Source organism: Burkholderia sp. AU45388, from assembly GCF_030481585.1.
Taxonomy (GTDB): Bacteria; Pseudomonadota; Gammaproteobacteria; order Burkholderiales; family Burkholderiaceae; genus Burkholderia; species Burkholderia sola.
Map to the genome: position 1 here is coordinate 113,340 of NZ_JAUJPV010000017.1, position 57,671 is coordinate 171,010.

The following is a 57,671-nucleotide window of genomic DNA, read 5'->3' on the forward strand; positions in this document are numbered from 1 at the left end:
CCGTCACCGCCTGCTCGGCCGCCACGACCGGCGCACTGGCAGCCGCGGTGGCGGCCGCGGGCCGGCGCGCCGGATCGAACACGAACGACAACCCGACGCTGCCGAGAATCGCGACGGTCGCGACCACGGTCGCCATCGTCACCGGTTCGCCCAGCAGCAGCGCGCCGAGCGCGACCGCGACGATCGGGTTTACGTACATGCAGCTGCTCGCGATGATCGGGCTCGTGTGGCGAATCAGGTAGCCGTACGCGACGTACGCGGCCATCGTGCAGAACACCATCAGGTACACGAACGCGAACACGGGCCCGACGGCCAGCTGTTCGACGCGTTCGCCGAGCAGCCACGCGACGATCGTCGACATCAGGCCGCCGAGGCCGATCTGCAGCGACGTCGACAGGAACAGGTCGGACGGCAGCTTGAGCCGCGTCGCGAGATGCGCGCCGCCCGCCCAGAACAGCGCGCCGGCCAGCACGCAGATCGTGCCGAGCGCCGAGTTCGAGGCGGCCGAGCCGCCCGAATTCAGCACGACGATACCGACCATCCCGAGCGCGACGGCTGCCCATTCGCCCTTCGTCACCGGCCGCCCGGCGACCGCCGCGATCACGGTCGCGAACAGCGGCACCGTGGCCACCATCACCGCGGCCGAACCGCTGCTGACCGTGCGCATGCCGAGCGCGATCGTGCCGGACGACAACGCGACGAGCATCGTGCCGACGATCGCCGAGTTGCGGATTTCCAGCAGCGTCGGCCACTCGGGCTTGCGCCGCAGCGCGAAGATGAACAGGCCGATCCCGCCGAGCAGGTTGCGCAGCCCCGACAGCAGCAGCGGCGGGAACGACTGCAGCGCGAAATGCAGCCCGCTGTAGGTCGAACCCCAGACGAAATAGATGAAGGCGAGCGCGAGCGCCACGCGGCCGCCGCGGCTTTGCGGCAGGCGGATCCGGAACGAAATGCGGGCGAGGAAATCGAGGAGGCGGTCGAGCGGCGTCATCGTGCAGCCCGCCCGCGCGTCACGCCGCGTGCCCCGCTGAAAGACGCCGGCGATGCCGGCAAACGGTCCACGCGGGACCGGGAAGGCAGAGCGAACGTGCGGAACGACATGACAGTGCGAACGGCGACGAAAAAGAACCGGCAAGCGGCGGCAAAAGGGCAAAAACGGGGCAAAAAAACGTGTGCAACCGCGCGGTTGCACACGCTCGGCATTATGGCATCAAGGATTCGAAAGCATCGTCGGACCTGTCTGAAAGATATCGACTGATGTTTCGGCGCGACATTTTTTCGTGCGCGGGACGGGCGAAATGCGGGGCCGGACACGCGATGCGCGAATGGCCGGCGTGTCGACGAGCCGCCCTGCGTCGCCATTCGCAGCCGTCGATCCAGCATCGGCCGGACGACCAGTCAGGTGCGCCGGCGCTTCGCGTCGCGGCTATCGTGACGGACGGCATGCCCGCGCGCCACCGTGTGCAGCCGTTTTCCGACACGCACATCGTCCATACAAAATTTTGTATAACTCAGATATACTGCCACCGAAGCCGGTCGTTTTCGTCGGCACCGCGCTGGCCGATCTACGCGGCTTTCCGCTACCCGCACGGCGCGAAGCCGGCCACCAGATCGACCAGGTGCAGCGCGGCCTCGCGCCCGACGACTGGAAACCGATGCGCACCATCGGCATCGGCGTGCGGGAAATTCGCCTGCGCGATGCGAGCGGCGCATTCCGGATCGTCTACGTCGCGACGTTCGCCGAAGCCGTCTATGTGCTGCACTGCTTCCGCAAGCAATCGTCGCGCACGAACAAGACCGATATCGACCTCGCCGCCCGCCGCTACCGGTCGCTGATGATGGAGTTGAAACGATGACCAATGAACGTTACGCGAACGTCTGGGACGCAATCGAAAGCGAGCCGGCGGAGGCCGCGAACATGAAGCTGCGCTCCGAATTGATGATCGCGCTCAAGCAGCGCATCGCGCGGCTCGAACTGAGTCAGGCCGAAGCCGCGAAGCAGCTGGGCGTCACGCAGCCGCGCGTGTCCGACCTGCTGCGCGGCAAGATCAACCTGTTCGGGCTCGACGCGCTCGTGAACATGGCCGCGGCAGTCGGCCTGCGCGTCGACCTGCAGGTGCGCGAATCCGCGTGACGCGGGCGCACGCCGCGCGCATCGCTCACGATCCGCCGAACCAGTTGTAGCCCTGATCGACCCAGTAGCCGCCTGGGAACGTATCGGTCACGAAGATTTCCATGATGTGCTTCGGGTTCTTGTAGCCAAGCTTGGTCGGCATCCGCAGCTTCATCGGGAAGCCGTACTCGGGCGGCAGTTGGCGGCCGTCGTACTCGAGTGCGAGCAGCGTCTGCGGATGCAGCGCGGTCGGCATGTCGATGCTTTCGTAGTAATCGTCCGCGCACTTGAAGCCGACGTATTTCGCCTGCGTGTCGGCGCCGGCGCGCGCGAGGAATGCGCCGAACGGCGTGCCGCCCCAGCGGCCGATCGCACTCCACCCTTCCACGCAGATATGCCGCGTGATCTGTTCCGCGTGCGGCAGCGCGCGAAGCTCGTCGAGCGTCCACACGCGCTTGCCGGTGACACGGCCGGACAACACGAGGCGGTAGGTCGACTCGTCGACGTGCCGCACTTCGTCGATCCCGTAGTACGCATTGAACGGAAACGGCCGCGTGATGTCGGCTTCGGTGTAGGTCGGCGCGAGCTGGTTCGGGTTGAACAGCCACGCCTGCACGCGATCGTTCATGCGCGACACTTTCTCGAGGAACGTGTTGACCGACGCGTCGTCCTGCAGCGTGCAGCCGGTCAGCATCGCCAGGCCGCCGAGCGTCAGCACGCGCCGGTTGAACAGCCGTCGCGACGGCATCTCGAGTTCGCGGCGCACGTCGAGCTCGAGCGACTTCCGGTCCAGCGTCCAACGCGGCTCGCCGCGGGGTTTTTCGGATTCCGACATGATGATTTCCTTCGCCCGCGAAGCGGGTCAGCGGCCACGCAGCATCGCGAGCAGCGAGCGCGGCACCAGCAACGCCATCGCGACGTGGACGGCAACGAATGCGACCAGCAGCGCCATCGCCCAGAAGTGCACGATGCGGGCGTTATCGTAGCCGCCGAACAGCTCGCGCAGCAGCGGGAATTGCACCGATTTCCAGATCGTGAGCCCGGACAGCACCAATAAGACGAGATCGACGATCGCGGTCAGGTATGCGGCCCGCTGCACCGCGTTGTAGACGCTCAGGTCGTCGTGCGACAGCCGCCCGCCGAGCGCGGCGCGCACGTCGCGCCACACCGACGCGGGCGTCACGGGCAGCAGCTTGCGCGCGAAGCGCCCCGTCGCGATCGACATCGCGAGATAGAACAGGCCGTTGCCGACCAGCAGCCACATCGCCGCGAAATGCCATTGCAGCGCGCCGCCGAGCCAGCCGCCGAGCGTGATGCCGTGCGCGAACGTGAACGACGGATAGATCGGCGACGCGTCGTAGATGCGCCAGCCGGACAACGCCATCAGGATCGCCGCGAGCGCGTTGAGCCAGTGGCTCGCGCGCACCCACCGCGGATGGATCGTCGGCGCGGGCGGCGGCGCGCTCGTGCGGTCGGTGACAGGAACCGTTTGCATGATGATGACTCCGGGGATGATGCGACGGGATGCGACGCGCGCCGACGAGCGGCCGGCCGCACCCCGCCCGCATTCGTCAGTTCGACGGGCTCATGGCGTCCTTCTTCATCGCGTCGCCCTTCTTCATCGCGTCATGGCCCATCGCATCCTTCTTCATCGCATGCTTCTTCATGCCGTCCTTCTTCATCGCGCCGTCCTTGGCCATCGCATCGTCCTTGGCCATCGCGTCGTGGCCCATCGCGTCCTTCGACATCGACATGCCGTCCTTCGACATCGCATCGTTCTGCGCATGGACGCCCGTCGCGATCGTGGCAAGTGCGGCGACACAGGCGGCGAGGAATACGTTTTTCATGACATCTCTCCACTACATGGGTTTAGGAGCCGAATAGACGGAGCACGCCGCCGGAAATGACAGCGATGCCCAAAAAAATTCTAGGCGCTGAAAATGAAGACGCGAATGCCGCACCGCCTGGCGCGATCCGGCCCGGCCGGGACGCCGTTCGGCAGTCGGGATTGCTGCGGCGCACCCTGCTGCGTTCGCCGGCCGCGAACGGCCCGCCGCCCGCCGGCATCGGCTTCGCACCCGGTTGAAACCACCGCCAAGCCGGTGTATCGTGTGCCCTTGCTAACGCGGGGGTCCTGCAATGCGTTCGGTCAAACAACCGGCATTGCGGGTGAGAAATACCCTTTGAACCTGATCTGGATAATGCCAGCGCAGGGAAGCGTACGGATTTCGCGGCCATCCTTCTGACGAAATCCGCCGCCTCACCAAGCCTCGTCTCCTGCTTAGCTCGAGCCCCACATTCGTCAAGGGCTCCGGGCAAGCGCCGAAGCGCCTGTCCGGCGCCCGCACAGGAGATTGCATGAACGCCAATCCGAAGTTTCTGTCTGCCGACGCCCACGTCGACGCCGCCGCCGTCGCGCCGCTGCCCAATTCGCGAAAGGTCTATGTAACCGGCTCGCAGCCCGACATCCGCGTGCCGATGCGTGAAATCACGCAGGCCGACACCCCGACCGGCTTCGGCGGCGAGAAGAATCCGCCGATCTACGTGTACGACACGTCGGGCCCCTATACCGATCCGGACGCGAAGATCGACATCCGCGCGGGCCTGCCCGCGCTGCGCCAGCGCTGGATCGAAGCGCGCGGCGACACCGAAGTGCTCCCCGGCCTGTCGAGCCGGTACGGCCTCGAGCGCGCGGCCGACCCGGCCACGGCCGAGCTGCGTTTCCCCGGCCTGCACCGCAATCCGCGCCGCGCGCAGGCCGGCAAGAACGTCACGCAGATGCACTACGCGCGTCAGGGCATCATCACGCCGGAAATGGAATACATCGCGATTCGCGAGAACCAGCGCCGCGCCGAGTACATCGAGAGCCTGAAGTCGAGCGGCCCGAACGGCGCGAAGCTCGCCGCGATGATGGGCCGCCAGCACCCGGGCCAGGCGTTCGGCGCCGCGGCCTTCGGCGCGAACGCGCTGGCGGAGATCACGCCGGAATTCGTGCGCGACGAAGTCGCCCGCGGCCGCGCGATCATCCCCGCCAACATCAATCACCCGGAATCCGAGCCGATGATCATCGGCCGCAACTTCCTCGTGAAGATCAACGCGAACATCGGCAACTCGGCCGTCACGTCGTCGATCGGCGAGGAAGTCGACAAGATGACGTGGGCGATCCGCTGGGGCGGCGACACGGTGATGGACCTGTCGACCGGCAAGCACATCCATGAAACCCGCGAGTGGATCATCCGCAACAGCCCGGTGCCGATCGGCACGGTGCCGATCTACCAGGCGCTCGAAAAGGTCAACGGCAAGGCCGAGGACCTGACCTGGGAAATCTTCCGCGACACGCTGATCGAGCAGGCCGAGCAAGGCGTCGACTACTTCACGATCCACGCGGGCGTGCGCCTGCAGTACGTGCCGCTCACCGCGAACCGGATGACGGGCATCGTGTCGCGCGGCGGCTCGATCATGGCGAAGTGGTGCCTCGCGCATCACAAGGAAAGCTTCCTGTACGAACACTTCGAAGAGATTTGCGAGATCATGAAGGCGTACGACGTGAGCTTCTCGCTCGGCGACGGCCTGCGTCCCGGCTCGATCTACGACGCGAACGACGAAGCGCAGCTCGGCGAACTGAAGACGCTCGGCGAACTCACGCAGATCGCATGGAAGCACGACGTCCAGGTGATGATCGAAGGCCCCGGCCACGTGCCGATGCAGTTGATCAAGGAGAACATGGATCTCCAGCTCGACTGGTGCAAGGAAGCGCCGTTCTACACGCTCGGGCCGCTGACCACCGACATCGCACCGGGCTACGACCACATCACGTCGGGCATCGGCGCCGCGATGATCGGCTGGTTCGGCACCGCGATGCTGTGCTACGTGACGCCGAAGGAACACCTCGGCTTGCCGAACAAGGACGACGTGAAGGAAGGGATCATCACGTACAAGCTCGCCGCGCACGCCGCCGACCTCGCCAAGGGTCACCCGGGCGCACAGGTGCGCGACAACGCGCTGTCGAAGGCGCGCTTCGAGTTCCGCTGGGAGGATCAGTTCAACATCGGCCTCGATCCGGACAAGGCGCGCGAATTCCACGACGAGACGCTGCCGAAGGATTCGGCGAAGGTCGCGCACTTCTGCTCGATGTGCGGCCCGCATTTCTGCTCGATGAAGATCACGCAGGACGTGCGCGAGTTCGCCGCGCAGCAGGGCGTGTCGGAAACCGAGGCGCTGAAGAAAGGGATGGAGGTCAAGGCGGTCGAGTTCGTGAAGACCGGCGCCGAGATCTACCACCGTCAGTAAGCACACGCAGCGGGCCGCGCCGGCTCGCCTGGCGATGCACGCAGCCCGCTTTCGAGCGGGCTTTTTTGCGCATGCCGCGTGCCTGCCGGCGCATGCGAAACAATTGATTACGAAACCGCGCGAGCCTTAACAAGTCCTTACAGCAGCAGCGCGGGGCCGCGCGTAGATTGATTGCATGCGTGGCCGCCAGCCGGTCGCGCGCCTTCCGTTCACTACCACAAGGACAACGATCATGAACTCGATTCGGCGTTTTGGGGTATGCGCTCTCCTCGTCGCGACAGTGGCCAGCCTGTCGGCTTGCGATTCGATGTCGCGACGCCAGCGCGATACGGCAATCGGTGCGGGTGTCGGCGGCGTCGCCGGCGCGGCGATCGGCGGCAATGCGCTGTCGACGCTGGGCGGCGCGGCGGCCGGCGGCATCATCGGTAACCAGGTCGGCAAGTAAGCCAGCCGACATCGGCCGGTTGGGCGTCGTCGCCCAACTGCGGACCGAACGGTCCAACGGCGTTTCCGCGGTGCGGAAGCGCCGTTTTCGTCTGTGGTGCCGCAACCGGCGCGGCCGCTGCGCCCGGAGCGCCCGGAAATGATCGGTTACCGTTTTTCATACCGTGTCATCGGGACTCGGCCTAAGCTTGAAGCATCTGCCGATAGCCGGCTCCGCCGGAGACACATCATGAACAGGACCTTCGTCGCCGCGGCGCTTGCCTGCACGACCCTTGCCGGCTGCTACTACCCGTACGGCTACTACGCGGCTGCGCCGGTGCCGGTACAGCCCGCGCCCGTGTATGTCGATCCCGCTCCCACCTATTACTATCCGGCGCCTGCGTATGCGCCGGCATGGGGCGGTTATTGGGGCCCGGCGGTGTCGCTCAATTTCGGCTTCGGCGGACGCGGCGGCTGGCGTCATCACTGATCCGACCGGCCGCGCCGCACGCGCTCGTCCGGCCGCCGCCCGGCGGCAAACGGCCGGAATCGCCGTTTCTTGTCGTTTCATCCGATCATGAAACGACGGGGTGGTAACGCGGTGTAAGATTCCTCGCATCCCGTCCCCACCCTCGCCGATCGATGTCACCCAAAAACGCTTTCCTGCTGACCGTACTCGCTGCCCTGTGGGGCGCATCCTTCCTGTTCATCCGCGTCGGCGTGGTCGATTTCGGCGTCGCCCCGCTGATGGCGCTGCGCGTGGGCATCGGCGCGCTGTTTCTCGCGGGCTTCGCGCTGACGCGCTTCAAACCCGCCGATCTCGGCGCCCGGCTGCGCCGTCACGCGTGGCCGCTGTTCGTCGTCGGCGCGCTGAATTCGGGCATCCCGTTCTGCCTGTTCGCGTTCGCCGAGCTGACGCTGTCGGCCGGCGTGACGTCGGTGATCAACGCGACGACGCCGCTGTGGGGCGCGCTCGTCGCTTACCTGTGGCTGAAGGACAAGCTGTCGCTGCCGCGCGCGTTCGGCCTCGTCATCGGGTTTGCCGGCGTGCTCACGCTCGTGTGGAACCAGGTCGCGAACGCGCACGGCGACACGGGCGCCAGCGCGACCGCGCTCGCCGCGGCGGCCGCCCTCGGCGCGACGCTGCTGTACGGCATCGCGGCCAACTATACGAAGCGCAAGCTCAGCGGCGTCGATCCGCTCGTCAACGCAGCCGGCAGCATGATCGGCTCGACCGTGCTGCTGCTGCCGTTCGCGATCGCGACGTGGCCGGCCGCGCCGGTCGGCGTGCACGCATGGGGCGCGGTGCTCGCGCTCGGCGTCGCATGCACCGGCATCGCGTATTTCATCTTCTTCTATCTGATCGCGCACGTCGGGCCCGCCCGCGCGATTACCGTGACGTTCGTGATCCCCGTGTTCGGGCTGCTCTGGGGCGCGCTGTTCCTCGGCGAACACGTGTCGGCCGTGATGATCGAAGGCTGCGCGATCGTGCTCGTCGGCACCGCGCTCGCAACCGGCGTGATCAAGCGGATTCCCGGCGTCCGACCGCGCGGCGGCGAGGCGGCCTGACGATCGGCGCGCCGGGCGCGCACGAACCGCCGCCCGTCGCGCGGCAGATCGCGGCGCGGCGCGGCGCAGCGCAGCGCGGCGCGAGGGTATTCGTTTCATTCGTCCGACGGCGGCCGCCGGCCGCCGGAATTTCCCGTATCGGCCCGCGCATCGGGCGGCAGCAACGCACGGTCATGACGCCGCGCTGACGCGGAATGGTTATCTGTCGCCGTCACGCACTTCGTTTCGCGACGGTCATGCACCGTATGCATGCACGCGGCGCCGGTCGCCCTGCCGCCGCGGACGGGCCGGAATCGCTGTGTACCGTTTGCGTCTGGAGTTACCCTGATACGCGCGCCGAGGCAATCCCGTTACACTCGGAAAACTTATCCGCAGAAGGCGTTTCGATGCCCCACGTTCTTTCGCGCCCGCCTGCGCATGCGGCTGCATCGGCGTGGCGGGGCGTCGGCGCCCCGCCGCCCGCTGCCGGGCACCGTTGACATGAAGCCCGCTCGCGACCTGTCGCTCGACGCCCTGCTCGAACGCCTCACGCCGACACCCCACGGCTGGCTCGCCACCTATCGCACCACGACATTGCGCAGCGTGTTCCAGCCCGTGCTGTCGATCACGCACAAGCGCGTCGTCGGCTACGAGGCGCTGCTGCGCGTCGTCGACGGAAACGGTGCGCTGGCGTCGCCCACCGCCCTGTTCGACAAGACGCGCGGCGACGCCGACGCGCTGCTGCTCGACCGGCTCGCGCGCTGCCTGCACACCGCCAATTTCGTCACGCAAGGCATCGGCGACGGCTGGCTGTTCCTGAACGTGACGCCGCGCGTGCTCGACACCGGCCTCGTGCAGCGCGAGTTCGTCGAGTCGCTGTGCCGGCATTTCGCACTGCCGCCGAACCGCATCGTGCTGGAAGTGGTCGAGCAGCCGGCGCGCGACGAAGCCGCGCTCGCCCGCACGATCGACATGATCCAGCATCGCGATTTCCTGATCGCGATCGACGATTTCGGCACCGGCTTCTCGAACTTCGACCGCGTGTGGCGGGCACGTCCCGACATCGTGAAGCTCGACCGCTCGCTCGTCGAGCGTTCGACCGGCTCGGCCGACGATCGCCGCATCATGCATCACCTCGTGTCGATGCTGCACCAGGCCGGCGCGATGGTGCTGGCCGAAGGCGTCGAAAGCGACGACGCGCTGCAGGCGCTGATGGAAGCCGACATCGATTTCGTGCAGGGTTTCCAGTTCGGCCAGCCCGACGCATCGATCGCGCACGCGAGCGCGGCGGCGCCCGCGATGCTCGACGCCGCGTGGCGGCGCTTCATCGCCCGCCGACACACACCGGTGGCCGCCGAGCAGCCGGGCTTCGACGCGATCGAACGGCTCGTGCTCGGCGGCGCGGCCGCGTTTTCGGCGAGCGGCAACCTGCAGGACGCCGCGCAACGCGTGTTCACGGTGCCGGCCGCGCGTCGCGTGTTCGTCACGGACGAGACCGGCGAACAGTTCCTGCCGTCGATCGGCGCACCGCCCGACGACAGCCAGGCAAGCGTGACCCGTCTCGCGCCGCTATTCCCTGAGACCCACAGCAACTGGTCGCGGCGCCCGTATTTCCAGCGCGCGATCGCCGCCCCAGGGCGCGTCGCGCTGATGGGCCCGCACTTCTCGCTGACCGAGGGCCGCGACTGCTACACGGCCGCCGTCGCGATCCGCGCGCAGAGCCGGATCGTCGTGTTCTGCGTCGACTTCGTGCTCGACAGCGCGGGAACCGTGATGCGGTAGCCGGCGCGCACGGCAGACGATCGCGTGCGACGGGCGCCGCCGCCTTCATTCATCAGTCGACCACCTTCCCGCGGCCCGACTTCACCACGCTGCGGCGCGACTTGTGCTCGAGCCGCCGCTCCTTCGACGCGCGCGTCGGCCGCGTGGCGACCCGGGCGCGCGGCGTGTACGCGACGCTGCCGATCAGCGCATCGAGCCGAGCGAGCGCGGCCTCGCGATTCTTCTCCTGCGTCCGATATTCCTGCGACTTGATCACGACGATACCGTCGCGCGTGATGCGCTGGTCGGACAGCGCGAGAAGCCGCTCCTTGAGGACCGGCGGCAGCGACGACGCGCGAATGTCGAAGCGCAGATGAATCGCGCTCGACACCTTGTTCACGTTCTGCCCGCCCGCGCCCTGCGCGCGCACGGCCGTCCATTCGACCTCGGCCGGATCGAGCGTGTAACGGATCATCATCGCGAAGCCTCCATGCGGCGCCGCGCGAGCGCCTCGTCGACGCGGGCCGCGAGCCCCGAATCGCGCTGCGTGCGCGTCGCGACCGCCTGCGCCAGCACGCGCCGCGGCCCGATCACCTGCACGCGCGTGCGCGCGCGCGTGACGGCCGTATAAACGAGCTCGCGCGTCAGCACCCGGCCGAACGACGCGGGCAGCACGAGCGCCGCTTCGTCGAATTCCGAGCCCTGCGACTTGTGCACCGTCAGTGCGAACGCCGTTTCGTGCGGCGGCAGCGCAGCCGGCGACACCGCACGCGCGGTGCCGTCCGCGCGCCGGAACCACACGCGCAGCACGCCTTGCGCGTCGGGCAGCGCAATGCCGATGTCGCCGTTGAACAGCCCCAGCGCATAGTCGTTGCGCGTGACCATGATCGGCCGCCCGGTGAACCAGTGCGCGCCGACCGCGAGCGGCACGCGCGCCGCATGCCGCACATGCGCGGCCACCAGCGCATTGACGTGTTCCGCGCCGCGCGAACCGCTGCGGGTCGCGCACAGGATCCGGAACCGGTTGAGCGCGTCGAACAACGGCAGCGGATCGGGCGCCGGCGCGGCCAGCGCGTCGCGCAATGCGTCGAGATAGGCGCCGAAGCGCCGTGCGAGCCGCTCGACCGTCGACGACGCCAGCGTGTCGCCCGCATCGTCGTGAAACGACGCGGCCGCCGAGTCGTCGGCGGGCAGCGCCTCGAGCGCCGCCTGCACGTCGCCGCGGCGGATCGCGAGCGACAGCCTCCCAATCGGCGAATCGAGACCGAAACGGTAATTGCGTTCGAGCCACACGACACAGTCCGCAAGCGGTGCCTGCGGCGGCGCGGGCGCGGGCGCGGGCGCGGGCGTGCCGGCGCAGGCGGCAGCGGCTTCGCCGGCCAATGGCGACACGGCCGACGGCGCCGATACAAGCGCCGCGTCGCCTGCGTCGAACGGCGGCAACTCGACGGCGTCGAGCCATGCGAGTTCGTCGGCCTCGATCCAGGCGGGCGCATTGCCGCCCGGTGCGCCGGCATCGGTCGGCCCCGACTCGTTGGGCGGCGGCGGCGACGCGATGTCGATGCCGGCCGGCGACACTTCGTCGTCCTGCGGTTCGTCGTCGAACAGCGACGCCTGCCGCGCATCGACTTTCGGCCGAGGCGCCGCTTTGCGCGACACCGGAGCAGACGCCGATGGCGACGCCGCAGCCCGTGCGGAAGCAGGAACCGGATGCGCGGCCGGAATCGCTGCCGGCGGTGCGGCTTCGTCCGGCACCGGCAACGCCGCGACGAACGCCGCCTCGTCGACACCCAGCGCCTGCGCGATACGCGTGCGCGCCGCGGCGGTGAACGCCGGCCGCGCGCTCAGCTCCGCGAATACGGCGCCGGCCTCGACCGCGGCCAGTTGATCCTTGTCGCCCAGCAACACGAGCCGCGCGCCCGGCGCGAGCGCGTCGAGCAGATGCGCGGCGAGCGCGACGTCGATCATCGACGCCTCGTCGACGACGATCAGGTCGTACGGCAGCGGATTGTCGCGATGATGCCGAAAGCCGGCCGCCCCGCCGCCGCCCAGCAGCCGATGCAGCGTATACGACGTATCGGGCAAGCGCGCCGCGAGCTCGGGCGGCAGATCGCCTGCCCGCGCGTGCAGCGCCTCCTGCATCCGCTGCGCGGCCTTGCCGGTCGGTGCGGCCAGCGCGATGCGCAGCCCCGGGTGCGCGTCGAGCAGACACGCCAGCACGCCGACGACGGTCGTCGTCTTGCCCGTGCCCGGCCCGCCGCTGACGATCGTCACGCGGCCCGTCAGCGCGACGATCGCCGCCACGCGCTGCCAGTCCACTTCGCCGGTAGCCGGCCCGAAGTAACGGGCAAGACTGTCGCGCAGGCGCTCGGGCGACAGGCCTTCCTCCGGCGCGGCGATACCGGCCTGCGCGACGAGCGCATCGGCGAGCCGCCGTTCGTAATCGAAATAGCGCGACAGGTACAGGTGATCGAGCCGGTCGATGATCAGCGGCCGCTCGTCGCCGCGTGCAAGCGTGCCGAACGCGACCACGCCGCTCGCGGCGAGCGCGCTGCGCACCTCGTCGAGCGGCGCTTCGTAACGCTGCGCAAGCGCGGCCAACGCGACGCACACGTGGCCGCCGGCGGTCGCGCGGCTCGTCGCGAATGCGGCGCGCGCCGCCCAGCGCGCCGACGCGGACGGCGCACCCGCGCGCCGCGCGAGGTCGCCGATGCGACGCGCGAAGCCTTCCGCGAGCGCGATGCCGAAATCGGCCGGCTCGGGCAGCCGCGCGACGAGACCGCCGGTGAATTCGAGCATGTCGTCGGACGCGGTCATGCGCGGCCCCCTTCCATCATCCGGTCGAGTGCATCGACGAGCGCGCGGGCGGGCCGCCGCGCATGCACGCCGGCCGGCTCGCCGCCGCTGCGCCAGCCGGGCCGCACCCCGCGCACGAACAGGTACAGGTAGCCCGCGATGTGCGTGTCGTAGTCGTAATCGGGCAGCCGGCCGCGCAGATAGCGATGCAGCGCGACCGTATAGAGCAGCGCCTGCAGGTGATACGCGTGGTCGGCCATCGCGACGTCGAGCGCACGCGGGCCATAGGCATCCGGCGTCGTGCCGAGATGGTTCGACTTCCAGTCGACGATCCAGTAACGGCCGTCGTGTTCGACGATCATGTCGATGAAACCCTTGATGAAACCGGCGAGCGTACCCGCCTCCAGTGCAATGTCCGGATAGCCGTGCGCGACCAGCAGCCGGCGCAGCGCCATCAGGTCGAGCGACGGCGCCGGGAACAGGAAGCCCATTTCGTCGAGCCGCCTCGCCGGATCGAGATCGGCGAGCCGCATGCCCGGCACGAGCTCGGTATGCACGACGTCGTCGACGAGCCGCACCATCATCGCCGGCAGGCGCGTCGCAAGCTCCGGCCCGGCCTCCACCGGCCGGTCGTGCAGCGCGCCGAGCGCGGCCGCGTGCCACGATTCGGGCGCCGTGAACCGGCTGAGCTCGAACAGGCGGTGCAGGCATTCGCCGGCCGCCGCGCCGCGCGGGAACGCGAGAATGTCGTCGTCCGGCGGCTCGGCCGCAACCGTATCGGCCAGCATCAGTTCGCCGTCCGGCGTCACCGCGGCGAGCGCATCGTGATCGGGACGCAGTTCGTCGTCGGGCACGGCCGCGACGCCCGCCTCCTCGCGCGCCATCGATGCGGTCAGCGAGCTGAAGCTCGCCATCCGCCACGCATCGCGCAGCACGCGCGTCGCATGGCGCGCCGCGAGCGTCTGCGACGCGTCGTGGCCGGCCACGAGACGCTCGCGGCGTGCAGGCACCGGCAGCGGCGAAACACTCACGGGGCCGCCCGCAAGCGCGCGCCACGCCGCATCGAGCGCGGCTTCGTCGGGTGGCTCGTCGAGCCACGCATCGAACGCATGGCCGGCGCCCGCGACGAGCCAGTTGAGCACGCTGCGCCGCGCTTCGCGCGTCGAGCGCGACGACAGGTAGGGGCCGGCCACGACATAGCAGCGATAGACCGCGCGCGTGAGCGCCACGTAGACGAGCCGCGCGCGCTCCGCGGCCTGCTCGCGCAACACCTGCCGCGCCGCGTGCGCGGCCGCTTCGTCGTCGCATCCGTAATGCAGCACCGCATCGCCCGCGTTGTCGTGATACTCGCGCGCATCGGGCAGCGCGGACGACGGCGGCTCGCGCAGCCCGCCGTCGTTCAGGAACGGACAGAACACGATCGCGTATTCGAGCCCCTTCGACTTGTGCACCGTGACGATCTGCACGAGGTTGCGGTCGGACTCGAGCCGCAGCTGCGCTTCCTCGCCGCCGCCGTCGAGCCGCTGCGCGGCAAGCCAGCGCAGCGTCGGCGCGATGCCCGGCTGCGCGGATGCACGCGCCTGCGTCAACTCGGCCAGATGGTTGATGTCGGTCACGCGGCGCTCGCCGTCCGCACCGGCCATCAGCCGTTCGGCGATCCGCAGCTCGCGCGTGAACGTGCGCCACATCACCGCGAAGCCGCGTTCGCGCCATAGCAGCCGATACCGCGAGAAGCGCTCGACCCAGCTCATCGCATCGGCACTGTCGGCCGCCGCTGCGCCGGGTGGCGCATCGCCGTCGCCCTGCTCCATGCGCCACAGCGCGCCGGCATCGAGCCCGAACCAGTCGGACGCGAGCGCCGCGCGCAGACGCCGCAGGTCGCCCGGCGCGTCGATCGCCGCCAGCACGCGTTCGAGCTGCTCGGCGTCGCCGGTCGAGAACACCGACGCCTGCGCCAGTTCGACGCTGCCGATGCCCCACGTCGCGAGCACGCGCTTCACGAGGCTGCCCTGCCGGTGCGTCTGCACGAGCACCGCGATGTCGCCCGGCGACAACGGCGTGTCGCCCAACCGCACGCGCCCGTCACGCGCGCCGCGCATCAGCCGCGCGATCTCGGCCGCGCAGGCTTGCGCGGCCTGCGCTTGCGCATCGCGCTTGAGTAGCGTGCCCTCGCCGCCCGGCAGCGCCCACACGCGGAAATCGCCGGCCGGACCCGGATCGGTTTCGTCGACGAACGGCGCACGCACGCGCGTGCCGGCGCGCACCGCGTAATAGTCGAGCCCGTCGAGCACGAATGCGCGCGGATTCGACATGAAGAAGCGGTTGCACGCATCGACGATCGCAGGCGTCGAGCGCTGGTTCACCGCGAGCGTGTAGCACGCGCTCGCCCGTGCGCGCGCCGCGAGATAGGTGTGTAGATCGGCCGCGCGGAAACTGTAGATCGCCTGCTTCGGATCGCCGACGAGGAACAGCGGGCCGCCCGGCGCGAAGATCCGGTCGAAGATCGCGAACTGCAGCGGATCGGTATCCTGGAACTCGTCGATCAACGCGGCCGGATAACGTGCGCGCAGCGTCTCGGCAAGCCACGGATGCGCGTGCAGTGCGTGATACAAGTTCGCGAGCAGATCGTTGAACGACACGACGCGCCGCGTGCGCTTGCGCTCGGCCAGCGCGCCCGGCGCCATGTCGAGCCATTCGGCGATCAGCGCGAGCCAGCGCGCGCGCTGCGCGGCCTCGGCCGCGGCCACCGCCGCTTCGAGCGCGTCGGCCACTTCGAAGAACGCGTGTGCGGGCGTCGCGCCGCCTTTTTTCGTCGCCTTCGTCAGCGCGGTTTGCGTAAGCTTCAACGCGGCTTTCGGCAGTGCGGCCGTCGCGTCGCCCTGCTCGAAATGCACGGCCCACGCGGCGAGCGCATCGGCAACCGCGTCCGGCTTGTGGGAGCGCTGATTGAGCGCGGGCTGCGCGGCGCGCAGCAGCGCATCGATCGCGTCACGCTCGGCGGCCCACATCCGCGCCGCCTCGGCGAAACATTCGGCCGCCGCCGCTTCGGCCGATTCGTCCGGCTCGGTCACGCCGTCCCAACGCAGCGCGGCGAGCGGCTTCTTCAGCCGGCGCGCGAGCTGCGCATCGAGCGCGGCCGGGCCGGCGCCCGATTCGACGAGCCAGGTCGCGAAGCCCGGCCAGCGCGCGGCCGCCGGCTCGACGCGCGTGCGCCAGAAATCCGCCGCGAGTTCGAAGCGCAGCGACGCATCGTCGGCCTCCATGTCGAACGCGAACGGCATCGCCGCCGCGAACGGCGCTTCCTGCAGCGCGCGCTGGCAGAACGCGTGGATCGTATGGATCGCGGCCTGGTCGAACGCGCGCAGCGCGCGGCGGATCCGCTTCACGGCCGTCTCGGGATCGAGCGCGCCGCCTTCGCCGAGCGTGGTCTCCAGCAGACGCCCGATGAACGGATCGCCGCCGTCGTCGCCCGTGTCGAGCGCATGCGCAAGCTGCGCGAGCCGGCCGCGAATCCGCTCGTGCAGCTCGGCCGTCGCCGCTTTCGTGAAGGTCACGACGAGGATTTCGTCCGCGCCGAGATCCTTTTCGAGCAGCAGGCGCACGTACAGCGCGCAGATGTTCCAGGTCTTGCCGGTGCCGGCCGACGCCTCGATCTGGTTGACGCCGTCGAGCGGGCACGCGAACACGTCGAGTTCGAGCGCCTGCTGCGGCTGCGACATAGCGCTCATGCGACCTCCTTCAGATGCTCGACGAGCGGCTCGAACACGAGCCGCGCGAGCGTGCCGAACGGCTCGTCGAGCGACGGATGCGCGCCGCGCCACGCGATCGCGATAGCCGGATCGTCGGCTTCGCTCACGACCCGCTCGTTGATCCACACGCTCGCGGCCTTCGCCTCGCCGTCGGATACCCTCGCCCATGCACTGCGCGGGAAAAACCGCAGTGGCATGCGCCGCCCCGCGCGAAACAGCGCGGCCAGCGGCGCGAGCCGTTCGAGCGGCGCCGCGACGGGCGTCAGCTCGAACGCACCGCCGCTGCCGAACCACAGCGTGCGGTGCGGGCCGCCGGGCTCGACCGCGCAGTAGACGAGATGGGCGAGCCACGCGGACAGATAGTCGCGCGCGCTCGGCCGCGCATAGCGATAGATGACCTGCCCGGCCGGCGTCAGCCGGTTCAGCGTGCCGTGCAACTCGAGCGGCGCGCTCACCGCGTCGGCCGACAGCATCGCGTCGTCGGCGCCGAACAGCGCCTGCTCGGTGTCGGGCCACTTCGGCACGACGGTGAGCGAGAACGGCCGCCGCTCGATGCCATCGGCGAGCGCTCGGCGTACGTTCGACGCAAGCTGCGTCATCGAACCAAGCGCCTGATCGCGCCACACCGCGCCCGTCGCGCCGCCGGGCAGCTCGGGGCTCGCGTCCGCGATGCGCAACGCGTGATCGTGCACGCCGCCGTCGCCGGCTTCGATCAGGAGCGGCAGCACGCGCTCGGCCAGCGCGTCGCTACCGGCAAAGTCCAGCGCGAACGGCTCGGTATCGAGCAGTTCGGCTTGCGCGTCGGCCAGCACGATGCCGAGCCGGCCGCGCAGCAACGCACGCGCCGGATGCCGCCAGAAGCGTTCGAATTCGCTGAATGCGACGGGCTCGACCGGCTCGGCCGGCAGCGGCTGCGCGAAGAACGGCTGCTCGCGCGGCCCGTCGCGCGACGCGTCGGCAGCCAGCAGCGCCGCGAGCGTCGCCCGCTCGGCGTCGTACGAAACGAGATCGCTGCCCGGCTGGAAATATGCGGCGGCGAACGGTTGCAGCGGATGCTCGACGATGAACGCGCGGCGCGCGGCGTCGACCGCGTCCGGTGCGGCGCCGGGCCCGGCCGTGACGATCGCCAGATGATCGAGCAGTTCGTCGACGAGCGCCGCGGGCGGCAACGGCGCATTGTCGCGAATGCTGCGGCCCGTATAGGCGATCAGCAACCGGTCGCGTGCGGCCAGCAGCAAATCGAGAAACAGATTGCGCTCGTCGTCGCGGCGCTGCCGGTCGCCCAGCTTCGGCAGCACGGCCATCAGGTCGAATTCGTCCGCGCGCGCGAGGCTCGGCAGCACGCCGTCGTCCATCCCGAGCAGGCACACGACGCGATACGGCAGCCCGCGCAAGCTCGTCAGCGACGAGAACGTGACGCCGCCCCACGGCACGCCGCCGCGGGCCGGATCGTCGAGCGCCGCCGCGAGCCCCGCGCGGACGACGGCCGCCGGCAACGCCTCGTCGGGTGCGCCCTCCGTCATCGCGGCCAGCATCGCGTCGAGCGCGTCGCGCACGCCGGCCAGCGCGTCGGCATACGCGGCGCCCGAATCGAAGAAGCGCGCGAGCGTGTCGGCAAACAGTTCGCTCCAGCCGCGCGGCGTGTGCGACTCCGCGAGCCGCCGCGCGAAGCCGTCGAGATCGTCGGTGAAGCGCGCGAGCCGGCCGAGCAGTTCGGCCTCGCTGCCGGTGGCCGCCTCGATCGGTAGCCACGCGCCGATCGGAGCCGCGCCTTCGGGCATCGCATAGCCGAGAAAGAGCCGCGCGAGCGCATCGGAGAACGTATGGCGCGGCGCGGGCACGGCCGCGTCGTCGCTCGCGAGCGGCGACAAACCGCGCCGCGCGCCGGCGGCCGCGAGCCAGGTCTGCACCGTTTCGAGCGCGGCCGCGTCGATGTCGTAGCGCGCGGCCACCGCGTCCACGCGCAGCCATTCGACCAGCTCCGGCGCGCCGACCTGCCGCTCCGGCAACGCGAGCCAGTCGAGCAGCACGCGCGCGACCGGGTTCGCCTGCGACGGCGGCAGGCCGGTGATCCGGTAAGGCACGCGCGCGCCGCCGGCGCCGGCCGTGCCGAACACCGCGTCGATCAGCGGCCCGGCCGCGGCGAGATCGGCCACCGCGACGAGCACGTCGGACGGCTGCAGGCTCGCATCGGCATCGAACCACGCGAGCAGCCGGTCGTGCAGCACCTCGAGCTGGCGCGCGAGGCTGTGGCACACATGCACCTCGATTCCGCGCTCGACCGGCGTGTCGCCGAGTTCGGCTTCCGGCTGCAGGTCGAGGATCGCGTTCTGCACGCGCGCGAGCCAGGTGGGCGCGGGATTCTCGACGAAACGCGACGCATCGCCCGACGCGGCGCTTTCCGTCAGTTCGTGCAGCATGTGCAATTGCGCCTGCGTCTGCCTGCCCCATTCGGCGAGCAACGGATGGCCGACTTCCTGATAGTCGCGCCGCCCGGCCGCATCGAGCGCCTCGGCGTGCGCGGCGGTCACGATGTCGAACCAGAATTCGCGGCACGGGTTCAGCGCGTAGACGCGCACGTCGATCCAGCGCGACAGTTCGCGCAACAGCGCGACGTGCAGCGGCGGCATCGTCGGCAGCGCGAACACGCTGACCGATTCGGGCCAGTCGGCGCGTGCGAGCGCATCGGCATCGAGATGGCGCGCCTCGACGAGGAAGCGGTGCGCCGGCGGCGTGCCGCTGTCGCTCAGCTCGGCGAGCAGCGCGCGCCACAGCGCGGCCTGCCAGCGTTCGTCGTCGCGCGCGGCGTCGCCGATCCCGCGCGGTGCGCCGTCGCCCGCGAGCACCGATTCGCCGGCCTGCCACGCGGCCAGCCATTCGGGGCGATAGGTCAGGTAGTGATCGAGCACGGCCGCGACGCGATGGGCCAGTTCGTAGCGCATCGCGTCGTCGGAGGCCGACAGATACGCGGCGAGCCGCGGCGACGCGAGCCACGGCGCGTCGCCTGCCGCCTGCGCGAACAGCCGGTAGCAGCGCCACACGAGGCGGTCGGGCGCGAACGGCGAACGCTTGGGGACCTCCATCACGCGGCCGATCTGCGCCCACAACCATTGCGCGAGATAGGTGAACTCGACGTTCGCGCATACGCCATTGCGCGCGGCGATGTCGAGCTCGAGGCGGCGGCGCAGCGCCGCGCTCGGCACGATGACCTGTTGCGGCGCCCACGGGCCGCTGCGGGCCGGGAACGCGGCCAGATCCTCGAGCAGCGCGTCGGCCAGCGTTTCGTGACGGTTCGAATAGAAGAGATGGAGCATGAAGCGGGCGTCGGAACCTTGCACCGGCGGGGCCGGGCGAACAGGATCACCAAGGATAGCAAATGGGCCGCCGCCGCGAACCTCGGCCGGAAAGCCAGGTTTTGCGGAACGCGAAATACGATAGACTCGTCGCCAGTCAATACGCCGCCCCGGCGTCTTCGTCTGTCATTCAGCTCATCGATGCGCTATTCGGTCGAAATCAGAAAGTTTTTCTACAGCCAGTACTTTTTCGGCGGCCTGCGGATCGCGGTCGGCGTGTCGCTGCCGGCCGTGTTGTGCCTGATCGTGTTTCACAACCGGGACCTCGGCTTCACGATCTCGACGGGCGCGCTCGGCGCGTGCGTGGTCGACATGCCGGGCCCGCTCAAGTACAAGCACAACGAAATGCTCGCGTGCAGCGTGATCGGCTTCCTCGCCGCGCTCGCGACCGGCCTCGCGACACCGAACATCTTCGCGCTGTGGCTCACGATCGTGCCGCTCACGTTCGTGCTGTCGCTGATCGTCGTCTACGGCAACCGCTGGCCACAGATCAGCTTCGCGACGCTGTTCATGATGGTGATGACGCTCGAGGAGAAGTTCACGCCGCTGCAGGCGTTCGTCAACGCCGGCTGGATTCTCGCGGGCGGCCTCTGGTACACGTACTGGGCCACGCTCGTGTCGCAATGGCAGGCGCGCCGGATCGAGCAGCAGGCGCTGGCCGAAAGCCTGTTCGCCTGCGCCGACTACCTGCTCGCGCGCGCGCAGTTCTACGATCTCGACGCCGATCTCGACGAGTGCTACCGCAATCTCGTCGCGCGGCAGATCACCGCGGTCGAAACGCAGGAAACCGCGCGCGACATCGTGCTGCGCAACCTGCCGAAGCTGCGGCGCGGCAAGCTCGATCCCGGCCGCACGGCGATGTACAACCTGTTCATCAACAGCGTCGACCTGCACGAGCTGTTCGTCGGCGCGCACACCGATTATCCGCTCGTGCGCAACACGTTCGGCGGCTCGGACCTGATCATTTTCTATCGCGACCTGATCCGCAAGGCCGCCGCCGATCTCGAGGAGGTCGGCCTCGCGGTGCTCGAAAATCGCGCGCCGCATTCGCACATCAGCGTGAAGGCCGAGCTGCGCGCGATCGAGTACGAGATCGAGCTGATGCGCAAGAAGAACTTCGCGGCCACCCACGCGGAAGCCTATGCGGCCGTGCTCGCGACGTTCCGGCGCATCTGGAGCGCGACACGCCTGATCGACCGGATGCGCCGCAACCTGTCGGGCCGCGCCGATCCGCAGCAAACCGAACTGAAGATCGACAAGGCGCTCACGCGCTTCCTGCAGCGTCGCCGCATGTCGCCGCTGCTGATCTTCTCGAACCTGAACATGCGCTCGCCGAGCTTTCGCCATGCGCTGCGCGTGACGATCGCCGTCGCGGTCGGGTTCTGGATCGGCCGGCTGCTGCCGCTCACGAACGCATACTGGATCGTGATGACCACCATCATCATCCTGAAGCCCGGCTATTCGCTGACCAAGCAGCGCAACGCGGCGCGTATCGTCGGCACGCTGATCGGCTGCGCGGCGAGCGTCGCGCTGATCTACACGGTCAAGGATACGCACCTGCTGATCGCGATCATGTTCGGCTCGATGGTGATGAGCTACAGCCTGCTGCTGTTCAACTATGCGGCGAGCGTAGTCTTCACGTCTTCGTACGTGCTGCTGATGTTCCACCTGCTCGCGCCGGGCAGCATGCGGATCATCGGCGAGCGCGCGATCGACACGGTGGTCGGCTGCATGATCGCGATCGCCGCGAGCCGGCTGTTCCCGTACTGGGAATACCGGCTGATGGGCAAGCTCGTCACCGACATGCTGACCTCCACCCGCAAGTATTTCGAGGCCGTGTGGCGCGCCGGGCGCGGCATGTCGCCGCCGCCGGTGCCGGCCGCCGACGGCGCCGCCGTCGTCGCGGGCGTCGCGGCCGCGATCGAGTCGCCGGCCGCCAGCCTCGACGACGACTACCGCTACCGCCTCGCCCGCAAGGACGTGCACATCGCGTTCGCGAACCTCGGGCAGGCGTTCCAGCGGATGATGATCGAGCCGAAGGCACATCAGCGCTTCGTGCCCGAACTGAACGACCTGCTCGTGCAGACGCACGTGCTCGGCGCGCAGATCACCGCTGCCGCGCCGCTGATCCGCAGCGCATGCGCGGCCGATGGCAGCCTCGTCCACGACGACGCGCTGCAGCGCGGCCTCGCCGCCGTGCTCGACAATCTCGAAAAGGCCGAGGCCGGCGAACCGCCGCCCGCCGACCAGCTCGAAGCGTCGAAGCAGATCACGCGCGATCTCGACGCGATGGTCGTGTCCGCGGAAAAATCCGACGCGGTCGGCGCCGAGCTCACGCACGATCTGAAGGTGCTCGCGCACCAGTGCAAGCAGATGCTCGCGTCGTCGCTGCTGATCCGCAAGGATGCGAGCGTGATCCGCCTGCCCGCCTGACGGCCGATGTCCGCGCCGGCAGGCCGACCCGCGCACGACGCGGCTCGGCCACCGGCGCGCTCCGGTTCAACGATCCCCCGAAGCATGCCCCGCCCGCTTCAAGCGGCCTGCGCCCGCAGCGCGCGACTGCCCGACGCCCCGTTCCGTTCGCCCGCCATTCTTGGAATACCCGATTCCGGCCACGAGGTCCGGCTTGTTATCATTCATTCACATTCAAGTTGTATAGACAACTTGACGCATTCGAACCGGCCTCGCGCGCCAGGTTCGTCGCATAACGATATCGGAGACTCGATAAAAAACTTGCAGCGCCATCTGAGCGCGCGGCACATCCGCTTTCTCGCGCTGGGCTCGGCGATCGGCACGGGCCTGTTCTACGGTTCGGCATCCGCGATCCAGCTCGCCGCCCCGGCCGTAATCCTCGCGTACATCCTGGGCGGCGCAGCCGTCTACTGGTGATGCGCGCGCTCGGCGAGATGGCCGTGCGCGAACCCGTCGCCGGCTCGTTCGGCCACTACGCGACCGGGAACCTCGGCCCGTTCGCGGGCTTCGTCACCGGCTGGACCTACACGCTCGAATGGTGATCGTCGCGATCGCCGACATCACCGCATTCGGCATCTACATGGGCTTCTGGTTTCCGGACGTGCCGCAATGGATCTGGGTGCTCGGCGTCGTCGCGATCATCTGCGGGCTGAACCTGTGCCACGTGAAGGTGTTCGGCGAGCCCGAATCGAGCGCCGAAGTCGCCGCGCTGAAGTTCAAGGTGCCGCTGTGGCCCGTCGCGCCAGCGCTGACGATCGCCTTCATGGGCTTCGTGATCGTGATGCTCGGCTGGTTCGACGATACGCGCGTCGCGCTCTACGTCGGCGCGGCGTGGCTCGCGCTGCTCGCGGCCGTGTTCTACATACGGATCCGCCCGAAATTCGCCGCTGCGTCACGTTGACGCACGGCTGACCTGCCGATGCGGCGCGCCGGTTCCGCGCGCGCCTTCCGCCGTCCCGGTTCCGCACGGCGCCCGTCGCGCCGTACACCGCGGAGCCACTCCCTTCGCCTGCCCACGCGCGGCCCGGCCGGGCCGCGCACCGGCCCGTCAGTGCGACGCCGCGCTCGCGGCCTCGGCCGGATGGGCCTCGTCGTACGCGTGCTTCTGCGAAATCGCGTTGTACAGGATCGTCCCGATCACGAGCAGCACGGCCACGACGATCAGGATGCTCACGTTGCGGACAGGGTTCTTCTTGCGCTGATCGTTCATGGTCGGTGCCGCTCCGTCAAATTCGTCGAAGCGGGCATTCTACGCGCTTGCGCCCGCGCTGCGCCGCCTCGCTCGCCGGTCTCCGCCCCCGGCCGCTCCCCCGCTTTCCGCAAGCTTTCGTTTGTTAATCATTCCCATTTCGATTTAGAATCCATCGTCTTTCAATTTGTAATGTTTCGGTCGCGCGGGCGGCAGGCGCGCCGCGGAACGCTCCCTCGTCCACCTGCCGCACCGGAGTCTCCATGTCGAATCCGCGCACCCGCCTGCTGCCGCTCGCCGGCGCCCTCGCCCTGACCGCGGCCGCCTTCGCGCCGCTTGCCCAGGCGGCCGAGGAAGTGAGCCTGTACACCACCCGCGAGCCGAAGCTGATCCAGCCGCTCATCGACGCGTTCACGAAGCAGAGCGGCGTCAAGGTCAACACGGTGTTCGTGAAGGACGGCCTGCTCGAACGCGTGAAGGCGGAAGGCGCGCAATCGCCGGCCGACGTGCTGATGACGGTCGACGTCGGCAACCTGCTCGACCTCGTCGACGGCGGGCTCACGCAGCCGGTGCGCTCGAAGGCGCTCGACGACGCGATCCCCGCGAACCTGCGCGGCGCGAACGGCGACTGGTACGCGCTGTCGCTGCGCGATCGCGTGCTGTACGTCGAAAAGGACCTGAAGGTCGATGCGTTCCGCTACGAGGATCTCGCCGATCCGAAATGGAAGGGCAAGGTCTGCATCCGCTCGGGCCAGCATCCGTACAACACGGCGCTCGTCGCGGCGATGATCGCGCACGACGGCGAGGCCGCGACCGAGACATGGCTGCGTGGCGTGAAGGCGAACCTCGCGCGCAAGGCGACCGGCGGCGACCGCGACGTCGCGCGCGACATCCTCGGCGGCATCTGCGACGTCGGCCTCGCGAACGCGTACTACGTCGGCCACATGAAGCATGCCGAGGCCGGCAGCGATGCACGCAAATGGGGCGACGCGATCAAGGTCGTGCGCCCGACGTTCGCGAATGCAAAGAGCGGCGGCACGCATGTGAACATCAGCGGCGCGACGGTGGCGAAGCACGCGCCGCACAAGGCCAACGCGGTGAAGCTGCTCGAATACCTGGTGTCGCCGGAAGCGCAGGCGCTGTATGCGCAGGCGAACTACGAATATCCGGTGCGCGCGAACGTGAAGCTCGACCCGGTGATCGCGAGCTTCGGCACGCTGAAGGTCGACCCGCTGCCGCTGGCAGATATCGCGAAGCATCGCAAGCAGGCGAGCCAGCTCGTCGACAAGGTCGGCTTTGACAACTGACGCATCGCCCGCGGCCCGCGCCTGCCGCGCGCCGCGCGGCCCACGTCCGCGGCCGCGACTACGCGCGGGCAGCCTGTGGCTGCTCGCGGCGTTGACGATCGCCGCGGCGGTCGCGGCGCCGGTCGCGGTGCTCGTGGCCGCCGCGTTCGACGCCGATCTCGCGCACTGGCGGCATCTCGCCGAATTCGTGCTGCCGCAGGCGCTCGTCAATACGCTGCTGCTGCTCGCCGGAGTCGGCACGATCGTGTCGATCGTCGGTACCGGCTGCGCCTGGCTCGTCACCGCGTACGATTTTCCCGGCCGCCGGATCCTGACCTGGGCGCTGCTGCTGCCGCTCGCCGTCCCCACCTACATCGTCGCGTTCGCGTATCTCGACCTACTGCATCCGATCGGCCCAGTGCAGGGCGCGATCCGCTGGCTGCTCGGCTTCGACAGCCCGCGGCAGTTCCGCCTGCCCGACCTGCGCTCGCTGCCCGGCGCGATCTTCGTGCTCGGCTTCGTGCTGTATCCGTACGTCTATCTGAGCACGCGCGCGATGTTCGTCACGCAATCCGCGAGCCTGCTCGAAGCCGCGCGCACGCTCGGCGCCGGCCGCGTCGCGACGTTCTGGCGCGTCGTCGTGCCGCTCGCCCGGCCGGCGATCGCGGTCGGCGTGAGCCTCGCGCTGCTCGAAACGCTGAACGATATCGGCGCGTCGGAGTTCCTCGGCGTGCAGACGCTGACCGTGTCCGTCTATACGACGTGGATCACGCGCTCCGATCTCGCCGGCGCCGCGCAGATCGCACTCGCGATGCTCGCGATCGTCGTCGGCATGATCGCGCTCGAACGCTACGGGCGCCGCCGTCAGCGCTACGCGCATGGCCGGCGCATGCGGCCGATCGCGCCGCGCCGCCTGACCGGCGCGGCCGCGCTGGGCGCCGCGGTGCTCGGCTGGCTGCCCGTCCTGCTCGGCTTCGGCGCGCCGGCCGCGTACCTCGCGGTCGAAACGGCCAAGCGGCTGCACCTCGTCGGCGGCGTGTCCGCGCAACTGATGACGGGGCTCGCGAACACGCTGACGATCGCGACCGCCGCCACCGCCGCGACGCTCGCGTGCGGGCTCGTCGTCGCGTGGGCCGCGCGCGCGCAGCGCGACAGCGCCCGGGCGGGCCCTGCCCGCCTGTGCGCGCGGATCGCGAGCCTCGGCTACGCGGTGCCGGGCACCGTGCTCGCGATCGGCCTGCTGATGCCGTTCGCGGCGGCCGATCGGCTGTTCGGCGCGGTGCTCGGCCGCGACGGCCTGCTGCTGATGGGCTCGGCCGCCGCGCTCGTGATCGCCTATACCGTGCGCTTTCTCGCGATCCCGGCCGGCGGCATCGAGGCCGGCCTCGCGCGCATTCCGCCGTCGCTCGAACAGGCCGCGCGCTCGCTCGGCGAGACGGCCGGCGGCACGCTGCGCCGCGTCCACCTGCCGCTGTTGCGGCCCGCGCTCACGACGAGCGCGCTGCTGGTGTTCGTCGACGCGATGAAGGAATTGCCGGCCACGCTGCTGCTGCGCCCGTTGAATTTCGACACGCTCGCGACCTGGCTATATGCGGAAGCCGCGCGCGGCACCTATGAAGAAGGCGCGGTCGCCGCGCTCGCGATCGTGCTGGCCGGGCTCGTGCCCGTAATCCTGCTCGCCCGCACCCGCCACAAGATCGGAGCCTGACACCGTGAACCTGCTCGAACTCGACGACCTCTGCGTCGCCTACGACACGCCGCACGGCCGCCGCATCGTGGTCGACGGCCTGAGCCTCGCGCTGCCGCGAGGCGAGATCGGCTGCCTGCTCGGTGCGTCCGGCTGCGGCAAGACCACCGTGCTGCGCGCGATCGCCGGCTTCGAACCCGTGCGCATGGGGCGTATCGTGCTGGACGGCACGCCGGTCGCGGCGCCGTCGCTCGACGTGCCGCCCGAGCGACGACGCATCGGCATGATGTTCCAGGATTACGCGCTGTTCCCGCACCTGAGCGCGGCCGACAACGTCGCGTTCGGGCTGCGGCGCATGCCGAAGGCCGAACGGCGGCTGCGCGTCGCGGAGATGCTCGACCTCGTCGGCCTCGCCGATGCCGGCGACGCGTATCCGCACGAACTGTCGGGCGGCCAGCAGCAGCGCGTCGCGCTCGCGCGCGCACTCGCGCCGTCGCCGGAACTGCTGCTGCTCGACGAACCGTTCTCGAATCTCGACGTCGATACGCGCGAGCGGCTCGCGTTCGAACTGCGCGACATCCTGAAGCGCACGGGCCACACCGCGATCCTCGTCACGCACAACCAGGCGGAGGCGTTCGCGATCGCCGACCGGATCGGCGTGATGAAGGACGGCGAACTCGCGCAATGGGACACGCCGTATGCGCTGCATCACCATCCGGCCAGCCCGTTCGTCGCGGATTTCGTGCGACGCGACGCGCTGGCCGACGAACGTGCACGCGCACTGGCGCGCGGCCGCTGAAGCCGCGCCGCCGCGCGGCGGCATGCCCGTCAGACGGGCTCGGCCAGATCGCGCACGGGCAGCGCGGTCGAATACTTGATCTGCTCCATCGCGAACGACGAACTGACGTCGAACAGCGGCACCGTGCGAATCAGCTGCTTGTAGACGCGGTCGTAGTCGTCGATGCCCGTCACGACGACGCGCAGCAGGTAATCGGTCTCGCCGCTCATCCGGTAGACCTCGACCACTTCCGGCATGTCGCGCACCGCCTGCGTGAAGCGCTGCGCCCATTCCTCGGTGTGCTGGTTCGTGCGGATCGCGACGAACACGGTCGTGCCGACCCCGAGCTTGCGCGGATCGCACAGCGCGACCTGCGCGCGAATCGCGCCGGTTTCCTTCAGCCGCTGCACGCGCTTCCAGCACGGCGTCTGCGACAGGTTCACGCGCTGTGCCAGCTCCGCGATCGGCAGCGTGGCATCCGCCTGCAGCAGCTCCAGCAGCTTGCGATCGATGGCGTCCATTTCTCCCTTCCCTCGTCGATAGAAATTTATTCTATTCATCCTGCCCGACGGGGAACAATATGAAAACTGTCTCGGCGCGTCGACCGGTGTAAATACCGATCCGTCACGCACTCGCCGCGCCAATGAAACAGGCGACGCCACCCACGCGGGTGGCGTCGCCTGAAATGACTGCTCGGCGCGTCGCGGCTTGCGCGTCGCGCCCTGGCCGGCGCGCACGCGCCGCCGGCCGTCATGCCGCTCAATACGCGACCGTCGCGACCTCGCGCACGAAGCTGTCCTGCTCGAGCGCGTCGACGAACGCGACCGCGTAGTCTTCCGCCGAGATCTTGCTGTTGCCTTGCGCGTCCACGATCAGCTTGCCGACGCCCGTGCGGAACGTGCCCGTGCGCTCGCCCGGCGCGATCAGCGCGGCCGGCGCGAAGAAGGTCCAGTCGATATCGGCGACCGTCTTCAGGTAGTCGAGTGCGTCGCGGTGCGCAAGCGCGACCGCCTTGTACGCGTCCGGGAAGCCTTCGGTGTCGACGAGCTGCTTGCCCGGCGCGACTTCCAGCGAACCGGCGCCGCCCACCACGACGAGCCGCTTCAAGCCGGCCTGGCGCGTGCCGGCGACCAGCGCCTTCGCGACCGCAACGACCTGCGCCACATCTTCCTGCTTCGGACCGTACGCGCTCGCGACGACGTCATGGCCCGGCAGCGTGACCGCGATGCTGGCCGCGTCGAACAGGTCGGCCGCCCTCGCGGTGATGCCGTCGCCGGATGCGCCCGGACGGCGCGACAGCGCCGTGACGCGGTGGCCGCGCCGCACGGCTTCCGCCGCGATGCGCGAGCCGATCATGCCGGTGGCGCCGAACAGCGCGATATTCAACGAACGTTGCGTCATATCGATTCTCCAGAGTTGAAAATATGTAACACGATTAATTACACATAAGGCCGAAAAAAACGGGGCGAAGCCCCCGTTGCGCCGATCGCCGCGCATGCGCGCCGTCCGGCTTCCCGCCCTGCCTGTCGTCGGCACCCCCGTCGGCACCCGCCGTCGGTCATCCGCCGGCGCGCGCCGCCCGTTGCGTGCGCTGCTCCCGATCCAGCATGTCGGCCGTCACGTCAACGAGCGTGCGCGTGGCGAGCGACGCCTCCATCGCGCGCTGCGCGTCGCCGATATAGCCGGTCAGCACGCCCTGGATGTGCCGCCCGACGAGACATGCCGGATTCGGCGCCTCGCGGTGCAGCGCGAACAATTGCGCATCGTCGACCGCGCGATACACGTCGAGCAGCGTGATCTCGCCGGGCTCGCGCGCCAGCAGCGCACCGCCGCCCGCGCCGAGTTGCGACGTGGTCAGCCCTGCGGCCGCCAGCATCGACAACAACCGGCGAATCAGCGCCGGATTCGTATTCACGCTGCCCGCGATGATGTCGGACGACAACGGCGCGCCTTCCTGCATCGACAGCAAGGCAAGCACGTGAACGGCAAACGCGAACCGGCTGCTGGTATTCATTCGTGACTCACTCGGCGACGCCGGCCCAAACCGCGACCGGCGACATGTGTAACCATCATAATTACATTTTGCGGATCATGCAAGCCCGCGTCATTCGCCGCTCGCGGGTTGGGTCCCCGCGGCGCCCTGCTGGCTCCACTGCTGGAGTTTCTTGCCGGCTTCGGCAATCTTCGCGCCCGCTTCGGACGCCGCATGCGCGACGACCGCGGACGCCGCCGCGTCGAACTGTGCCTGCGCGGCCGACGCGAGGCCGCTCGCGGACAACGGCGGCACGGCCGACGCCGCGGACGCGATGCCGGCCTTCGCCGCGTTGATCTGTTGATTGACGGTGCTCGCCACCTGATCGAGCGCCTTGGCCGCATTGTTCGCGGCATCGGCGGCCGCGCTCGCGGCCGTATCGGCTTGCGTGGCCGGCGTGCCGGACTTCTCGCACCCCGCGAGCAGCAACAGCGCACCGGCGGCCACGGCCGCCAGCACGGACCCGGGCGCGCGACGCGCCCGCGATGTCTTCATGTTCATCAGCAATCTCCGGCCGCGCGTGGCGCGACCTCGTGGTTGGACCGGGGTCGATGATACCGCCTGTGGAACAGGCCCAATGACGACCCGCCATTAAAAATGCCTTTCAATTTCGGATTCGTCTGATTCAATCGCACGCGCCACGCCTCTAAAGTGGGCACGCTTCAATTCGCTTCGTACCTGCCCCCTTTTCCCCGTATGGCTTTCCTCGTTGATTGGCTCATCGCCCTGGCCGCGCTGCTCGCCGCCACCCTGTTCCTGTGCCTGCGTGCGCCATCGGCGCGCCGGCTCGCCGAATCCGGCCGGCCGCGCCGCATCGCCTGTGCGCGCCTGCTCACGCAGGCCGTGATCGGGTTCTGGACGGCCGCGCTGATCGTCGCGCAAGGCATCCTCGGCGCCGACGGCGACGGCCAGTCCCTCGCCAGCTTCGCCGCGCTCGCGTTCGCCGCGCTCGGGCTGGCGACCGTCGCCGCGTACTGGTCCGCGTGCGCGCTGCGGCTGCGCCGGCCGCCCACCCTCTTCCCGCGGCACTGACGCGCCAGATCGGTGCGCGTCAACGCGCCCAGCCGCCCCACCTCATTCGTCGTACGCACCAGCTCGACACACACCGCACCACGTCAGTGCACCGGACACCCGCCGCGGCCCACGCGGATCACGCCCCGATCCCGTGCACGATTCACCGGAATACCGCATCGCGCGGGAGCGCGGGCACCAATTCCACGCAATCGTTCACCACGTTGGCTCGATACTTGCATTCCTCGCCCGTTTTTTGCGCAAGGAAGCCACGGCATGGATGGTCTGAAATCCGGCGTCGACACACTATTCCTGTTGATCGGCGCCGTCATGGTGCTCGCGATGCACGCGGGCTTCGCATTTCTCGAACTCGGCACGGTCCGCAAGAAGAACCAGGTCAACGCGCTCGTGAAGATCCTGGTCGACTTCTCGGTGTCGACGCTCGCGTATTTCCTCATCGGCTATACGATCGCGTACGGCGTCGAATTCTTCGACGACATCGGCACGCTGTCGCAGCACAACGGCTACGCGCTCGTGCGCTTCTTCTTCCTGCTGACGTTCGCGGCGGCGATCCCGGCGATCGTGTCCGGCGGCATCGCCGAGCGCGCGAAGTTCAATCCGCAGCTCGTCGCCACGCTGATCATCGTCGGCTTCATCTATCCGTTCTTCGAAGGAATCGCGTGGAACGAGCGCTTCGGTGTGCAAGCCTGGCTCACGCACGCGTTCGGCGCGCCGTTCCACGACTTCGCGGGCTCGGTGGTCGTGCATGCGTTCGGCGGCTGGGTCGCGCTGCCGGCCGTGCTGCTGCTCGGCGCGCGCCATGGCCGCTATGCGAAGGACGGCCGGATCGCCGCGCACCCGCCGTCGAACATCCCGTTCCTTGCGCTCGGCGCGTGGGTGCTCGCGGTCGGCTGGTTCGGCTTCAACGTGATGAGCGCGCAGACGCTCGACAAGATCAGCGGCCTCGTCGCGGTGAACTCGCTGATGGCGATGGTCGGCGGCACGCTCGCCGCGTGGATGGCCGGCCGCAACGACCCGGGCTTCACCTACAACGGGCCGCTCGCGGGCCTCGTCGCGGTATGCGCGGGCTCCGACGTGATGCACCCGATCGGCGCGCTCGTCACGGGCGCCGCGGCCGGCGCGCTGTTCGTCGCGATGTTCACCTGCGTGCAGAACCGCTGGCGCATCGACGACGTGCTCGGCGTCTGGCCGCTGCACGGGATGTGCGGCGCGCTCGGCGGCCTCGCGGCCGGCGTGTTCGGGCTGCCCACGCTCGGCGGGCTCGGCGGCGTGTCGTTCCTGTCGCAGCTCGTCGGCACGCTCGGCGGCATCGCGATCGCGACCGCGGGCGGCACGCTCGTCTACGGCGCGCTGAAGGCGACGGTCGGCCTGCGTCTCGATCGCGAAGCCGAATTCGACGGCGCGGACCTGTCGATTCACCGCATCTCGGCCACGCCGGAGCGCGATTGAGCGCAAACGCTTGCGGCCGGCGTCCGTCGGCTCACCCGACGGACGCCCGACGCATCATTACGTTTTCGATTCAAAAAACTTTCATCTAGCGTCCTTACACTTCGGTCCAGTTTTCAATACGCCTTCGCGAAGCTTGCCGCTCGCGTGCTTCGCGAAGGCCATGCTTCCAACCACCGAAACTGGACTCCACATGCCCGCGTTGCCCAATGCTTCCCGTCGTCAGGCCCTGAAGATCCTCGCCGGCGCGCCGATGCTTCCCCTTTCCGGCCTCGCGCTGCCCGCCCTGCTGACGGGTTGCGGCGGCGACGACGATCCCGCGTCGACGCCGGTCGCCGCTGCCTATACGTCGGCGGCATTCTCGGCGATGGCCGCGCCGACGCTCGACAACGCGGCCGCGATGGCCACGACGACGGTCGGCTCGACGCTGTCGGTGTCGTTCTCGGACGGCTCGTCGCGCAACTTCAAGCTCGCGTACAAGCCGTTCTTCGTGACGGGTGATCTGGTGCCGGACGGCAACGGCGGCACGACGCTCGCGGGCGGCTACTACGACATCAACAACCAGCCGATCATCGATCGCTCGGTCGCGGGCAAGGAACGCCAGTTCTATTCCGACTGCCCGGACGGCAGCTCGCTGCTCACGCTGAAGAACGCGAACGTGCCCGGCGTGAAGGGCAACGCGGTGTTCGCGGTCGTGCAGTTCGAATACACGACGCGCGACCAGGCGAGCGCGTCGCAGTACGGCCAGCTGCCGTCGCCGATCGCGGTGATCACGCTCGACCAGGACCCGGCCACCGGCGCGCTGAAGGTCGTGAAGTACCACAACGTCGACACGTCGAAGGCGCACGGCCTGTGGATCACCTGCGGCGCGAGCCTGTCGCCGTGGGGCACGCACCTGTCGAGCGAGGAATACGAGCCGGACGCGACGAAGGCCGCGACCGACGCGCAGTTCAAGGCATTCAGCAAGAACACGTTCGGCGACGAGACGAAGGCGAACCCCTACCACTACGGCCACCTGCCCGAGATCACCGTCAATCCGGACGGCACCGGCACCGTGAAGAAGCACTACTGCCTCGGCCGCATCTCGCACGAGCTGATCCAGGTGATGCCGGACCAGCGCACCGTGATGATGGGCGACGACGCCACCAACGGCGGCCTGTTCATGTTCGTCGCGGACAAGGCGGCCGACCTGTCGGCCGGCACGCTGTACGTCGCGAAGTGGACGCAGACGTCGTCCGCCGGCGCGGGCACCGCGACGCTCACGTGGATCAGGATCGGCCACGCGACCAGCAGCGAGATCGAAGCGCTCGCGAATACGCTGAAGGCGTCGGACATCATGGATCTGGTGACCACCGATCCGAACGATGCGAGCTACACGAAGATCCACTTCGGCGGCAAGTTCAACTGGATGCGCGTGAAGCCGGGGATGGAAAAGGCGGCCGCGTTCCTCGAGACGCACCGCTACGCGGCGCTGCTCGGCGGCAGCATGGCGTTCACGAAGCTCGAAGGCACGACCGTGAACGCGAAGGACAAGATCGTCTACACGGCGATGTCGCGGATCGAAACGTCGATGGTCAAGGGCAACGCGGTGTCGCGCGACGTCGCGCTCGACAAGAAGATCGCCGCGGGCGCCGTCTACGCGCTGAACCTGAAGGCCGGCCAGCGCGATACGACGGGCGCCGCGATCGACAGCGAATGGGTGCCGGTCGACATGGGCGCGCCGGCCGCGCTGGTCGGCGAGGATCTCGCCGCGGCCGATGCGCTCGGCAACCTCGCGAACCCGGACAAGATCGCGAACCCGGACAACCTGAAGTTCTCCGAAAAGCTGCGCACGCTGTTCATCGGCGAAGACTCGGGCATGCACGTGAACAACTTCCTGTGGGCCTACAACGTCGACACGAAGTCGCTCGCGCGCGTGCTGTCGTGCCCGGCCGGCGCCGAATCGACGGGCCTGCACGCGGTCGACGAGATCAACGGCTGGACGTACATCATGAGCAACTTCCAGCACGTGGGCGACTGGGAATCGCCGCTGCACGACAAGGTCAAGCCGACGCTCGATCCGCTCGTGCGCGCGAACTACAAGGATCGCTTCGGCGCCAGCGTCGGCTACCTGACGGCCGAGCAGACCGGCATCAAGCTCGCGAAAGGCTGATCGGCCGCGCGCGAGGGGCGTTGCTCGTCAGCCGGGCAGGCCCGCCCCTTTCTTCATCATCGTTCATTCGTCGGCGCTCCACGCCGTTTCACGCGCGATGCACCCTGCGGGCATCGCGCTTTTTTTTGCGTGCGGCAATCGTGCTGGCGGCGCAAATCGCGCGCGCAAGCAGGCGCGACACCGGCCAGCGCGGGTGTTTGCGGCGATGAGGGGATAATACGGGCCTGACGCGTCCGGGCGGACGGTCGAAAAGACGGGCAAAAAAAAGCGCCACGGAGACCGTGGCGCTAAAAAAGTTCTAGCCATTCCGAGGGCCGTGCTAGAACCTGAGAGACTGCGCAAAACATCGTTGCCGGTTAAACTCTTGAAACGATGTTTCGAAAACGTGAGACATTCTTTCCGTTTCCGCCCGACAAGTCAAGCGGTATTTGCACCGGTTCATGCACTTTCCGGCAATGCTCTTTTGAGCGTTTTCCTAATAAACCAAGGGTGAACCCGTAAAATCTCATCCAGTGACCGGATCGCCCGCGGAACGTGCATCCTTTGACAATAGTCCTACAATACCAACAAAATTGAAATCGAGTTTCGGAATTAGAGAGAATCCCTCGTGTCGACACCTGTAACCTCGCCCGCGTCGCGGGACCGTGAATCGTCGCCCGACGAGATCACCGCCCTTGCCCGCGGTCTCGCCGTGCTGCGCCGCATCGCGGCTGCCGACGCCCCCGTCAGCAACCGCGAACTGACCGAATTGACCGGCATCCCGAAGCCGACCGTCTCGCGCATCACCGCGACCCTCGTCAGCGCCGGCTTCCTGTTCCAGTTGCCCGACAGCGAGCGCTTCGTGCTCACCGCGTCGGTGCTCGAACTGAGCCACGGCTTCCTGCGCAACTTCGACATCCGCGCGCGTTCGCGGCCGTTCATGATCGAGCTGGCCGAGCGCACGTCGCTGTCCGTGCACCTCGCGGTGCGCGACCGGCTCGACATGGTCGCGATCGACGTGATCCGCCCGCGCTCGGCCGTGCTCGTCACGCGCCTCGAAATCGGCTCGCGGATGGACATCGCGCGGACGGCCGTGGGCCGCGCGTATCTCGCCGCGCTCGAGGACGACGAACGCCGCCTGCTGCTCGAGTCGCTGCGCGCCACCGCCGGCGACGACTGGCCGCACGTATCCGCCCGCCTGACACCCGCGCTCGACGAAGCGATGCGCGACGGCCACGCGATCGCGATCGGCGAATGGCGCGAAGGGCTCAATGCGGTCGCGGCCGGTTTCGTCGGCCCGTCGGGCCAGCGCTACTCGGTGAATTGCGGCGGCGCCGCGCATCAGTGCCCGCCCGAATGGCTGCGGGAACACGTGGTGCCCGCGCTGCAGGAATGCATCGCGAAAATCACCCGCGAAATCGGCGGCGCGCCGGCCCGGCGCATCGGCCTGTAATCGTTTCGTCATCGCGCCGTCGCGTTGTGTAACGACCGTAACCCGTTGAAAGATAGACCGCTGGACTGTAACGGGGACGGCACGTAGGATCATGCCCATCGTCGCGCCGCACTCGCGGTGCGCACCGCTCTTTTCCCGCGCGGATCGGCGGGGCCCCGGACCGAGCCGGGCCGCCCCCTCCCGTCACCCGCACGCCCACGCGCGGCCAGCAGCCCGATTTCCGGCCCGCCGCGCCGTCTTCCTGACAGAACACGATGGATAACGAACAAAAGCCCACGCCCCCTTCGAAAGACCCCGCACCCGCTGTCGCCCGGCGCCCGCGCCGCACGCTGCTGATCGGCACCGTCGCGGTCGTCGTGATCGGCGGCCTGTTGTGGTGGCACCCGTGGAACCGCACGCCGGCGGCCGGCAGCACCGCGAAAGGCGCGGGCAGCCATCGGGGCCGCGGCGGCCCCGCGGCAATGGCGAACATTCCGCAGCCGGTGCAGGTCGCGACCGCGACGCAGGGCGAGATGCCGATCGTGCTGTCCGCGCTCGGCACCGTCACGCCGCTCGCGAACGTGACGGTGAAGACGCAGCTGTCGGGCTACCTGCAGTCGGTGTCGTTCCAGGAAGGCCAGCTCGTCAAGAAAGGCGACGTGCTCGCGCAGATCGACCCGCGCCCGTACCAGGTCGCGCTCGAGAACGCCGAAGGCACGCATGCGCGCGATGAGGCGCTGCTCGCGACGGCCCGCCTCGACCTGAAGCGTTACCAGACGCTGCTGTCGCAGGACTCGATCGCGTCGCAAACGGTCGATACGCAGGCGTCGCTCGTCAAGCAGTACGAAGGCGCGGTGAAGACCGACCAGGCCGCGATCGATGCGGCGAAGCTCAATCTCACGTATGCGCGCATCACGGCGCCCGTCTCGGGCCGCGTCGGCCTGCGCCAGGTCGACCCCGGCAACTACGTGACGCCCGGCGACACCAACGGCATCGTCGTGATCACCCAGTTGCAGCCGATGAGCGTGATCTTCACGACGTCGGAAGACAACCTGCCGCAGATCCTCAAGCAGGTGAACGCCGGCCAGAAGCTGTCGGTCACCGCCTACAACCGCAACAACACGGTGCCGCTCGAGACCGGCTCGCTCGCGACCTTCGACAACCAGATCGACACGAGCACCGGCACGGTCAAGCTGCGCGCGAATTTCGATAACAAGGCAGGCATGCTGTTCCCGAATCAGTTCGTGAACACGCGGCTGCTCGTCGACGTGGTGCGCAACGCGACGATCGTGCCGACCTCCGCGGTGCTGACGGGCTCGATCGGCCAGTTCGTCTATGTCGTGAAACCCGACAACACGGTGACGGTGCGCAAGGTCACGATCGGCCCGGTCGACGGCGAACGCACGAGCATCGTCAGCGGCGTCGCGCTCGGCGAGCGCGTGGTGACCGACGGCTCGGACCGCCTGCGCGAAGGCTCGAAGATCTCGATTCCGGCCGACAAGCCGAAGGGCGCGTCGGGCACGCACGGCGCCAGCGCGGCGTCGGGTGCCTCGGGCGCCGCCGGTCATCGCGGCGGACACAAGCACGGCGCGTCGCAGGCCACGGCCCCCGCGGCCCAGTAACGCGCGGGCCGCTCGATGAATCCATCCCGTCTCTTCATTCTCCGGCCGGTCGGCACCGCCCTCCTGATGGCGGCGATCATGCTGGCCGGTCTCGTCGCGCTGCGCTTCCTGCCGCTCGCCGCGCTGCCCGAGGTCGACTATCCGACGATCCAGGTCCAGACCTTCTATCCGGGCGCGAGCCCGGAGGTGATGACGTCGTCGGTCACCGCGCCGCTCGAACGCCAGTTCGGGCAGATGCCGTCGCTGAACCAGATGTCGTCGCAAAGCTCGGCCGGCGCGTCGGTGATCACGCTGCAGTTCTCGCTCGACCTGCCGCTCGACATCGCCGAACAGGAAGTGCAGGCCGCGATCAACGCGGCCGGCAACCTGCTGCCGTCCGACCTGCCGGCCCCGCCGATCTACGCGAAGGTGAACCCGGCCGACGCGCCGGTGCTGACGCTCGCCGTCAAGTCGAAGACGCTGCCGCTCACGCAGGTACAGGACCTGGCCGACACGCGCCTCGCGATGAAGATCTCGCAGATCGCCGGCGTCGGCCTCGTCAGCCTGTCGGGCGGCAATCGCCCGGCCGTGCGGATCCAGGCGAACCCGACCGCGCTCGCGAAGTACGGGATGAACCTCGACGACCTGCGCACGACGATCTCGAACCTGAACGTCAACACGCCGAAGGGCAACTTCGACGGCCCGACGCGCGCGTACACCATCAACGCGAACGACCAGCTGACGAGCGCCGACCAGTACAACAGCGCGGTCGTCGCGTACAAGAACGGCCGCCCGGTGATGCTGACCGACGTCGCGACGGTCGTCGCCGGCTCGGAGAACACCAAGCTCGGCGCGTGGGTGAATGCGGACCCGGCGATCATCCTGAACGTGCAGCGCCAGCCGGGCGCGAACGTGATCGCGACCGTCGACGCGATCAAGGCGCAGTTGCCGAAGCTGCAGGAAACGCTGCCGGCCGCGCTCGACGTCGAGATCGTCACCGACCGCACGACGATGATCCGCGCGGCCGTGCGCGACGTGCAGTTCGAGCTGCTGCTCGCGGTCGCGCTCGTCGTGCTGGTGATGTACCTGTTCCTCGCGAACGTCTACGCGACGATCATCCCGAGTCTGTCGGTGCCGCTGTCGCTGATCGGCACGCTCGCGGTGATGTACATGGCCGGCTTCTCGCTGAACAACCTGTCGCTGATGGCGCTCACCATCGCGACCGGCTTCGTCGTCGACGACGCGATCGTGATGATCGAGAACATCGCGCGCTACGTCGAGGAAGGCGAGACGGGGCTCGAGGCCGCGCTGAAGGGCTCGCGGCAGATCGGCTTCACGATCATCTCGCTGACGGTGTCGCTGATCGCGGTGCTGATCCCGCTGCTGTTCATGGGCGACGTGGTCGGGCGCCTGTTCCACGAGTTCGCGATCACGCTCGCGGTGACGATCGTGATCTCGGCGATCGTGTCGCTCACGCTCGTGCCGATGCTGTGCGCGAAGCTGCTGCGCCATTCGCCGCCGCCCGAGAGCCACCGCTTCGAGGCGCGCGTGCACCGCGCGATCGACTGGGTGATCGCGCGCTACGCGGTCGCGCTCGAATGGGTGCTGAACCGCCAGCGCTCGACGCTCGTCGTCGCGCTGCTGACGCTCGGGCTGACCGCCCTGCTCTACGTGTACGTGCCGAAGGGCTTCTTCCCCGCGCAGGACACCGGCGTGATCCAGGCGATCACGCAGGCGCCGCAGTCGATCTCGTACGGTGCGATGGCCGAACGCCAGCAGACGCTCGCGGCCGCCATCCTGAAAGACCCGAACGTCGACAGCCTCACGTCGTTCATCGGTGTCGACGGCAGCAACATCACGCTGAACAGCGGCCGGATGCTGATCAACCTGAAGGCACGCGACGCACGCACCGAAACCGCCGCGCAGATCATCCGCGACCTGCAGCAGCGCGTCGCGAACGTCACCGGCATTTCGCTGTTCATGCAGCCGGTGCAGGACCTGACGATCGACTCGACGGTCAGCCCGACGCAGTATCAGTTCATGCTGACGAGCCCGAACTCGGACGAATTCGCGACCTGGGTGCCGAAGCTCGTCGCGCGGCTGCAGCAGGAGCCGTCGCTCGCCGACGTCGCGACCGACCTGCAGAGCAACGGCCAGTCGGTCTACATCGAGATCGACCGCGCGAGCGCCGCGCGTTTCGGCATCACGCCGGCGACCGTCGACAACGCGCTGTACGACGCGTTCGGCCAGCGCATCGTGTCGACGATCTTCACGCAGTCGAACCAGTACCGCGTGATTCTCGAATCGGAGCCGAAGGAGCAGCACTACGCGCAATCGCTGAACGACATCTACCTGCCGTCGGCCGGCGGCGGCCAGGTGCCGCTGGCGTCGATCGCGTCGTTCCACGAGCGGCCGTCGCCGCTGCTGGTCGCGCACCTGTCGCAGTTCCCGTCGACGACGATCTCGTTCAACCTCGCACCGGGCGCGTCGCTCGGCGAAGCCGTCAAGGCGATCGAGGCCGCCGAGAAGGACATCGGCCTGCCCGGCTCGTTCCAGACCCGCTTCCAGGGCGCGGCGCTCGCGTTCCAGGCGTCGCTGTCGAACCAGCTGTTCCTGATCCTCGCGGCGGTCGTCACGATGTACATCGTGCTCGGCGTGCTGTACGAGAGCTACATCCACCCGATCACGATCCTGTCGACGCTGCCGTCGGCCGGCGTCGGCGCGCTGCTCGCGCTGATGATCACCGGGCACGACCTCGACATCATCGGGATCATCGGCATCGTGCTGCTGATCGGCATCGTGAAGAAGAACGCGATCATGATGATCGACTTCGCGCTCGAGGCCGAACGCGTCGAAGGCAAGCCGCCGCGCGAGGCGATCTACCAGGCGTGCCTGCTGCGCTTCCGGCCGATCCTGATGACGACGCTCGCCGCGCTGCTCGGCGCGGTGCCGCTGATCGTCGGCTCCGGCGCGGGCTCCGAGTTGCGCCAGCCGCTCGGGATCGCGATCGCCGGCGGCCTGATCGTGTCGCAGGTGCTGACGCTGTTTACGACGCCCGTGATCTATCTCGGCTTCGATTCGCTCGCGCGCCGCGCGCGCGGCTGGTTCGAACGCCACGGCCCCGACGCCGGCAAGCGTACGGGTGCGTAATCGATGAACCTGTCGCGCCCCTTCATCACCCGCCCCGTCGCGACGACGCTGCTCGCGCTCGGCGTCGCGCTCGCGGGCCTGTTCGCGTTCATCAAGCTGCCGGTGTCGCCGCTGCCGCAGGTCGACTTCCCGACGATCTCGGTGCAGGCGTCGCTGCCGGGCGCAAGCCCGGAAACGGTCGCGACCAGCGTGACGAGCCCGCTGGAGCGGCACCTCGGCTCGATCGCGGACGTCTCCGAAATGACGTCGACGAGCACGGTCGGCAATGCACGGATCATCCTGCAGTTCGGCCTGAACCGCGACATCGACGGCGCCGCGCGCGACGTGCAGGCCGCGATCAACGCGGCGCGCGCCGACCTGCCCGCCGCGCTGAAGAGCAACCCGACCTACCGCAAGGTCAACCCGGCCGATTCGCCGATCATGGTCGTGTCGCTGACCTCGGAGACGGCGTCGCCCGCGAAGGTGTACGACGCCGCGTCGACGGTGCTGCAGCAGTCGCTGTCGCAGATCGACGGAATCGGCCAGGTCACCGTGAGCGGCTCCGCGAACCCGGCCGTGCGCGTCGAGCTCGAACCGCAATCGCTGTTCCACTACGGGATCGGCCTCGAGGACGTGCGCGCGGCGCTGGCTTCCGCGAACGCCAACGCGCCGAAGGGCGCGATCGAGTTCGGCCCGCAGCGCTTCCAGCTCTACACGAACGACCAGGCGTCCCAGGCATCGCAATACCGCGACCTCGTCGTCGCGTACCGCAACGGCTCGGCCGTGCGCCTGTCCGATCTGTCCGACGTCGTCGATTCGGTCGAGGACCTGCGCAACCTCGGTTTGTCGAACGGCAAGCGCGCGGTGCTCGTGATCCTCTACCGCTCGCCGGGCGCGAACATCATCGAGACGCTCGACCGCGTGCGCGCGGCGCTGCCGCAGCTCACCGCGTCGCTGCCGGCCGACATCACGGTCACGCCGGTGCTCGACCGCTCGACCACCATCCGCGCGTCGCTGAAGGATACCGAGCACACGCTGCTGATCGCGATCAGCCTCGTCGTGATGGTCGTGTTCCTGTTCCTGCGCAACTGGCGCGCGACGCTGATCCCGAGCGTGGCGGTGCCGATCTCGATCGTCGGCACGTTCGGCGCGATGTACCTGTTGGGCTTCTCGATCGACAACCTGTCGCTGATGGCGCTGATCGTCGCGACCGGCTTCGTCGTCGACGACGCGATCGTCGTGCTCGAGAACATCTCGCGGCACATCGAGAACGGCAAGTCGCGGATGCAGGCCGCGTTCGACGGCGCGCGCGAAGTCGGCTTCACGGTGCTGTCGATGAGCATCTCGCTCGTCGCGGTGTTCCTGCCGATCCTGCTGATGGGCGGGATCGTCGGGCGCCTGTTCCGCGAATTCGCGCTGACGCTGTCGCTCGCGATCGCGGTGTCGCTCGCGGTGTCGCTCACGGTCACGCCGATGATGTGCGCGCGCCTGCTGCCCGAACAGCACGACCCGCAAAGCGAGGGCCGCTTCGGGCGTTTCCTCGAACGCGGCTTCGCGCGCATGCAGCGCGGCTACGAGCGCTCGCTGTCGTGGGCGCTGCGCCGGCCGCTGCTGATCCTGCTGACGCTGTTCGCGACGATCGGGCTGAACGTCTACCTGTACGTCGTCGTGCCGAAGGGCTTCTTCCCGCAGCAGGACACCGGCCTGATGATCGGCGGCATCCAGGCCGACCAGTCGACGTCGTTCCAGGCGATGAAGCTGAAGTTCTCCGAGATGATGCGGATCGTGCAGGGCAACCCGAACGTGAAGAGCGTCGCGGGCTTCACCGGCGGCACGCAGACCAACTCCGGCTTCATGTTCGTCACGCTGAAGGACCGCACCGAGCGCAAGCTGTCGGCCGACCAGGTGATCCAGCAGCTGCGCCCGCGGCTGGCGGACGTGGCGGGCGCGCGCACGTTCCTGCAGGCGGCGCAGGACATCCGCGTCGGCGGCCGGCAGAGCAACGCGCAGTACCAGTTCACGCTGCTCGGCGATTCGAGCGCCGACCTGTACAAGTGGGGGCCGATCCTGACCGAGGCGCTGCAGAAGCGCCCCGAGCTGACCGACGTGAACTCCGACCAGCAGCAAGGCGGCCTCGAGGCGATGGTGACGATCGACCGCGCGACGGCCGCGCGGTTCGGCATCAAGCCCGCGCAGATCGACAACACGCTGTACGACGCGTTCGGCCAGCGCCAGGTCTCGACAATCTACAACCCGCTGAACCAGTACCACGTCGTGATGGAAGTCGCGCCGAAATACTGGCAGAGCCCGGAAATGCTGAACCAGGTATGGATCAGCACGTCGGGCGGCAGCGCGAACGGTTCGCAGACCACCAACGCCGCCGCCGGCACCTACGTCGCGACCTCGGCCGGCACGTCGAGCGCCGGCACGGCCGCGCAGAGCGCCGCGGCGATCGCGTCCGATTCCGCGCGCAACCAAGCGCTCAACGCGATCGCGGCGAGCGGCAAGTCGAGCGCGTCGTCGGGTGCGTCGGTGTCGACGTCGAAGTCGACGATGATCCCGCTGTCGGCGATCGCGACGTTCGGGCCGAGCACGACGCCGCTGTCGGTCAACCACCAGGGGCTGTTCGTCGCGACGACGATCTCGTTCAACCTGCCGCCGGGCGTGTCGCTGTCGCAGGCGACCCAGGTGATCTATCAGACGATGGCGCAGATCGGCGTGCCGCCGACGATCGTCGGCAGCTTCCAGGGCACCGCGCAGGCGTTCCAGCAGTCGCTGAACGATCAGCCGATCCTGATCCTCGCGGCGCTGCTGGCCGTCTACATCGTGCTCGGGATCCTGTACGAGAGCTACATCCACCCGATCACGATCCTGTCGACGCTGCCGTCGGCCGGCGTCGGCGCGCTGCTCGCGCTGCTGCTGTTCAAGACCGAGTTCAGCATCATCGCGCTGATCGGCGTGATCCTGCTGATCGGTATCGTGAAGAAGAACGCGATCATGATGGTCGACTTCGCGATCGACCAGACGCGCAACTACGGGAAGTCGTCGTTCGACGCGATCCACGAGGCGTGCCTGCTGCGCTTCCGGCCGATCATGATGACGACGATGGCGGCGCTGCTCGGCGCGCTGCCGCTCGCGTTCGGCAACGGCGACGGCGCCGAATTGCGCGCGCCGCTCGGGATCGCGATCGCCGGCGGCCTGATCGTGTCGCAGGTGCTGACGCTCTATACGACGCCCGTCGTCTACCTGTACATGGACCGCTTCCGCGTCTGGGCCGAGAAGCGCCGCAACCGCCGCGGCAATACCGGCGGGCCGGCGGTCGCCGGCGAGTGACGAAAGCGGCTGCCCCTCGGGGCAGCCGTCTTTTTGCGCCTGGTTGACGCGCTCGGTTGCCGGCCTTGTTTGCCGGCCGCGATCGGCTATCGTGTGCCCATATCCACCGCCGCCCCGCCGCACGGGAGTCCGCCATGAACGTCCAGCTCAATCACACGATCGTCTGGTGCCGCGACAAGCATGCGTCGAGCCGCTTCCTCACCGAACTGCTGGACTTGCCGCCGCCGACGCCGTTCGGCGCGATGCTGGTCGTCGCGCTCGACAACGGCGTGTCGCTCGATTTTTACGAACAGGCGGGAGAGATCCGGTCGCAGCATTACGCGTTCCTGATCGACGAAGCCGCCTTCGATCGCGTGCTCGCGCGCATTCGCGAACGGGGATTGCCGCACTGGGCCGATCCGGCGAAGCGGCACGCCGACGACATCTACCGCCACAACGGCGGACGCGGCGTGTACTTCGACGATCCGGACGGTCACTTCCTCGAAGTGATGACGCGGCCGTATGTGCTGAACGGGTAGCGCGGCCGGCCGGCGTGGCGCCGGCCCGGCCTGCGCGGCGCGGGTGTCGCCCGGTTGCGGACGAGACCCGGCCGACTGCGCGGCTGCCGCCGCTGCCGTTACTCGGCCGCAGCCGTCGTCTTGCGCGGGCGACGTGCGCGCGGCGCCGCCTTGCGGGCCGGTTTCTTCGGCTTGGCGGCGGCCGGTGCTTCGGGAGCGCCTTCGACCGGTGCGACGTCATGCGACGGGTGCACGGCCTCGTCCCGAGCGCTGGAAGCGCCGTGCGCCGGCTCGGCGGAGGCCGCCGCGTGCCGCTCGTCATGCGCGGCGTCGCGATGCGGTTCATCCGCATGCCGGCCGGGCGCGTGCGCTTCGCCACCGTGCGCCGCATCGCCCTGCGCGGCGACGTCCGGCTTGCCCGCCGCCTGGCGACCGGCGCCCTTCGCGGCCGCCCCCTTCTTCGCGGCGGTCTTCTTGGCCGCGCTCTTGCGCGCGCGCTTGCGGCCATCCTTCGCGTCGCCGTGCGCGTCGGCCACCTCGGGCGTGTCGGGCGTGTCGGGCGTGTCGGGCGTGTCGGCCGGCGCCGCGGCGGCGATCTCGGCAAACGCCGCGTCTTCCGCATCGATCTGCACGCTTTCGTGAACGAGCGCTTCCGCCCGCTGCCCGCGGCGGCGCGCCTCGCGGCCGGCCGGCGCCGGCTCCGCCGCGCGCGCGCCGTGGTGGCCGCCGTGGTGCACCGCACCGCCTTCACCGCCCGCCGCAACGTGCTCGGCTGCGGCCGACTGGCGAGCCCGCGACACGAACGCGCCCGACTTGTCGTCGCGCCCCACTTCGAGCAGGCCGCGCGCCTGCGCCTCGTCGAGCAGGTTGCCGAACGCGCGGAACCCGTAGTACGACTCGTTGAAATCCGGCTTGCGGCGCTTGATCGCGCTCTTGAGCACCGACGCCCAGATCTTGCCGACGTCGTCGCGCTCCGACGCGAGCGCGTCGAACGTCTCGACCGCCAGCGCGATCGCCTCGGCCTTGCGCGCGTCCATGTCGTGCTTGCGCGACGGCTCGTCGGGCCGCTTCGCGCCGCCGTTGCCCGCGCGCTGCTGCTGTTCGCGCTTCGCGAGCGCACGCTGCTGCTCGCGCACCAGATCGTCGTAGAAGATGAATTCGTCGCAGTTCGCGACCAGCAGATCCGACGTCGATTTCTTCACGCCGACGCCGATCACCTTCTTCGCGTTCTCGCGCAGCTTCGACACGAGCGGCGAAAAATCCGAATCGCCGCTGATGATCACGAACGTATCGACGTGCGACTTCGTGTAGCAGAGATCGAGCGCGTCCACGACGAGCCGGATGTCGGCCGAATTCTTGCCCGACTGGCGCACGTGCGGGATCTCGATCAGCTCGAAGCTCGCTTCGTGCATCGACGCCTTGAAGCCCTTGTAGCGATCCCAGTCGCAATAGGCCTTCTTCACGACGATGCTGCCTTTCAGCAGCAGGCGCTCCAGCACGGGCTTGATGTCGAATTTCTCGTACTTCGCATCGCGCACGCCGAGCGCGACGTTCTCGAAGTCGCAGAACACGGCCATGCTGACGTTGTCCAGGGGTAATGCCATGTGTACTCCAACCGGTGGGCCGACGCGTTATGCACACGTAGCGGCGAAAAATGCATCGCGCACATGATAGCCGGTCGGCGCGTCATTCCCGAATCCGTGTGAATGAATGACCGCCAGCCCCGCGTGCCGGTGTCCGCGTTGCCGGTATGCCCGCTGCCGGTATGCCCCTGATTACACACCCGCCGCCGGCGCCGATTCGACATTACACTTGAGTTATCGGTCGTCCGTCCCTATCTGGACGGATGACGCATCGAGCAAGGAGCGGTTTCATGACGACGAAGGTACTGCTGATTGGCGCGACCGGACGGACGGGTCAGGCCTGCGCGGATCTGCTGCTCAAGCAGCCGGAGTTCGAGGTCACGGCGCTCGTGCGCCGGCACGGCTATGCGCTGGCGGGCGCACGGGTCGTCGAGGCCGATCTGACGAACGATTTCTCGCACGCTTTCCAGGGCATCACGCACGTGATCTACGCGGCCGGCTCGGCCGAATCGGAGGGTGCCACCGAAGAGGAACAGGTCGACCGCGATGCGGTCGCCCGCGCGGCCGACTACGCGCTCGCCTACAACGCGCAGAAGCTCGTGGTGGTCAGCTCGCTGTCCGCCTACCGGCCCGAGGGCGGGCCGCACGCGTTGCACCACTATTCGCAGATGAAGCGCGAAGGCGACGATCGCGTGATCGCGTCGGGCGTCGACTACGTGATCCTGCGCCCGGGCCCGCTCACGGACGATCCGGGCGTCGGCAAGATCGCGCTGACCGACACGTGGCTCGAGCCCGCGCCGCCCGTCTCGCGCCAGGATGTCGCATGGGCCGCGATCGAGGCGATCAAGCTCGGCATCTCGCGCAAGGTCGTCGGCTTCGTCGGCGGCAGCGTGCCGATCGAGCAGGCGCTGCGCGCGTAACGGCCGGTTGTGCGCGGCCGGGAGGCGGCGCATGCCCGTGAACGCGGCCCGCACGACGGGCCGTTTTCACGCGCGGGCCAGCCGCTTACTGCTTCGGATGCGCGTCGGCCCACGCCTTCACGGCGGCGAGCGTGTTCTCGACGTGCTTGTCGGGCGACAGGCTCGTGTATTCGTAGAGAACCTTCCCTTCCGGCGAAATCACGTAGGACACGCGGTTCGCGCGATCGAGCGCCGGCAGCTTCGCGTCGTACTCGCGGATGATCTTCGCGTCCGGGTCGGCCGCCACCGGGAACTTGCTGCGGCACTCGCTCACCGAGAACTTCGTCAGCGTGTCGATGTTGTCGGCCGACACGCCGATCACCGTCGCGCCGTAAGCCTTGTAACGGTCGACCGCGTCCGCGAACGCATGCGCCTCGATCGTGCAGCCCTTCGTGAACGCCGCCGGATAGAAATACAGCACGACCGGCCCCTGCTTCAGCGCGTCCGCGAGCGAGTACGTGTAAGTCTTGCCGCCCAGCGACGCCCGCGTCGTGAAATCGGGCGCCGCGGCGCCCGGTTTCAGTTCCGCCTGCGCCAGCAGCGCATGGCCGGCCACCAGCGCCGCCACGGCGCCCAGCAACAGTTTTCGCTTCATCTGCGTCCTCATTTCTTATAAAGTCGGCCTCAATATAGGCCACGCGGGCGTTCGCCTGACGAACATCCGCCTGAAAGATCCGGCTCCGCGGCAGCGCGCCCGGGGCCGGCCCGTTAAAGATTTCGCACAGTCTGCCGTTATTCCTTCCGGACAACCGGTTCCAGCCCTTCACGTCAGCGAGAAACATGGAAGCCAACAGGAAACAGACGTCACGCAAGGGCTCCTGGCGCAGCGCCTTGCATACGCTGCGCCGCTTCGCTCGGTCGGGCGGCGCGCTGATGCCCGCGCGCGCCGTGGCGCCGCGACGCGACGACTCCGTGCGCAACTGGCTGGAACAGACGGTCGGCACGGTGGATTTCCTCGCCCACGTCGACCGCGAGCTACGCTTTCTGTACGTGTCCGACGCGAGCCTGCGCTTCATCGGCTACCACCGCGACTACCTGCATACGCTGACGCTGCGCGACCTGATCGCCGAACAGGATACCCCGGCGCTCGAAGGCCTGCTCGCTCGCGCCGCGCGTTCGGGCCAGGTCGAGAAGGCGACGATGTGCATCGTCAAGTCGCTCACCTACCCGCTGGACGTCGAGGTTCGCGCGTTCAAGAGCCGCCACCACGGCGTCGACGGCTTCGCGATCGCGGCGTTCGACGTGTCGTCGTGGCGCGCGCTCGAGGCACGCCTGACGTACGAAATGCATCACGACCCGATGACGGGGCTCGGCAACCTGTCCGCGCTCGTGCCGGCGCTGATGCGCGCGCAGCAGACCGCCGACGAGGACGGCACCTGCGCGGCGCTGCTGCTGCTCGACCTCGACGACTACCAGCGGATCAATCGCGCGCTCGGCTACGACGCGGGCGACATGCTGCTGCGCGAGACCGCGCAGCGGTTGAAGGCGCGCATCACGCCGGACGTGCAGCTCGCGCGCGTCGCGAGCGACAAGTTCGCGATCGTGCTGGGCGCGCCGGACCGCGCGCAGGCGAGCCACGCCGCCGATTCGCTCGCGCGCCGGCTGCAGGCCGCGGTGCGCGAGCCCTACGTGTTCCAGGGGCAGACCGTGCACCTGTCCGCGAGCATCGGCATCGCGCTCTATCCGGACGAACGTGCCGCGCCGCATCGCGCGCAGCATCACAGCCCGCTGCTGCGCCGCGCCGACCACGCGCTCTCCCAGGCGAAGGCATCGGGCGGCAACGCGCTCGCGTTCCACGCGCCCGTCGACGATCCGGCCGACGCCGAACGGCTCAAGCTCGAAGCCGACCTGTACGACGGCGTGCGCAACGGCGAGTTTTCGCTGCATTTCCAGCCGATCACGCGCAGCCAGTCGGGCGCGGTGGTCGGCGTCGAGGCGCTGATCCGCTGGCGCCATCCGGTGCACGGCCTCGTGCCGCCGGCCACCTTCATCCCGCTCGCCGAATCGATCGGCCTGATCAACTACCTCGGCAACTGGGTGCTCAAGGCCGCGTGCATGCAGCTCGTCGCGTGGGACGGCCAGGGGCTCGCGCTGCAATACGTGGCGGTCAACGTGTCGCCGCAGCAGTTCCGCGACCCGCGCTTCACGCAGAACGTGCGCGAGGCGATCGCGCTGACCGGCATCGACCCGCGCCGCATCGTGCTCGAAATCACCGAAAGCCTGCTGATGCACGATCCCGCGCACGCGAAAATGCTGCTCGAGGAACTGACCGGTCTCGGCATCCGCTTCGCGATCGACGATTTCGGCACCGGCTACTCGAGCCTTGCCTATCTGCAGCGCTTCCCGCTCGCGAAGCTGAAGATCGACCGCAGTTTCGTCGAGAACCTGCTCACGTCGCGCAACGACCGCGCGATCGTGTCGGCGGTGGTCGGCCTCGCGCAGACACTGGATCTCGAGCTCGTCGCCGAAGGCGTCGAGACCGAGGCGCAGCGCGAGCTGCTGACGGAGATGGGCTGCAATCACATCCAGGGCTGGCTCGTCTGCCAGGCGCTGCCGTCCGAGGAGCTCGCGCGGCGCTTCGAGGCGCAGCAGCTGCACCTGCACGCCGCCGCCTGACGCGCGCGGCGAACCGAACAGATCCGTATGTCAACCACCGAATACCTGCCCCGCACCGCACTGCTCGACAAGCTGTGGGCCCGGATGAACGAACGGGGCGATTTCCCGCTGCTGTCGGAATCGCTGCGCGCGACGATGGCCGCGATGAAGAACGACGACCTCGACTTCACCGCGCTCGTGCGCGTCGTGCTGTCGGACTTCGCACTCACGCAGAAAGTGCTGCGGCTCGCGAACTCCGCGATGTACATGGCGTTCGGCGGCAACATCACCACCGTGACGCGCGCGCTGATGGTGCTCGGCATGGACGCCGTCGGCCATCTCGTGGTCGGGCTGAAGCTCGTCGACCACTTCCATCAGAGCACGCCGCGGCGTATCGACGCGAAGCTGGAGCTCAACCGTGCGCTGCTGTCCGGCTGCGTCGCGCGCAAGCTCACCGAGCACACCGAACTGCGCGGCGGCGAGGAAGCCGTCGTCTGCACGCTGATGCGCCAGGTCGGCAAGCTGCTGGTGGTCTGCTATCTCGACAGCGAATGGGACCGCATCCGCCGCCGCGCGGCCGAGCTGAACGGCGACGAAGCGGCCGCCTGCGTCGACGTGCTCGGCGTCGGCTTCGACGAGATCGGCCTCGAAGCGGCCGCGCGCTGGCGGCTGCCCGACATGATCCGCGCGGGGATGGCCGACGACGATCACGCCACCCGCACCGACGCGTTCGACGACGATAACGGTGACGGCCGCCGCGCGGCTCCGGCCGACGACGGTCCGGCCGCGCGCGTCCATTGGCTGCGCGCGGTGAGTCGCTGCTCGACCGACGTCGCCGGTGCGCTCGCCATGTCCGCGGGCGCGCAGCGCGACGCGCGCATCGCGGCGCTCGCGCAGCACTACGGCGCCGAACTCGGCATGGAATCCGACGCGCTCGTCGAGATCGCCGAGCGGCTGGCCCGCGAGGAAACGAGCGACACCGTGATGCGCGAGATCGTCGAGCTGCGCGCGAACGCCGATGCGATCGCGCGTGCGCAGGCCGAGCCCCAGGCATGCCTCGAAGCCGGCCTCGCCGACCTGCGTGCGCTGCCGTCCGAGCACGTGCTGACGCCGGTGCTCGCGCTCGCGTCGGAAAGCCTGCTGGCCGGCCTCGCGTTCACGCGCACCGTGATGTTCTTGCGGCACGACGACGGCACGTTCGCCGCACGCCTGGGCTTCGGCCCCGGCGTCGATACGGCGCTCGACCGGCTGCATTTCGACGAACGCTTCGAGCCGGACGTGTTTCATCTCGCGATCTCGAACTCGGTCGGCATCTTCATCGAGCAGGCGCAGGAGCCGAAGATGATGAAGCGCCTGCCCGTGTGGTATCTCGACGCGTTCGACGACACGCGCGCGTTCGTGCTGCTGCCCGTGCGCGTCGGCACGACGAGCGTCGCGCTGCTGTACGGCGACTGGGCCGGCGCGCAACCCGCGCGCAAGATCTCGCAGCAGGAGATGGCCGTGCTCAACGAACTCGCGCGCGAACTGGGCCGGTTCTTCGCCGCGCAGCCCGGCTGACGGCCGGCGCGCCTTCCGTCGTTTTCGCTCCGCAAAAGCAAACCGGCCGCATCGGCGGCCGGTTTTTTTACAGCGTGCGCTTGGGCGCGGCGCTTACTTGAGCGTCACGGGCACGCTGAAGTACTTCTTCGCGAGGGTGTCGATCGTGCCGTCGGCCTTCAGGTCCTTCAGCGCCTGATCGAGCGCGGTCTTCAGCGCCGCGTCGTTCTTGCGCAGACCGAAGCCGACGCCCGAGCCGAGGATCTCGGCGTCGCTGACCGTGCCGCCCGCGAACGCGAAGCCCTGGCCTTGCGGCTTCGTCAAGAAGCCCTTCGAGCCGGCTTCCGAATCCTGGAACGTCGCGTCGAGACGGCCCGACTTCAGGTCGGCATAGGCCAGATCCTGCGTCTGGTACGGCACGACTTCAACGCCGGCCGGCGCCCACTTCTTCTTCGCGTACGCTTCCTGGATCGTGCCCTGCAGCACGCCGACGCGCTTGCCCTTCAGCGATTGCGGGGTCGGCAGCAGGCCGCTGCCCTGCTTCGCGATCAGCTGGTTCGGAATGGTGTAGATCGGATCGGTGAACGCGATCGCGTGCTTGCGCTGGTCGGTGATCGTCATGTCCGAGTTGATCGCGTCGAACTTGCGCGCCTGCAGCGCCGGGATCAGGCCGTCGAAGTCGTTCTCGACCCACACGCACTTCGTCTTCAGCTTCGCGCACACCGCGTTGCCGATGTCGATGTCGAAGCCGGTCAGCTTGCCGTCGGGCGTCTTGTATTCGAACGGTGCGTACGAGGCCTCGACGCCGAACCGGATCTCCTTCAGATCCGCGGCAAACGCGCTGCCTGCCGCCACCGCCGATGCCGCCACCACCGCATGTGCGGCCACTTTACGCCAATCCAACTTCATCAGGTGTTCTCCTCGATACTCGAATGTTCCGGAACAACGGGCGCATGCATCATTGCAGGGTCGGATGACATCGACAATGCCGACGCCGCGCCGTGATGCGGCGCAACAGCCGCAAGGGCGCGATTGTACCAATCCGCGCGCCCCGATACGGCAAAGCGGCCACCGCCACGCGATGCTGCGCCGCGGGCACGGCGGCCGTCATGCGTGCCGTCGAACTTGCAAGACGATGTCGCAAATACGCAAGCACGACACGCGGGCCGTCTGCGCGGCGGGTGGACGTCATCCCAAAAATGAATGTCCACGGGACGATGCGCAGACGGCGAGTCGCCGCGGTCCGCATACTTGCGCATCGATCAGACGAGTGCGGCCAGCGTGTCGCGCGTCGTATCGATCACGAGCAGGCCCGCCCGCAAACCCGGCTTCACGGTCGGGTTCGGAAACACGATGCGCTCCTCGTCGTGCTTCACCGTGTAGCGGTAGTCGCCGTCCTGCGCGAGCACGGTGCCGCGCGCAAACGCGGTGAAGTTCGCGACGTCGGCCGCGACGAACAGCTCGAGCGCATCGCTCTGCTTCGTGATCTGGTCGATCACGGTGAACACGCGCGGCAGCGACGGATGGCCAACCCCGGCCTCGACATCCACCGGCGGACGGCCGCCCCGCAGATGGCCACCCCGCGGGTGGCCGCCCCACCCACCCGACACCAGCTTGCGCACCGCGCGGTCGGCCGGCGCGAAGCGCGTCAGGTCGTTCTGGCCGAACGGTCGCACCTTGCCGAGTTCCAGCGTGCACGCGAGCGCGCCGCAATGCTCGGCCGTGAAATGCGAATACGTGTTGCCCTTCGCGGTATGCAGCAGCACGGCCGCGATGCGTGCATCGCCGAGCCATTCGACCATCGCGCGCGTCGGCGGCGTGCCCGTATGCGGCAGCAGCGCGAATTGCTCGAACACCGATGCGCGAATCGCCGTGTGCATGTCGATGTGCCAGCGCGCGCCGCCCGCCGGCGCGGCCGCGAAGAATGCGGCGGCCGCTGCTTCGAGCTGCGCGGCGCGCGGCGCTTCGCGGCTCGCGGGCACCTGCGCGTGACGGCCGCTGAACAGGCGGTTCAGGTCGTCGTCGAGATAGCGCTCGCCCGCGCGCATCGCCGGCACGTTGCCGAGCACAACCAGCAGCCGGCACGCGAGCGGCAGCGTGCCCGCCGCGAGATCGCGCACGAGCAGCGACAGCAGTTCGATCGGCGCGGTCTCGTCGCCGTGCACGCCGGCCGACACGACCACGCTCGCGCGCGTCGCGTCGGCGGCGGCGGCCGGTTCGAACGCGAGCAGCCCGTCGCCGAGCCATTGCCAGCGCTCCGCGCCGCCCGCGCACGCGCCGTCCTTGTCGGCCGGTGCGCCACCGGCGAGCGTGAACGCGAGGAAGTCGTCGAGCAACGCGTTCGCCGGCATCCGTGCCTCAGCGCTGGAAGTCATACAGCGACCCGACGCGCAGAATCTGCGTGAGTTCGTCGAGCGCCGTGCGCGATTCGTCGAGCAGCGCCGGATCCGCGAGGTCTTCCGGGGCGAGGCGATCGCGATAGTGCGTGTCGATCCACGCGTCGAGCGACGCGAACAGCGTGTCATTGATCCACACGTTCGACGTGACGGCCGCGCGCTCGGCTTCGGTCAGCACGACGCGCAGGCGCAGGCACGCGGGGCCGCCGCCGTTCTTCATGCTTTCGCGCAGGTCGAACACGAGCACGTCGTGAATCGGGCCGTTGCCGGCGGCGAGCTGGTCGAGATAGGCGGCGACCCGCTCGTTCTCGCGGCATTCCTGCGGCACGACGAGCACCTGCGAGCCGTCCGCGCGCGACAGCAGCTGGCTGTTGAACAGATAGGACGTGACGGCATCGTTCACGCTCACCGCCGCGTCGGGCACCTCGATCACGTTCAGGCGCGCACCGCGTGCGTCGAGCGCGGCGGTCAGCGTGTCGTAGATCGCCTGCTTGTCGACGAACGCGCGTTCGTGCGTGAACAGCGTGTCGCGGTTGCCGACCGAGATCACGTCGTTGTGAAACACGCCCGCGTCGATCACGTCCGGATCCTGTTGCGCGTAGACCGTCGCTTCCTCGGCGAGGCCGTGGCGATGCGCGACCGCGCGGCTCGCCTCGAAGGTCTGGCGCGCCGGGAAGCGCTTCGGCTCGGGGCCGCGGCGGTATTCGGCGCGGCCGTACACGAAGAATTCGATGCCCGGCTTGCCGTATTCCGCGCAGAAGCGCGTGTGGTTCGCCGCGCCTTCGTCGCCGAGCGCCGGCGTGCCCGTCAGCGCTTCGTGCACCGCGAAGTGCGTGGGGTCCGCGAACAGCGTCGACAGCGTGCGGCGCGTCGCTTCGTGCTCGATCGCGCGATGCAGCTTGCTGCACAGGTTCGCCGGCGTGAAGTGCACGCGGCCGTCGCTCGTGTCGGCCGACGGGCTGACGGTGGCCGCGTTCGCGGTCCACATCGCCGACGCCGAGCTCGCCGCGGCGAGCAGTTCGGGCGCCTGCTTCGCGGCCTTCGCGATCACGTCCGCGTCCTTGCCGGAGAAGCCGAGCTCGCGCAACAGGCGCAGCGACGGCCGCTCCTGCGGCGGCAGCACGCCTTGCGCGAAGCCGAGATCGGCGAGCTGCTTCATCTTGCGCAACCCCTGCTTCGCGGCGGCCTTCGGATTCGCGGCCGACTTCTCGTTGTTCAGCGACGCCACGTTGCCGAACGACAGCCCGGCGTAGTTGTGGGTCGGGCCGACGAGCCCGTCGAAATTGGCTTCTTGTGCGTTCATCGTCGTTCCCTCGATCAGAAATGCAGGCCCGGCGACAGGCTCGCGGGCAAGGTCAGTTGCGTGCTTTCCACCGACGCCATCGGGTACGCACAATAGTCGGCCGCGTAGTACGCGCTCGGCCGATGGTTGCCCGAGCGGCCCGTGCCGCCGAACGGCGCGGCCGACGACGCGCCGTTGGTCGGGCGGTTCCAGTTGACGATCCCCGCACGGATCGTGCGGCGAAAGTGCTCCCATGCGTTGGCGTCGTCGGCGAGCAGCCCGGCGGACAGGCCGAACGCCGTGTCGTTCGCGCGCTCGATCGCTTCGTCGAACGTCGCGTGGCGGACGATCTGCGCGAGCGGGCCGAAGTGCTCTTCGTCCGGCAGGTTCGCGACGCCCGTCACGTCGACGATCGCCGCGTTCACGAAGCCCAGGCGCGGATCGCGCTGCGTCATCGCGACGATCGGCTTCGCGCCCTGCTCGATCAGGCGCGCCTGCGCAGCGACGAGCTTCGCAGCCGCGCGCGCCGAGATCACCGCGCCCATGAACGGCTGCGGATCGGCGTCGAACACGTCGGCCGTGATCTTCGACGTGACGTCGGCGAAGCGTGCGAGGAAGCGGTCGCCGAACGCGCCCTGCGGCACGAAGATGCGGCGTGCGCACGTGCAGCGCTGGCCGGCCGACAGGAACGCCGACTGGATCGTGTGATGCACGGCCGCGTCGATGTCCTCGACTTCACCGATCACGAGCGGGTTGTTGCCGCCCATCTCGAGCGCGAGCACGATTTCCGGACGGCCGCCGAACTGCTTGTGCAGCAGCGTGCCGGTATCCGAACTGCCGGTGAAGAACAGGCCGTCGATCTGCCGGTGATTCGCGAGCGCGACGCCGGTGTCCTTCTCGCCCTGCACGAGGTTCAGCACGCCGGCCGGCAGCCCGGCTTCGCGCCACACCTCGACCGTCGCGCGCGCGACGCCCGGGGCGAGCTCCGACGGCTTGAACACCACGGTGTTGCCGGCGATCAGCGCCGGCACGATATGACCGTTCGGCAAGTGGCCGGGGAAGTTGTAAGGGCCGAACACGGCCACGACGCCGTGCGGGCGGTGACGCAGCACCGCCACGCCGTCGGCCATGTCCTGGCGCTTCTCGCCGGTGCGTTCCTGGTACGCCTGGATCGAGATGCCGACCTTCGCGGCCATCGATGCGACTTCGGTGCGCGCCTCCCACAGCGGCTTGCCCGTCTCGCGGCCGATCGCGGTCGCGATCGCTTCCTTGCGTTCGGTGAGCAGCGCGGCGAAGCGCTTGACGATCGCGCAGCGGGCTTCGAAGTCGAGCGCCGACCAGCCGGCGAATGCGCGGCGCGCGCTCGCGACCGCGCGGTCGACGTCCGCCGCCGACGCGCTTTCGCCCTGCCACGCGATTTCGTCGGTGCCGGGGTTGCGCGAAGCGAAGACGGGGCCCGAGCCTGCGACCCAGGCGCCGTCGATGAAGAGTTCCGTCATGATTCGTTTATCCCTGTTTGACTTTGAGCGGCAGCACGCGGACCGGATCGCCGGCCTTCACGTCGAGCGCGTCGGCATCGTCGGCCGACAGCACGAATGCGCCGTTCGCGACCACGCCCGGCGCGACGCCGACGCGGAAATCGCCGAGCGACGTGTTCGACACGAGCGACTTCGGCGCGTCGTCTCGCGCGTCGGGCACGCCGATCGCGACCGGCACGACGACGCTCTCGCGCACCGTGCGCAGATCGTTGACGTGGCATTCGAGCACCGGGCCCGCGTCGAAGATGTCGACGTGATTCTGGTAGCGCAGCCCTTCCGCTTCGAGCATCTTGCGGGCCGGCAGCGTGTCGCGGTGCGTGAGGCCGACCGCGTCCTGCGCGTCCTGCGGCAGCAGGTCGACGTACACCGGGTAGCGCGGCATCAGTTCCGCGAGGAACGACTTGCGGCCGTGCGAGCTCAGGTAATCGGCCGCGTTGAAATCGATCTGGTAGAAGTGCGAACCGACCGCGCGCCAGAACGGGGACGTGCCGTCCTCGTCGAAGTGGCCGCGCAGTTCCGCGCAGATGCGTTCCGGAAAGCGCTCGCGGAACTGCGCGATGAACATGAACCGCGAGCGCGACAGCAGGCCGCCGACGCCGCCCGTGCGATAGCGCGGGCTCAGGAACAGCGAGCACACTTCCGCGTAGCCCGTGAGGTCGTGCGAGATGTTCAGCGCAGACATCCGCGTCCACACGCCGAGCTCCTGGCTCGCATGCACGACCGTGCTCACGCGATAGTTGTAGAACGGCTGCTCGAGGCCGACCTGCGTTTCGATTCCGCACACGCCCGCGATGTCGCGCGTCTTCGAATCTTCCATCACGAAGAAGTAGCCGGCTTCGCCGGGCGCCGCGCGGCCTTCGAGCGTGCGGCGCGAGCGTTCGATGCGCGCGGCGAGCGCGTCGCGGTCGGGCTTGAACGTGGTCAGGCCCGGCCCGGTTTCCTTCGCGAGCGACACGAGCGCGTCGACGTCGCCCGTTTGTACGACCCGAACGACGATCATGCTGCGTCCCCTTTCAAATCTTCATCGTCGCGGCGATGCAGCGGCACGCAGCGCACGACATCGCCTTCCTTCACGTCGAGCGCCGCGCGCACGTCGCCGGCGAGCGGCGCCTCGGTGCTCCGCGCGTCGGCCGTGTCGCCCGGCAGGTCGGCCAGCACGCAGCGGAACGATTCGCCGCTGCCCGTCGATATCATGTATGCGACGTCGCCCTGCTGATGCGCGGCCTCGCGCACGACGCGCTCCGCCGCCTGCTTCACGCACGCGGTGCGGTCGACCTGCGCGGTCAGCACCGGGCCCGCGTCGAAGATGTCGACGAAGCGGTCGGGCTCGAAGCCTTCCTCGAGATGGATGTCGTACGCGAGCAGCGCCGTTTCGTTCGGCTCGCCGAGCACGCGCTGCGCGGCTTCCGGCAGCAGCGGCACGTACAGCGGATAGGCGGGCATCACTTCCGCGATGAACGTGCGGCTGCGGCCGCCCGACGCGATGTCGACGTCGGTGAAATCGCGGCCGAAGAACTTGCGGCCCACCGCTTCCCAGAACGGCGACGCGCCGTTGCCGTCGCTCACGCCGAGCAGCAGCGTGAACACTTCCGGCGTGAAGCGGCGGCGGTTCGCGGCGATGTACATCATCCGGGCGCGCGAGATCAGGTGCGCGGCCGCGTCGCCGCGCAGCGACGGATCGACGTAGAAGCCCGCGAGCCGGCT

At 68.8% G+C, this 57,671-nt stretch carries 44 protein-coding genes, 1 pseudogene and 1 riboswitch (2 of these 46 cut by a window edge); of the genes and pseudogenes, 24 read left to right on the forward strand and 21 right to left on the reverse strand.

What is annotated here, in order from left to right; translation table 11 throughout:
• Positions 1–991, reverse strand: the 5' portion of a protein-coding gene (locus QZM72_RS24510) for an EamA family transporter (protein ID WP_301739456.1). It extends 191 nt beyond the left edge of the window; the window shows 991 of its 1,182 coding nt (coding positions 1–991); the start codon lies at positions 989–991; the stop codon falls past the left edge of the window.
• A gap of 511 nt (positions 992–1,502) precedes the next feature.
• Between QZM72_RS24510 and QZM72_RS24515 the strand changes: the two genes are divergently transcribed.
• On the forward strand, positions 1,503–1,856 hold the full coding sequence (locus tag QZM72_RS24515; RefSeq protein WP_089467914.1) for a type II toxin-antitoxin system RelE/ParE family toxin: 354 nt from the start codon (positions 1,503–1,505) through the stop codon (positions 1,854–1,856).
• On the forward strand, positions 1,853–2,134 hold the full coding sequence (locus QZM72_RS24520) for a helix-turn-helix domain-containing protein (RefSeq protein WP_053526311.1): 282 nt from the start codon (positions 1,853–1,855) through the stop codon (positions 2,132–2,134). Before QZM72_RS24515 ends, QZM72_RS24520 begins: the two co-directional genes overlap by 4 nt.
• Positions 2,135–2,159: 25 nt before the next feature.
• On the opposite strand, the gene QZM72_RS24525 is transcribed toward QZM72_RS24520, so the two are convergent.
• The 3 genes from QZM72_RS24525 to QZM72_RS24535 all read right to left on the reverse strand — a co-directional run bounded on the left by QZM72_RS24525 (position 2,160) and on the right by QZM72_RS24535 (position 3,960).
• Entirely contained in the window at positions 2,160–2,948 is a 789-nt protein-coding gene (locus QZM72_RS24525) for a molybdopterin-dependent oxidoreductase (RefSeq protein ID WP_089467062.1), read from the reverse strand.
• 27 nt (positions 2,949–2,975) lie between these two features.
• Entirely contained in the window at positions 2,976–3,608 is a 633-nt protein-coding gene (locus QZM72_RS24530; RefSeq protein ID WP_089467061.1) for a cytochrome b/b6 domain-containing protein, read from the reverse strand.
• 76 nt (positions 3,609–3,684) lie between these two features.
• Positions 3,685–3,960, reverse strand: a complete 276-nt coding sequence (locus QZM72_RS24535) for a pentapeptide MXKDX repeat protein (protein WP_089467060.1) — start codon at positions 3,958–3,960, stop codon at positions 3,685–3,687.
• A 56-nt stretch (positions 3,961–4,016) separates the two neighbouring features.
• On the opposite strand from QZM72_RS24535, the gene QZM72_RS24540 reads away from it, so the two are divergent.
• The 6 genes from QZM72_RS24540 (at position 4,017) to QZM72_RS24565 (ending at position 10,156) form a co-directional block, all read left to right on the forward strand.
• Positions 4,017–4,199: a hypothetical protein gene (locus QZM72_RS24540; protein WP_144030060.1), complete on the forward strand. Its 183-nt coding sequence runs from the start codon at positions 4,017–4,019 to the stop codon at positions 4,197–4,199.
• A gap of 31 nt (positions 4,200–4,230) precedes the next feature.
• A riboswitch (TPP riboswitch) is annotated at positions 4,231–4,347 on the forward strand.
• A 124-nt stretch (positions 4,348–4,471) separates the two neighbouring features.
• Positions 4,472–6,403 (forward strand): phosphomethylpyrimidine synthase ThiC, encoded by a 1,932-nt coding sequence (thiC, locus tag QZM72_RS24545; RefSeq protein WP_089467059.1) that lies wholly within the window; start codon positions 4,472–4,474, stop codon positions 6,401–6,403.
• 232 nt (positions 6,404–6,635) lie between these two features.
• Positions 6,636–6,848: a glycine zipper 2TM domain-containing protein gene (locus QZM72_RS24550; RefSeq protein ID WP_011545020.1), complete on the forward strand. Its 213-nt coding sequence runs from the start codon at positions 6,636–6,638 to the stop codon at positions 6,846–6,848.
• A gap of 228 nt (positions 6,849–7,076) precedes the next feature.
• Positions 7,077–7,316: a hypothetical protein gene (locus QZM72_RS24555; protein ID WP_089467058.1), complete on the forward strand. Its 240-nt coding sequence runs from the start codon at positions 7,077–7,079 to the stop codon at positions 7,314–7,316.
• Positions 7,317–7,468: 152 nt separating this feature from the next.
• Positions 7,469–8,395: a DMT family transporter gene (locus tag QZM72_RS24560; protein WP_089467057.1), complete on the forward strand. Its 927-nt coding sequence runs from the start codon at positions 7,469–7,471 to the stop codon at positions 8,393–8,395.
• Positions 8,396–8,875: 480 nt separating this feature from the next.
• Entirely contained in the window at positions 8,876–10,156 is a 1,281-nt protein-coding gene (locus QZM72_RS24565) for an EAL domain-containing protein (protein ID WP_089467056.1), read from the forward strand.
• A gap of 52 nt (positions 10,157–10,208) precedes the next feature.
• On the opposite strand, the gene arfB is transcribed toward QZM72_RS24565, so the two are convergent.
• Genes arfB through recC form a run of 4 tightly spaced genes read right to left on the reverse strand, consistent with a single transcriptional unit; the run spans position 10,209 to position 19,994 of the window.
• The gene (arfB, locus tag QZM72_RS24570; RefSeq protein ID WP_089467055.1) at positions 10,209–10,613 is read right to left on the reverse strand and encodes an alternative ribosome rescue aminoacyl-tRNA hydrolase ArfB; all 405 of its coding nucleotides are present in this window, start codon (positions 10,611–10,613) and stop codon (positions 10,209–10,211) included.
• On the reverse strand, positions 10,610–12,952 hold the full coding sequence (locus QZM72_RS24575; RefSeq protein WP_301739457.1) for an AAA family ATPase: 2,343 nt from the start codon (positions 12,950–12,952) through the stop codon (positions 10,610–10,612). The genes arfB and QZM72_RS24575 overlap by 4 nt, the downstream gene beginning before the upstream one ends.
• Positions 12,949–16,659: an exodeoxyribonuclease V subunit beta gene (gene recB / locus QZM72_RS24580; RefSeq protein WP_301739458.1), complete on the reverse strand. Its 3,711-nt coding sequence runs from the start codon at positions 16,657–16,659 to the stop codon at positions 12,949–12,951. The genes QZM72_RS24575 and recB overlap by 4 nt, the downstream gene beginning before the upstream one ends.
• Entirely contained in the window at positions 16,656–19,994 is a 3,339-nt protein-coding gene (gene recC / locus QZM72_RS24585; protein WP_301739459.1) for an exodeoxyribonuclease V subunit gamma, read from the reverse strand. The genes recB and recC overlap by 4 nt, the downstream gene beginning before the upstream one ends.
• A 180-nt stretch (positions 19,995–20,174) precedes the next feature.
• Between recC and QZM72_RS24590 the strand changes: the two genes are divergently transcribed.
• A complete protein-coding gene (locus QZM72_RS24590; protein WP_301739460.1) occupies positions 20,175–22,466 on the forward strand; it encodes an FUSC family membrane protein in 2,292 nt (763 codons plus the stop codon).
• A gap of 291 nt (positions 22,467–22,757) precedes the next feature.
• Positions 22,758–23,406: pseudogene (locus tag QZM72_RS24595) on the forward strand (amino acid permease).
• 147 nt (positions 23,407–23,553) lie between these two features.
• Here the strand turns inward: QZM72_RS24595 and QZM72_RS24600 are convergent.
• The gene (locus QZM72_RS24600) at positions 23,554–23,715 is read right to left on the reverse strand and encodes a hypothetical protein (RefSeq protein WP_006476417.1); all 162 of its coding nucleotides are present in this window, start codon (positions 23,713–23,715) and stop codon (positions 23,554–23,556) included.
• 242 nt (positions 23,716–23,957) lie between these two features.
• On the opposite strand from QZM72_RS24600, the gene QZM72_RS24605 reads away from it, so the two are divergent.
• Genes QZM72_RS24605 through QZM72_RS24615 form a run of 3 tightly spaced genes read left to right on the forward strand, consistent with a single transcriptional unit; the run spans position 23,958 to position 27,466 of the window.
• Positions 23,958–25,001, forward strand: a complete 1,044-nt coding sequence (locus tag QZM72_RS24605; RefSeq protein WP_089467051.1) for a Fe(3+) ABC transporter substrate-binding protein — start codon at positions 23,958–23,960, stop codon at positions 24,999–25,001.
• Positions 24,991–26,688: an iron ABC transporter permease gene (locus tag QZM72_RS24610; protein ID WP_301739461.1), complete on the forward strand. Its 1,698-nt coding sequence runs from the start codon at positions 24,991–24,993 to the stop codon at positions 26,686–26,688. Before QZM72_RS24605 ends, QZM72_RS24610 begins: the two co-directional genes overlap by 11 nt.
• A gap of 4 nt (positions 26,689–26,692) precedes the next feature.
• The gene (locus QZM72_RS24615) at positions 26,693–27,466 is read left to right on the forward strand and encodes an ABC transporter ATP-binding protein (RefSeq protein ID WP_089467049.1); all 774 of its coding nucleotides are present in this window, start codon (positions 26,693–26,695) and stop codon (positions 27,464–27,466) included.
• Between the two features lie 29 nt (positions 27,467–27,495).
• Here QZM72_RS24615 and QZM72_RS24620 read toward each other — a convergent pair whose 3' ends face one another.
• From QZM72_RS24620 to QZM72_RS24635, 4 genes are all read right to left on the reverse strand, one after another.
• Positions 27,496–27,966, reverse strand: a complete 471-nt coding sequence (locus QZM72_RS24620) for an Lrp/AsnC family transcriptional regulator (RefSeq protein ID WP_301739462.1) — start codon at positions 27,964–27,966, stop codon at positions 27,496–27,498.
• Between the two features lie 238 nt (positions 27,967–28,204).
• Positions 28,205–28,846, reverse strand: coding sequence for an NAD(P)-dependent oxidoreductase (locus tag QZM72_RS24625; protein WP_301739463.1), 642 nt, complete (start codon positions 28,844–28,846; stop codon positions 28,205–28,207).
• Positions 28,847–29,003: 157 nt separating this feature from the next.
• Positions 29,004–29,459, reverse strand: a complete 456-nt coding sequence (locus QZM72_RS24630; RefSeq protein ID WP_175788300.1) for an Rrf2 family transcriptional regulator — start codon at positions 29,457–29,459, stop codon at positions 29,004–29,006.
• Positions 29,460–29,549: 90 nt separating this feature from the next.
• Positions 29,550–29,978 carry a hypothetical protein gene (locus QZM72_RS24635; protein ID WP_301739464.1) on the reverse strand — a complete coding sequence of 143 codons (429 nt, stop codon included), beginning with the start codon at positions 29,976–29,978 and terminating at the stop codon, positions 29,550–29,552.
• Positions 29,979–30,173: 195 nt separating this feature from the next.
• Here QZM72_RS24635 and QZM72_RS24640 point away from each other — a divergent pair, with 195 nt between their 5' ends.
• From QZM72_RS24640 to QZM72_RS24675, 8 genes are all read left to right on the forward strand, one after another.
• Entirely contained in the window at positions 30,174–30,509 is a 336-nt protein-coding gene (locus tag QZM72_RS24640; RefSeq protein WP_089467044.1) for a hypothetical protein, read from the forward strand.
• Between the two features lie 255 nt (positions 30,510–30,764).
• Positions 30,765–31,958: an ammonium transporter gene (locus tag QZM72_RS24645; protein WP_301739465.1), complete on the forward strand. Its 1,194-nt coding sequence runs from the start codon at positions 30,765–30,767 to the stop codon at positions 31,956–31,958.
• Positions 31,959–32,148: 190 nt separating this feature from the next.
• On the forward strand, positions 32,149–34,107 hold the full coding sequence (locus tag QZM72_RS24650; protein ID WP_301739475.1) for a PhoX family phosphatase: 1,959 nt from the start codon (positions 32,149–32,151) through the stop codon (positions 34,105–34,107).
• Positions 34,108–34,714: 607 nt separating this feature from the next.
• Entirely contained in the window at positions 34,715–35,539 is an 825-nt protein-coding gene (locus tag QZM72_RS24655) for an IclR family transcriptional regulator (RefSeq protein WP_089467041.1), read from the forward strand.
• Between the two features lie 254 nt (positions 35,540–35,793).
• The gene (locus QZM72_RS24660; protein ID WP_301739466.1) at positions 35,794–37,140 is read left to right on the forward strand and encodes an MdtA/MuxA family multidrug efflux RND transporter periplasmic adaptor subunit; all 1,347 of its coding nucleotides are present in this window, start codon (positions 35,794–35,796) and stop codon (positions 37,138–37,140) included.
• A gap of 15 nt (positions 37,141–37,155) precedes the next feature.
• Entirely contained in the window at positions 37,156–40,269 is a 3,114-nt protein-coding gene (locus QZM72_RS24665; protein WP_089467039.1) for an MdtB/MuxB family multidrug efflux RND transporter permease subunit, read from the forward strand.
• 3 nt (positions 40,270–40,272) lie between these two features.
• Entirely contained in the window at positions 40,273–43,581 is a 3,309-nt protein-coding gene (locus QZM72_RS24670; RefSeq protein ID WP_301739467.1) for an efflux RND transporter permease subunit, read from the forward strand.
• A gap of 134 nt (positions 43,582–43,715) precedes the next feature.
• Positions 43,716–44,099: a VOC family protein gene (locus QZM72_RS24675; RefSeq protein WP_089467037.1), complete on the forward strand. Its 384-nt coding sequence runs from the start codon at positions 43,716–43,718 to the stop codon at positions 44,097–44,099.
• Between the two features lie 98 nt (positions 44,100–44,197).
• Here the strand turns inward: QZM72_RS24675 and QZM72_RS24680 are convergent, their stop codons facing one another.
• Positions 44,198–45,682, reverse strand: coding sequence for an NYN domain-containing protein (locus tag QZM72_RS24680; protein WP_301739468.1), 1,485 nt, complete (start codon positions 45,680–45,682; stop codon positions 44,198–44,200).
• A 269-nt stretch (positions 45,683–45,951) separates the two neighbouring features.
• Here QZM72_RS24680 and QZM72_RS24685 point away from each other — a divergent pair, with 269 nt between their 5' ends.
• Positions 45,952–46,581, forward strand: a complete 630-nt coding sequence (locus QZM72_RS24685) for an SDR family oxidoreductase (RefSeq protein ID WP_089467035.1) — start codon at positions 45,952–45,954, stop codon at positions 46,579–46,581.
• 85 nt (positions 46,582–46,666) lie between these two features.
• Here the strand turns inward: QZM72_RS24685 and QZM72_RS24690 are convergent, their stop codons facing one another.
• Positions 46,667–47,215, reverse strand: a complete 549-nt coding sequence (locus QZM72_RS24690) for a peroxiredoxin (protein WP_089467034.1) — start codon at positions 47,213–47,215, stop codon at positions 46,667–46,669.
• 278 nt (positions 47,216–47,493) lie between these two features.
• On the opposite strand from QZM72_RS24690, the gene cdpA reads away from it, so the two are divergent.
• Positions 47,494–49,236: a cyclic di-GMP phosphodiesterase CdpA gene (gene cdpA / locus QZM72_RS24695; protein WP_218828341.1), complete on the forward strand. Its 1,743-nt coding sequence runs from the start codon at positions 47,494–47,496 to the stop codon at positions 49,234–49,236.
• 27 nt (positions 49,237–49,263) lie between these two features.
• A complete protein-coding gene (locus QZM72_RS24700) occupies positions 49,264–50,772 on the forward strand; it encodes an HDOD domain-containing protein (RefSeq protein ID WP_301739469.1) in 1,509 nt (502 codons plus the stop codon).
• 93 nt (positions 50,773–50,865) lie between these two features.
• Here QZM72_RS24700 and QZM72_RS24705 read toward each other — a convergent pair whose 3' ends face one another.
• The 6 genes from QZM72_RS24705 to aruF all read right to left on the reverse strand — a co-directional run.
• On the reverse strand, positions 50,866–51,660 hold the full coding sequence (locus QZM72_RS24705) for an ABC transporter substrate-binding protein (RefSeq protein ID WP_089467031.1): 795 nt from the start codon (positions 51,658–51,660) through the stop codon (positions 50,866–50,868).
• A 353-nt stretch (positions 51,661–52,013) separates the two neighbouring features.
• Positions 52,014–53,102: a succinylglutamate desuccinylase gene (gene astE, locus QZM72_RS24710; RefSeq protein ID WP_301739476.1), complete on the reverse strand. Its 1,089-nt coding sequence runs from the start codon at positions 53,100–53,102 to the stop codon at positions 52,014–52,016.
• 7 nt (positions 53,103–53,109) lie between these two features.
• Complete coding sequence (gene astB / locus QZM72_RS24715) at positions 53,110–54,450, reverse strand: N-succinylarginine dihydrolase (protein WP_301739470.1); 1,341 nt, start codon at positions 54,448–54,450, stop codon at positions 53,110–53,112.
• 14 nt (positions 54,451–54,464) lie between these two features.
• A complete protein-coding gene (astD, locus tag QZM72_RS24720) occupies positions 54,465–55,928 on the reverse strand; it encodes a succinylglutamate-semialdehyde dehydrogenase (RefSeq protein WP_301739471.1) in 1,464 nt (487 codons plus the stop codon).
• A gap of 7 nt (positions 55,929–55,935) precedes the next feature.
• Entirely contained in the window at positions 55,936–56,967 is a 1,032-nt protein-coding gene (gene astA, locus QZM72_RS24725; protein WP_301739472.1) for an arginine N-succinyltransferase, read from the reverse strand.
• Positions 56,964–57,671, reverse strand: the 3' portion of a protein-coding gene (aruF, locus tag QZM72_RS24730) for an arginine/ornithine succinyltransferase subunit alpha (RefSeq protein ID WP_301739473.1). 360 nt of this gene lie beyond the right edge of the window; 708 of the gene's 1,068 nt are visible here — the last part of the coding sequence; its start codon lies off the right edge, out of view; it ends in the stop codon at positions 56,964–56,966. The genes astA and aruF overlap by 4 nt, the downstream gene beginning before the upstream one ends.

Bases quoted from the DNA above. Each gene is read 5' to 3' on its own strand.
- QZM72_RS24520 (WP_053526311.1), top strand. From the start codon at position 1,853: ATGACCAATGAACGTTACGCGAACGTCTGGGACGCAATCGAAAGCGAG.
- QZM72_RS24525 (WP_089467062.1), bottom strand. From the start codon at position 2,948: ATGTCGGAATCCGAAAAACCCCGCGGCGAGCCGCGTTGGACGCTGGAC.
- QZM72_RS24530 (WP_089467061.1), bottom strand. From the start codon at position 3,608: ATGCAAACGGTTCCTGTCACCGACCGCACGAGCGCGCCGCCGCCCGCG.
- QZM72_RS24535 (WP_089467060.1), bottom strand. From the start codon at position 3,960: ATGAAAAACGTATTCCTCGCCGCCTGTGTCGCCGCACTTGCCACGATC.
- QZM72_RS24540 (WP_144030060.1), top strand. From the start codon at position 4,017: ATGACAGCGATGCCCAAAAAAATTCTAGGCGCTGAAAATGAAGACGCG.
- thiC (WP_089467059.1), top strand. From the start codon at position 4,472: ATGAACGCCAATCCGAAGTTTCTGTCTGCCGACGCCCACGTCGACGCC.
- QZM72_RS24550 (WP_011545020.1), top strand. From the start codon at position 6,636: ATGAACTCGATTCGGCGTTTTGGGGTATGCGCTCTCCTCGTCGCGACA.
- QZM72_RS24555 (WP_089467058.1), top strand. From the start codon at position 7,077: ATGAACAGGACCTTCGTCGCCGCGGCGCTTGCCTGCACGACCCTTGCC.
- QZM72_RS24560 (WP_089467057.1), top strand. From the start codon at position 7,469: ATGTCACCCAAAAACGCTTTCCTGCTGACCGTACTCGCTGCCCTGTGG.
- QZM72_RS24565 (WP_089467056.1), top strand. From the start codon at position 8,876: ATGAAGCCCGCTCGCGACCTGTCGCTCGACGCCCTGCTCGAACGCCTC.
- arfB (WP_089467055.1), bottom strand. From the start codon at position 10,613: ATGATGATCCGTTACACGCTCGATCCGGCCGAGGTCGAATGGACGGCC.
- QZM72_RS24575 (WP_301739457.1), bottom strand. From the start codon at position 12,952: ATGACCGCGTCCGACGACATGCTCGAATTCACCGGCGGTCTCGTCGCG.
- recB (WP_301739458.1), bottom strand. From the start codon at position 16,659: ATGAGCGCTATGTCGCAGCCGCAGCAGGCGCTCGAACTCGACGTGTTC.
- recC (WP_301739459.1), bottom strand. From the start codon at position 19,994: ATGCTCCATCTCTTCTATTCGAACCGTCACGAAACGCTGGCCGACGCG.
- QZM72_RS24590 (WP_301739460.1), top strand. From the start codon at position 20,175: ATGCGCTATTCGGTCGAAATCAGAAAGTTTTTCTACAGCCAGTACTTT.
- QZM72_RS24600 (WP_006476417.1), bottom strand. From the start codon at position 23,715: ATGAACGATCAGCGCAAGAAGAACCCTGTCCGCAACGTGAGCATCCTG.
- QZM72_RS24605 (WP_089467051.1), top strand. From the start codon at position 23,958: ATGTCGAATCCGCGCACCCGCCTGCTGCCGCTCGCCGGCGCCCTCGCC.
- QZM72_RS24620 (WP_301739462.1), bottom strand. From the start codon at position 27,966: ATGGACGCCATCGATCGCAAGCTGCTGGAGCTGCTGCAGGCGGATGCC.
- QZM72_RS24625 (WP_301739463.1), bottom strand. From the start codon at position 28,846: ATGACGCAACGTTCGTTGAATATCGCGCTGTTCGGCGCCACCGGCATG.
- QZM72_RS24630 (WP_175788300.1), bottom strand. From the start codon at position 29,459: ATGAATACCAGCAGCCGGTTCGCGTTTGCCGTTCACGTGCTTGCCTTG.
- QZM72_RS24635 (WP_301739464.1), bottom strand. From the start codon at position 29,978: ATGAACATGAAGACATCGCGGGCGCGTCGCGCGCCCGGGTCCGTGCTG.
- QZM72_RS24640 (WP_089467044.1), top strand. From the start codon at position 30,174: ATGGCTTTCCTCGTTGATTGGCTCATCGCCCTGGCCGCGCTGCTCGCC.
- QZM72_RS24645 (WP_301739465.1), top strand. From the start codon at position 30,765: ATGGATGGTCTGAAATCCGGCGTCGACACACTATTCCTGTTGATCGGC.
- QZM72_RS24650 (WP_301739475.1), top strand. From the start codon at position 32,149: ATGCCCGCGTTGCCCAATGCTTCCCGTCGTCAGGCCCTGAAGATCCTC.
- QZM72_RS24660 (WP_301739466.1), top strand. From the start codon at position 35,794: ATGGATAACGAACAAAAGCCCACGCCCCCTTCGAAAGACCCCGCACCC.
- QZM72_RS24665 (WP_089467039.1), top strand. From the start codon at position 37,156: ATGAATCCATCCCGTCTCTTCATTCTCCGGCCGGTCGGCACCGCCCTC.
- QZM72_RS24670 (WP_301739467.1), top strand. From the start codon at position 40,273: ATGAACCTGTCGCGCCCCTTCATCACCCGCCCCGTCGCGACGACGCTG.
- QZM72_RS24675 (WP_089467037.1), top strand. From the start codon at position 43,716: ATGAACGTCCAGCTCAATCACACGATCGTCTGGTGCCGCGACAAGCAT.
- QZM72_RS24680 (WP_301739468.1), bottom strand. From the start codon at position 45,682: ATGGCATTACCCCTGGACAACGTCAGCATGGCCGTGTTCTGCGACTTC.
- QZM72_RS24685 (WP_089467035.1), top strand. From the start codon at position 45,952: ATGACGACGAAGGTACTGCTGATTGGCGCGACCGGACGGACGGGTCAG.
- QZM72_RS24690 (WP_089467034.1), bottom strand. From the start codon at position 47,215: ATGAAGCGAAAACTGTTGCTGGGCGCCGTGGCGGCGCTGGTGGCCGGC.
- cdpA (WP_218828341.1), top strand. From the start codon at position 47,494: ATGCCCGCGCGCGCCGTGGCGCCGCGACGCGACGACTCCGTGCGCAAC.
- QZM72_RS24700 (WP_301739469.1), top strand. From the start codon at position 49,264: ATGTCAACCACCGAATACCTGCCCCGCACCGCACTGCTCGACAAGCTG.
- QZM72_RS24705 (WP_089467031.1), bottom strand. From the start codon at position 51,660: ATGAAGTTGGATTGGCGTAAAGTGGCCGCACATGCGGTGGTGGCGGCA.
- astE (WP_301739476.1), bottom strand. From the start codon at position 53,102: ATGCCGGCGAACGCGTTGCTCGACGACTTCCTCGCGTTCACGCTCGCC.
- astB (WP_301739470.1), bottom strand. From the start codon at position 54,450: ATGAACGCACAAGAAGCCAATTTCGACGGGCTCGTCGGCCCGACCCAC.
- astD (WP_301739471.1), bottom strand. From the start codon at position 55,928: ATGACGGAACTCTTCATCGACGGCGCCTGGGTCGCAGGCTCGGGCCCC.
- astA (WP_301739472.1), bottom strand. From the start codon at position 56,967: ATGATCGTCGTTCGGGTCGTACAAACGGGCGACGTCGACGCGCTCGTG.